Here is a 57,671-nt window from a genome sequence, read left to right on the forward strand (position 1 = left end):
ACCTCCCCCAGCAACAGCAGCTGGTTGGCACCGAGCACTTGGCTGAAGGCCTGCATGGCCGATACCTGGGCCTGGGTCACTTCCTTGCGCCGGTAACCATCGAACAGGGTGTTGTCCGTCGCTGGGCGCAGACCATCGGCATTCAAGGGACTGCGCCCGGGAGCGTTGAGCAGCGACTGCAGCACATCGTTGCCATTGAGTTGAACCGGCATGTTCGGGCGGTAGCTCAGTTCGCCCTGAATGGCGGTTCCGCTGCGCATCGTGGTGGCGAACGTCAGGCCGTACAGGCGGATATCTTCCGGGTACTGAGCCCGGTACTGCGAGGTGCCCATGCGCAGGGCGCCAGCCAGCGCCTGGCCGCTGCTGGAGGCGAGAAACCCGGCGCACGCCGAAGCGCCGACGCCGGCACTGGCGCACAGTCCCCTGGCAAAGCCGGTGTAGGAGAAGTAACGGCTGCTGACCGTCCCCAGGTACGGCGAGCGGCTGTGATAGTTGGCGGCGAATAGCCCGAACTCGGTGTCCAGTGGCTCGACGAACCAGTGCAACGACACGCCCCATTGGCCACCATCCCGGGCATCCTGGTCGGCGCCCCGGGGCACGCGCACGCCCTCCTCGGTCAGGGTGACGTCGAAGGGCGCCAGTATCCGGCCCACGGCGGGATCGGTGAGCGATTGCCCGCCCACATCCAGGCCGCGGCAGCCTTCAGGCATGAAGTCGTTACCGGAAAAGAACGTGGCGCAGTTATCCAGGCGCGTCTGCTCCCAGTCCAGCTGGTAGAAGGCATCCAGCGAAACCGCCTGGGTGAGGTTCTGCGTGACGTACAGCAGGTTGACCGGCGCCAGCGCGTCCTTGACCTCGGCGCCCGGACGGCGCAGCGCGGCCTGGTTGAACGGGTTGACCACGTTCAGGCCGCCCTGGATGAACAGGCTCTCGCCCCAGTTCACCACCTGGTTGCCCACCCGCAGCGAGCCCGGTTCGCCATCGATGTCATACAGCGCATAGGCGAACGCATCGAGTAGCTCGACCGCTGCGGTCTTGGCCGAAACCTGCCGGTTGCGATCGTCGATCGCTACGGCGCGCTGGCTGTGGTCGCGTTGAGCGGTGTCGTACCAATAGCTGCCGCGCACGAACAAACCGAAGTTGCCGTGGCGTAGCTCCAGGTCGTGGGTGCCCTTGAACACGGCAGAAAACACATCCCCGGCGCGGTAGTTGCGGCGCCCGTCATTGCTGTTGGCAGCACGCGCGAGCTTGTGATCGGGATTGGCCGTGCTGATGGCAGTGCCCAACGACAGTGCTGAATCGAAGCGCCCCTGCAGCGGCCCGACATCGAACTGCACGCAGGCGGCAGGCTTGGCGAACAGGCAGCAGAGTACCGCCAGCGGCGCAGTGCGCCGACAGGTGAGAATGATTGCGCTCACTCTGAACCTCTTGTTGTTTTAATCGAGAGTGAAAGACCGGCTTGAGCCTGCCAGCCCCAGCGATGACGGCCGGAACTGGTGTGCAGGAAAGTATCGGGGAGGTACGACGGCGCCCACAAATAGCGTCTTCGGATCACTGCCATGCCGGTTCGTTATGGACCGGCACGACCGTTCACCTGAGCAGCTGATGCAAGGCGTCACGCAGCTTGGCGGGGATGGCGACCGGGCGATTGCTGCTGCGATCGACGAATACATGGCTGAAGCGTCCTGCGGCGCAAGCAGCCGCTTCACCCTCGGCGAACACGGCCAGGGCATAGTGCACCGAACTGTTGCCCAGGCGCGTCACGGCGATGCCCACCTCCAAGCGCTGGGGGAACGCCACGGCGGCGAAGTAATCGCACGCCGAACCTGCCACATACGCCACCACCGGGTCGTGGTGGATATCCAGCCCGGCCTGCTCGATCAGCCACGTGTTCACGGCGCTGTCGAAGTAACCGTAATAGACCACGTTGTTCACATGCCCATACAGATCGTTGTCATGCCAGCGCGTGGTGATCGGCTGAAAGTGACGGTAGGCGCCGCGCAGCGGGCGCTCCCTGGCCATGCTCAAAACGCCGCCTGGTACAGGGCCAGGGCATCGGCGAAGCTGACCTCGCGCGGGTTGTTGACCAGCAGACGCTGTTGCTGCATGGCCTCTTCAGCCAGCAGTTGCAGGCTCTGACGCGGTACGCCAACATCGCGCAAGCGGGTCGGCAGGCCGCAGCGCACTGGTAGCTGCGCAAGTTCGGCGATGAACTGGCTGCACAGGTCGTGGGCATCGCCCGGCACCAGCCGCCGGCCCAGCAACGCCGGTGCCAGCGCGGCATAGTCGGCGAACGCCTCGCTACGGTTGAACTGCGCCACATGCGCCAGCATCAAGGCATTGGCCAACCCATGCGGGACGTGGAAGCGCCCGCCCAGCGGATAGGCCAGGGCATGCACGGCGGCGACCGGCGCGTTGGCGAACGCCTGCCCGGCCAGGCACGCCCCCAGCAGCATGGCCTGACGCGCTTCGAGGTTGCCGCCGTTGTGCACCGCCTGCTCGAGGTTGCCGGCCAGCAGCGCCAGGGCTTCGCGGGCCAACAGGCTCGACAGGGGGTTGCGCTTGAATTTGCTGGTGGTGGCCTCGATCGCATGCACCATGGCATCGATCCCGGTGGCCGCAGTGATTGCCGGCGGCAGCCCTAGCGTGCGTTCGGCATCGAGCAGCGCCAGGTCGGGCAGCAGCAACGGCGAAATCACCGCCATCTTGGCCGCCTCGCCGGTGGTGATCACCGCCACCGGCGTCACCTCCGAACCCGTGCCCGCCGTTGTCGGCACCTGAATCAACGGCAAGCGCTGGCCCCTGGCCTGGTCGATGCCGTATACCGCTTCGAGGGTCTGCTCGCACTGCGGGTGCGCCAGCAGCGCGACCAGCTTGGCGACGTCCATGGAACTGCCGCCGCCGAAACCGACGATCAGCTCGGCGCCGATGTGCCGGGCGCGGCTGACCGCTGACAGCACGCAGGCATGGCTGGGGTCGGCAGAAACTTCGCTGAACACCGCTGCGCTCAAGTGCGCCTGGGTGAAGCCCGGCAGCAAGTCGTCGAGCATGCCGAGGTTGACGATGCCAGGGTCGGTGACGATCAGCACGCGGCGCACGCCGCGCTGCTGGCACAGTGTTGCCAGACGACCGGCGGCACCGGGTTCGCAGAGCAGGTGAGGCGTTGTGGCGAAACTGAATGGCTGCATGGTTCGAGTCCTGTTGTTCTTGTGATTGACGCAGCGAAGCTCAAAAGGCGAAATGCGCAGGTTCCAGGTTCATCAGGCAGTCGGCACCGCCGCGCAGCGCCTCGCAATGGGCGCCCGCGCGCGGCAGGATGCGCCGCCAGTAGAAGTCGGCTGCCTGTACCTTGGCCTGATAGAACGCCTGCTCATCGCTGCCGGCGGCCATCGCCGCACTGGCCCGCTCGGCAGCGCGCAACCACAGCCCGCCAAGCAGCACGTAGCCGCTATAGGCGAGAAAATCGACCGACACCGCGCCGATCTCCTGGGGATCGCAGCGGCAGGCGTCGAGCACTTCGGCGCTGAGGCTGCGCCACTCGTGCAAGCGCTGGATCACCGCCGCCGTCATGCCCGCCAGGGCCTCGACGCGACAGCCCTGAGCGGCCTCGAGCTGCTCATCGATCAGCATGCGCAATTGTTCGCCGTTGTCGGCCAGGAGCTTGCGGCGGATCAGGTCCAGCGCCTGGATACCGTTGGTGCCTTCATACAGCTGGGTAATGCGGCTGTCGCGCATCAGCTGCTCCATGCCCCATTCGCGGATGTAGCCATGCCCGCCGTACACCTGCACGCCGAGGCTGGCGACCTCTTGCCCGACATCGGTGAGGAACGCCTTGACGATCGGAATCAACAACGCCGCACGGCGCCCGGCAGCCGCCTGCACCTCAGGCTCGGCGGCCCCATGCTCCAGGTCCAGCGCCTGCCCGGTATAGGCAGCAAGCAGGCGGCAGCCTTCGGTGAGGGTTTTCTGGGTCAGCAGCATGCGCCGCACGTCGGGGTGGCTGATGATCGGGTCGGCGCTGTGCTGCGGTGCGACCGCCCCGGCCAGGCTGCGCGATTGCAAACGCTCACGGGCGTAGGCCAGCGCACCCTGGAACGCCGCCTCGGAAATGCCTAGGCCCTGCAGACCGACCTGAAAGCGTGCATCGTTCATCATCGTGAACATGCACGCCAGCCCTTGGTTGGCCTCGCCCAGCAACCAGCCACGGGCACCGTCGAAGTTCATCACGCACGTGGCGGCGCCCTTGATGCCCATCTTGTGCTCCAGGGCGCCGCAGCTCAGCGCATTGCGTGCGCCCAGGTGGCCATCGGCGGTGCGTTCGAATTTCGGTACCAGGAACAGGCTGATGCCGCGCACCCCTGGCGGTGCATCGGCAAGCCGCGCCAGCACCAGGTGGATGATGTTGTCGGTGAGGTCCTGGTCGCCACCGCTGATGAAAATCTTGCTGCCGCTGATACGGTAGCTGCCATCACCCTGGGCTTCGGCGCGGGTGCGCAGCAGGGCCAGGTCGGTACCGGCTTGCGGCTCGGTCAGGCACATGGTGCCGGCCCACTCGCCGCTGACCAGCGGCGCCAGGTAATCGGCCTTGAGCGCAGCGCTGCCGTGACGGTGCAAGGCCAGCACCGCGCCCTCGGTCAAGCCCGAATAGATGCGAAACGACAGTGAGGCGCTCATCAGCATTTCGTGGAAACACGCCGACACCAGCTGCGGTAGACCTTGGCCATCGTAGTCGAGCGGGCCGGTCATGCCGCCCCAGCCTTGCGCCACGTACTGTCGATAGGCATAGCGAAAACCATCAGGGGTGATTACCTGGCCGTGCTCCAGGCGACAGCCTTGTTCATCACCCGCGCGGTTGAGCGGCGCGACCACTTCGGCGGCAAACCGTGCACCCTGGTCGAGGATGCCGTCGATGGTTTCCCGGTCCAGGCCGTTGCCCAGGCGCGCACAGTGGGCGCTGGCGTCGAATACCTCATGCAGGACGAACTGCATGTCACGCAAAGGGGCTCGGTAGCTCATGGACGGCCTCCGCGAACGTCGGCCAAGGACTTACCTTCGCTGGCCAAACGCAGCAATAGCCCAGCCGCCCGCCAATGCTCGCCGAACAAACCCTGCAGGCGTTCAAGACGCGCCAGCAGCGCGCCGAGGCCCTGCGTGTCAGCCCAGCGCATCGGCCCGCCAACCTCTGCCGGGAAACCGTAGCCAAAGCGGTACACGCGGTCGATATCCTCGCTGCAGTCGGCGATCCCCTCCTCGAGGATCTTCGCCCCTTCGTTGACCAGCGCGAGCAGGCAGCGCTCGCGGATTTCTTCAGCATCGATGACGCGGCGACGCACGCCCAGGTCCTGGGCGATCTGGATCACCATCGCATCGACTTCAGGATCGTGCTGGGCCTCACGGCTGCCAGGCGCGTAGCGATAATAGCCAACGCCGACTTTCTGCCCGAAACGGCCCTGGGCGCACAGGGCGTTATCGACCTGCACCAGCGCTGCCTCCATGCCCTGCCCGGCCAACTGCCGCGCACGCCACTCAAGGTCGATGCCGACCACGTCGTACATGCGAAACGGCCCCATGGCAAAGCCAAAGGCTTGCAAGGCCTGATCCACTTGCTGCGCGGTGGCACCTTCGAGCAGCAACTTGCGCGCCTCGGCGACGTACGTGGCGAGCATGCGGTTGCCGATGAAGCCAGGGCAATTGCCGGCCACCACCACTTCCTTGCCCATGCGCCGGCCCAGCGCCTGGGCGGCCTCGAGCACGGCGGGCGCAGTGTCGCGCCCGCGCACGATCTCCAGCAGTTTCATCACATGGGCCGGGCTGAAGAAATGCAGCCCCAGCACCTGCGCCGGGCGTCCGGTGACCCCAGCGATTGCGTCGATATCCAGCGCCGAAGTGTTGCTGGCCAGGATCGCCCCAGCGTTCAGCGTGCTGTCCAAGGTGCGGAAGATCTCCTGCTTGAGGGCAAGGTTCTCGTAGACGGCTTCGATCACCAGATCGACCTCGGCCAGTTCGGCATAGGCGCTCGCCGGCTGTACGCGCGCCAGGCAAGCGTCGGCCTGGGTCTGGTCGAGGCGGCCCTTGGCGACTTGCTGCGCCCAGTGCTGCGCGAGCATCTCAAGCCCTGCCGCAGTGGCATTGGCGTCGTTGTCCAGCCAGCGTACCGCCAGCCCGGCCTGGGCCAGGCTGATGACGATGCCGCGCCCCATGGTGCCGGCGCCAATCACCGCCGTCTGCTGCACGTCGTAGGAATTACTCACGCATGACACTCCTGATTCGCTGTACGAAGGATTGCCCTCACCCTAGTCAGGCGCCTAGTATTTTTGAAATTTTCATTTTCCATTCCATGTATTTCCAACATGAATATAGCGACCTTCGATCTGAACCTGTTGCGGGTCCTGGACATGCTGCTGCGCGAGCAGAACGTCTCGCGCGCCGCCGAGCGCCTGGCCCTGACGCAGCCCACCGTGAGCAACGCCCTGGCGCGCCTGCGTGACCTGCTCGATGATCCGCTGCTGGTGCGGGTCGGTCGGCGAATGCGCCCCACGCCTCGGGCCTTGGCGCTCGAAGGCCCAATCCGCGCGGCCCTGCAGCAAATCGAACAAACCCTGGGCGCAGGCGACAGCTTCGACCCCGGCCTCAGCCACCGGCAATTGCGCATCGCCCTGACCGACTTCGCCGAGCAGCTGTGCATGCCCAAGCTGCTGGCTACCCTGCAAAGCCAGGCCCCACACCTGCGGGTGGACGTGGTGCACCTGGCGCCCAACTTGCCGGCCGAGGCCCTCGACCGGGGCGAACTGGACCTGGTGCTGGGGCGCTTCGACGAAGTACCGGCGCGCTACGAGCGCCGCCACTGGCGCAGCGAGACCCTGCAGGTGGCGGTGCGCCAAGGCCACCCGCAGATCTGCGGCCAGCTCGACCTGCACAGCTTCCTGACGCTGCGCCACCTGTGGGTGCATGGCGGCCAGACCCGTGGCATGGTCGACCAATGGCTGGCCGAGCAGGGCCTGGCGCGACGCATCGTCTATACCACCCCCAACTACCTGCAGGCGGCGCACTTGGCGGCTACTTCCGACCTGTGCGTGGTGCTGCCCACCGCGCTGGCTCGGCATTTCGCCCGGCTGCTACCGTTACAGCTGTTCGAGCTGCCTTTCGCTCTAGCGCCGTTCGATCTCGAACTGGTGTACCTGGCACACCGCCAGCACGACCCGGCGCTGGCCTGGCTGGTGGCACGGATCATGGACATTCACCCCGGCTGAGCCATCGCATTCGGGTATGGCGGCTCATGCAACAGTGGTATTGGTTGCCAGGCTGGTGCTGTCCTTAGAGTGATCGGCCTCAGAACAACAAGGAACATTCCATGCGCTTTTCTCCCCTGCCTACCTTGCTGGCCCTCGCCCTGCCCCTCGCCGCGCTGGCTCAGGCGCCCGCCAACGACGCCAGCGAATCGACCCGCCAAAGCAACCAGCAATGGCTGCAACGCCTGCCTTTCGACGAGCGCGGCGACTTCGACAACGCTCGCCGCGGCCTGCTCGAAAGCGTCGAGCAGCCAGTGCTCAGTGCCGACGGCAAGACGGTCTGGGACTTGCAGCGCTACGCATTCCTCAACGGCGAGGCACCGGCCACGGTCAACCCGAGCCTGTGGCGGCTGGCGCAGCTGAACACCATCGCCGGCTTGTTCCAGGTCACCGAGGGCATTTACCAGGTACGCGGCCTGGACCTTGCCAACATGACCCTGATCGAGGGCGAGCATGGCCTGATCGTGATCGACCCGCTGCTGTCGGTGGAAACCGCCAAAGCCGGCCTGGCCCTGTATTTTCGTCACCGCCCGCAGCGCCCGGTGGTGGCGGTGATCTACACCCATCCCCACGTGGATCACTTCGGCGGGGTGCGTGGCGTCATCGACGAGGCCGAGGTCAAGGCCGGCAAGGTGCAGGTGATCGCACCGCAGGGCTTCTTCGAGCACGCCATCAGCGAAAACGTGCTGGCAGGCCCGGCCATGAAGCGCCGGGCGCAATACATGTATGGCGCGCCGCTGCCACGCGGGCCGCGCGGTCAAGTGGATGCGGGCTTGGGCAAGGGCGTGCCGGCCAATGCCACGGTGAGCCTGATCGCCCCGACCCGGCTGATCGACAAACCCTTCGAAACCGTGCACATCGACGGCGTGGAAATCGAATTCCAGCTCACGCCCGGCACCGAAGCACCGGCCGAGATGAACCTGTGGTTCCCGGCGCACAAGGCGCTGTGCATGGCCGAGAACGCCTCCCACGTGCAGCACAACGTGCTGACCCTGCGCGGTGCGCAAGTGCGCGACGCCAAGGTCTGGGCGCATTACCTGGACCAATCGCTGCTGCGCTATGGCGAGCGCGCCGAAGTGGTCTTCGCCCAGCACCATTGGCCGACCTGGGGCGCCCCGGCGATTCGCGAGTACCTGGCCGATCAACGCGACATGTACGCCTTCATCGACAGCCAGACCCTGCGCCTGATCAACCGAGGCCTGACCGCGACCGAGATCGCAGCCGAATTGACCAGCCTGCCGCCCCGCCTGGCCAGCAAATGGTACAGCCGCGATTACTACGGCTCACTCAGCCATAACGTGCGCGCGGTGTACCAACGCTACATGGGGTTCTACGACGGCAACCCGGCCACGCTCAACCCGCTAACGCCTACCCAGGCCGGCCAGCGCTATGTCAAGGCCATGGGTGGCGCCGAGCACGTCCTGCGCCAGGGGCGCGAGGCTTATGCGCAAGGCGACTACCGCTGGGTCGCCGAACTCACCCGGCACCTGGTCTTCGCCGAACCTGACAACGGCGCCGCCCGCCAGCTGCAGGCCGATGCCCTCGAGCAGTTGGGCTATCAGAGCGAGAACGCAACCTGGCGCAACGCCTACTTGAGCGGCGCACAGGAGCTCCGTGGCGGCGTGGCGAGCACCGCCAGCAAAGGCGGCAGCGCCGATGACCTGGTGCGCGCACTGACCCCGGCGCTGTTCTTTGACTACCTGGGCGTGCGGGTCGATGCCGCCAAGGCGGCCGAGCAGGACCTGACGATCAACTGGCGTTTCACCGATCTGAATGAAGATTACGCCCTGACCTTGCGTAACGGCGTACTCACCCACCGCGATCTGAACCTGCATGGACAAGCGGACGTGCAGGTGCGTATGAGCAAGGCCACCCTTGACCGCATCGCACTCAAGCAGACCGGCTTCGCCAAGGAAGTCGCGGGCGGGGCCATCGAGGTCAACGGGGAGCGTGGCAAGTTTCTACGCTTCATGGCCGGGCTGGACGAGCCGGACGGGCGCTTCAACATCGTCACCCCTTGACCGGCAGTGTCGCCGCGCAGGCATGGCCGCGCGGCGTCTCAGGCTCAGCGCAACCCCTGGCTACGCAAGGCGCCGGGGGAAAAGTACGAAGCGCTGGTGCGCACATCGAAGGCAAACGGCCTGGGCTGCTCGTTGGTCAGCCCGGACAGCTGGTAGCGCCCGCTGCGCAGGTCGTAGATCACTTCCATGGCATTGACCAACGCCTGCCCGGTGACGTGGTAGTAGCTGTGCGCCTGGGCAGTGCGCCACAGCTGGCCGCTGCGGTCGAAGAAGTCGGCCTCGACGATGGCCCAGCTGTCTTCGTCGAGGTAATAGCGCCGGCTGGCATACACGTGCTCGGCGCCTGGCTTCAACGTGCCCTCTATTTCCCAGACCCGATGCAACTCATAGCGCGTAGGTTGCGCCTTGACATGGCCAGGCCCGACCAGCGCGGCGTAGCCGAGTTGCGGCGAGGCCAGGCGATAGCTGTTGTACGGCACGTGCAGGGTCCTCTTGCCGAGCAGTTTCCAGGTGTACAGGTCCGGGGCGCCGCTGAACATGTCGCGGCTGTCGGCGGTGCGCAGCCCGGCGGTGCCCGGCGTGATGCTGTCATAGGCCAGCGCCGGGGCGCGGCGTACGCGCCGTTGGCTGCTGCTGTAGAGCCACGACAAGCGCGGCTGGGCAACCTGGTCGAGGGTTTCGTGCAGCACTACCGCATCGCCGGCCAGGCGCGATGGCGCCGTCATCCGGTAGCTCCAGTAATACAGCACTTTGCCGGGCTGGGCGTCGGCCAGGCCATCGGGACGGGCGAACACCTGCTGCGCGCTGGTGGTGGCAAAACGCCCGTCGCCGCGTGGCGTGACGCTGTCCGAGGCCAGGCTGTAGCTGGCGTTGCGCGGCCGTGTCAGGTGGTTCCACAGCACTTGCAGGCCGTTGCCCGGTTGCGGGAAGGCCACCACGCCGGCGAAGCCTTGCACGCCATTGCCAGCGTTGACCAGGCGCGCGCTGCTCGCGTTGTGCCGGGCCCACGCGGCCACTTGCGGCGGCACCGCGACACTGCGGTGCGACGGGTACACCGGCAGGCTGAAGGACTTCGGATAGCGCGCCAGCAAGGCCAGCTGCCCGGCGCTGAGCTGCTCGCGGTAACGTTGGGCGTTGGCTGCGGTAATGGTATACAGCGGCTGCTCGGCGGCGTAGGGGTCCAGCGGGGTGCCGTTGACTGCCAATGCCACCTGCCGCGCTTGCAGGCCACCCGTCCAGGCAGGGATGCGCCCGTCAGCGCTGGCACTACGCTCGGCACCCAGCGGGGTGAGTTGCGCGGGTAGCGGCGCGGCGCCTGCGTTGGCTTGCAACAGGCTGGCAACGAGTAGCAGCAGATTGGATAACGCACATGCACGTTTCATCAGGGTGGCCTCTTGTTGTTATACACACCTGGCCGGGCAGGCTTGCCTTGGCCTGCCCTTTCCGGGTGATACTAGGAGCCACGCTTCGAACCCCACAAATAACGTGTTCGGATACGTGCCATATCAGTTCGGCATAGCCTTGGAACCGCTCCGATGACCTTGAAACAGCTGCGTTACCTGATCGCCATCGTCGAAGCCGGCAGCTTCAGTTCCGCCTCGCGCCGGGCCTACATCGCCCAGCCGGCGCTGAGCCGACAGATCGGCCTGCTGGAGAGCGAACTGGAGATGCAGCTGCTCGATCGTCAGCACGACGGCATCGCCCTGACCGCAGCTGGGCGCCAGTTGTACGAAGTGGCACGGCAGGTCGTGCAGAAGCTCGACTCGGTCAAGGATGAGCTGAAATCCACGCGCGGGGCGCCGAAGGGCCACGTCGCCATCTCCATCCCGGCGACGGCTGCCGACCTCTTGCTGCCGGAGATCGTCAGGCGCGCTGAACAGCGCTTCCCCGGCGTCAGCCTGACGGTATGGGATGGCCTGAGCCGTGAGGGTGGCCAGGCGATCGAGCTGGGCAAGGTGGACTTCGGCGTAGTGCCCAATGCCGAGGAGCTGGACAACGTCGAAGCCGAGGCCATCTTCACCGAAGCGCTGTACTGGGTCGGCCCATCGACGCCCGGGGCCGCGGACACCATCACCCTGGCTGAGGCCGCAGCTACCCGCCTGGTGCTGCCGCCGCGTGGGCTGCACCTGCGCCGGCGCATCGAACAGGCGGCGATGGAAGCTGGCGTGCCCTTGGCCGCCACCTACGAGCAGCAGTCAGCGCCGGGCATCGCCAGCCTGGTGCGCTCCGGGCTGGCCGCCACCATCAGCAACTGGCCGCCGCTCAGCGTGCTGCTCGAACCCACCGCCGCGCGGCGCATCGTCGAGCCGCGCATCAACCGCACCATCGCCCTGGCCCACTCGCGGCACAAGCCGCTGTCGTTCGCTGCCGGGTGCCTGCGCGACCTGGTGCGTGGCTTGCTGATCGAGCTGGTCAACAGCGGGCACTGGCGTGGCGAGCTGATCGGCCGTGACGAGCAGCCGCTGGAATCCGCCTTGGGTGTTCAGTTGGCGGTTTGAGACACCGCCGCAACGCTCGGCTGCGGCTTCGCCTCGCGCAGCCGCAACGCGGTACGCTGCGGATTCAAGGTCACCAACCCGGCCACGCCCGCCACCACCAGCACTATCCCGCAAACCAGAAAGCCCTGGGCGTAGCCCGATGGATGCGCGGCGCCTGCGCCTTGTACCAGCACCCCGGTCACCACCGGTGCCGCCAACCCGGCCAACGAGGCGATACCGTTACCGATCGCCAGCACCCCGCCGCGCTGCGAGGCCGGGGTGAACTCAGCCAGCATGGCCGGCCCCACCGAGTACATCACCAGCGCCAGGCCGCCGCTGAAGGTCAGCGCCGCGATGCGCACGGCAGTGCTCAGCCCTGGCAGGATCAACGACGCCGACAGCAACCCGGCCAGCACCAGGCACAGGGAGACGAACACCCCACGGGCCAGTCGCGACGGCATGCCGGCGCGCATCAGGCGCTGCGACAACCACGCCAGCAGCAGGCTCAGCGGCGTAGTCACCACCACGAACATGACGAAGATTCGCCCGGTCTGCAGCGGGTCGATGCCCAAGCCCACCTGCAGGTAGCTCGGCACCCAGGTCAAGGTCAGTGCCAGTGACCAGTTGGCGGCAAAATGACACAGGTAGTTGCCGACTACGCTGGGGTCGCTGAGCAGCTTGCGGTAGCCGACGCGCGCCTGGTCGCCCTTCAGCTGGCTGGCGCGCAGGCGTTCAAGGGTGCCTTCCTGGCCCAGCCGCCACCACAGCAGGCACCACGCCAGGCCGACCACGGCGAGGATGATGAAGTTGCTGCGCCAACCATAGTGCAGGCTGACCCAGGGAATCATCGCCCCAGCCACCAGCAAGCCCATGGCGCTGCCGGCATGCAGCAGGGCCACCGGCAGGTTGCGCCGATCGTTGGGAAACCACTTGTACAGGGCATGGGTCGCCACCGGTGAGGCTGGGCCTTCACCGATGCCCAGCAGCACCCGGCAGGCGACGATGGCCCACAGCGAGGTGGCGAACAGCATGGGCAGCTGGATCACCGCCCAGAACAGGCCCATGCCCAACAGCAAGGTTCGGGTCGGCCTACGATTGGCCATGAAGCCACCGACCACGGCGGACACGGCGAAAAACCAGTGCAAGGCGCCGCCGATCAGGCCGAATTCGGTGGCCGACAGCCCCAGCTCGGCGCTCATCGGCACCGCCACCAGGCCGATCACCACCTTGTCGAGAAAGTTGATCAACATCAGCAAGGCCAGCAACACGGCGATCAGCCAGGCAGTACGAGGTTTGGGCAGGGCGTTATCCGCAGTCATGGCAAGTACTCTTGTTATTGTTGTGCGGGGGCAAAAAAGGCCGCCTGGCAGGCGGCCGCAGCATCAGCTGGGCATCAGTACGCCCTTGGCGATGGTGTTGCGCTGAATTTCACTGGTGCCGGTGAGGATGCGCATCATCCGCGTGGCGCGGAATATCCACTCCACCGGGCTGCCCTGCAGCAGGCCAGAGCCTCCATGCACCTGCACGGCCTTGTCAGCGATGCGGAACGCCGCTTCTGAGACGAACAGCTTGCACATCGGCGCCTGGGTGCGGATATCGCCGCCGGCATCGTTCAACTGTGCGGTGGCGTAGACCATGCTGCGCGCTGCGTGCAGCTCGGTGGCCATGTCGGCGATCATGTGGTTGACCGCCTGGAACATGGCGATCGGCTGGCCGAATTGCTTGCGGCTGCGGGCATGCTCGATCGACAGCTTCAGGGCCAGGCCGGCCAGGCCCAGCAAGGTCGGGCAATGCAGCAGGCGGTTGAGAGTGATACGGCCCATGGCCAGCTTGAAGCCCTGGCCCTCTTCGCCGATCAGGCTGCTGGCCGGGACCCGTACGTCCTCCAGCACGATGTCGCCGTGGGCGCCGCCGCCGGACATCACGGCATAGTCGCTCTCCACCCTCACCCCCGGTGCCTTGAGGTCGACGAAGAACGCCGAGATGCCTTGGGCGCCCTGCCCTGGACCGGTGACCGCCAGCAACACGGCAAGGTCGGCGTAAGTCGCACCGGAAATGAAGCGCTTGCGGCCGCTGAGCACGTAATGCTCGCCCTCCCGCCGCGCCTGGGTACGAATGGCGGTCGCATCGGAGCCGGCCTCGGCCTCGGTCAGAGCAAAACACACGGCTTTCTCGGCCCGGCACACGGGCAGCAGAAACTGCTCGACCTGCGCCGCGCTGGCCACCTTGAACAAATGGCCGGCCCGCGGCGGCCCCGACAGCTCGCCCAGGACATGGGGGGCCAGCATCGAGCCGGTCAGCACCGCCGCCTCCTTGACCGCGCACAGGTCGGCTACATTCAGCCCCGCGCCGCCCATCGCTTCAGGCAGCATCACGCCATACAGCCCCTGCTCGCTGGAGCGCTTCCAGACCTCTCGCAGCACCGCCTGCGGATGCGGCCGCGCCCAGTCGAGCTGCGCCTGCTGCTCCAGCGGGCGAACCTGGTCGCGAACGAAGCCTTCGAGGGCCTCGATGATTTGTGCAGCCTTCGCACTCGGTTGATACATGCTCATGCTCCCAGGTCAGATTCGACGTTCGCTGTGTTGCCAATAGGGATCGCGCACCAGGCGGCGCACCACTTTGCCGTTGGGGTTCTTGGGCAGTTCGCTGACGAAATCCACGCCGCGGGGCTTCTTGAAACCGGCCAGGGCGCGGCCGCAGCGTTCGATCACTTCGGCAGCCTGCAGCTGCGCGCCCGGCTTGAGCACCACCACCGCCTGCACCGCTTCGCCCCACTGCTCGTCGGGGACACCGACCACCGCCGCCTCGAAGACCTCGGGGAAGGCGTAGATCACCTGCTCCACTTCGCTGGGGTACACGTTGAAGCCGCCGGAAATGATCATTTCTTTCTTGCGGTCGACGATGAACACATAGCCGTGGGCATCCACCGTGGCCAGGTCGCCGGTGAGGTAATAGCCATCGCGCATCACCTCGGCGGTAAGCTCAGGCGCGCGCCAGTAACCCTGCATGATGTCCGGGCCCTTGACCACGATCTCGCCGATCTCGCCTGGCCCCACGTCTTCGAAGGCTTCATTGACCACACGCAGGTCAGTCTCGAAGTAGCAGCGACCGCACGAGGCCAGACGCTGGTAATCGCCATTTTCGACCAGATGGTCCTGCTCGGTCAGCACCGTGACCAGCGAGCAGGTCTCCCCGGCGCCGTAGCCCTGGGCCAGAATCGGCCCGAACAGCTCGATGGCGCGCTTGACCAGTGCCGCCGGCATGGGCGCTGCACCGTACATGACCAGCTTCAGGCTGGACAAATCGAAGCCCTCGACCCCCGGATAATTGACCAGGCGGTTGATCATCGCCGGCACCAGGAACAGGCGCGTCACCCGCTCGCGTTCGATGGCCTCGAGCAGCAAGCGATCGTCGTAGCGTTCGAGCAACAGGTTGCAGGCGCCCACCGCCAGTAGCGGCATGATCTGCATGCCACTGGCATGGGTAATCGGCCCGACATGCGCCATGACATCGTCCGGGCCGGAGCGCCGGGTCGGGCTCGCGATGCTCTTGCGCACCAGCGCCTTGCGGTTGCCGAACGACAGCATCGCGGCCTTCAGCACCCCGGAGCTGCCGGAGGTGTAGTGCAGCACCGCCAGCGCGTCGTCGGCAGGGTCGAGGGCCATCGGCACCTCGCTGCCACGCTCGAGCAGCGCCGAGTAGGCGATGTCACCGCAGTCGCCCTCCAGGGCGATGATGTGGCGCAGCAGCGGCAGTGCGCTGCGGTGCTCGTCCAGCGCCTGGGCGAAGCTGTGGTCGGTGATCAGGGCAACGCTACAGGCGTCTTCCAGCACGCGGATCACTTCATCGAGCGACAGCCGCGCATTGATCGGCACCTTGACCATCGCCGCCTTGTACAACGCCACTTCCGCCTCCACCAGCTCGACGCGGTTGGCGGCCAGGATCGCCACGTGCTCGCCGGCGCCGATGCCAAGCGCGCCAAGCCCCGATGCCAGGCGGTTGCTGCGCCGCTCGAGCTCGGCGTAGGTCAGGCGCCGCTGACGGTCCGCCACCGCCGGGCGCTCAGGCCAGTAGCGGGCGCTGCGGGTAATGATCTTTCCAAGGTTCACGTTATTGTTCTCGTCGACAGGAAGACATCGACGATGCTAAACAGCCAGGCGCTGGCCCATGAAATACCAGTTCCCGATGCCAGCCATAACGTTTTTGACTGGCGGCCCGCAACCCGTGGCGGTCAGAGCTTGAAGCGCACGTGAATGCAGCTCTTGCCTTCGCGTTTCTCGATGCTCACCGCGGCACTGCCGTATCCCGAGTAGCTTTTCACCAGGCGCATGCCGAGCCCAGTCCCCGTCGGTTTGGGGTAGGTATCGGGGAAACCGTCGCCTTCATCCTCGACCGTCACCCGCACATGATCGCCGGCATGCAGCAGAGACACCTCGACGGTGCCCTTGCCATACTTCAAGGCATTGGTGATCAACTCGGAAATCACCAGACCCAACGGCGCCATGCGCTCGGGCGGCAGCACGAAGTCGTCGGCCTGCAACAGGATCTGCCGATCGGCCAGTGCCTTGCCCAGGTCGCCCAGCAAGGCGCTCAGGTAGGGCCTGGCCATCACGCCTTGGTTGCCATGGGCGTGATAGAGCCGCTCGTGCACGTTGGCGATGGTCACCACCCGCCCGGCGGCAGTTTCCAACTGGTGCTTGACGGCGCTGTCGGGGGTCAGGTTGGCCTGTAGCAACAGCAAGGTATTGACCAGGTGCAGACTGTTCTTGACCCGGTGATCGATTTCTTCAAGGTACAGGTCGCTGGCGTCCTGCCGGCTATTCTGCGCCTCGATCAGCGACAGCAGGCGCGCTTCGTAGGCATGGCGCTCGGTGATGTCGCGCGACACCGCGATCATCCGCGTCACCTGAGCCTCGCTGTCCAGAATCGGTGCCACCGTGACGTCCCACCACTTGGCTTCCTGCGGGGCGGTCGGCAGACACGCTTCGAACCTTGCCGTCTCTCCGGCCAGCACCTTGGTCAGGGCCTCGACCACCAATGGCTGGGCATCGGCCGGCCACAGGTTGACCCAGTACTGGCCTTGGATATCGCTCAGCGCGGCCAGGTGCATGTGCGCCAGGCCCTGTTCGTTCATGAACTCGATGGCCCCGTCGGCCGACAGTATCTTCACGCAGTCCGGGCTTGCGTTGAGGAAGCTCTCCGAATAAGGATCCGGATGTGGTGCTTCCAGGCCTGCCGCGATGCGTTCGGCGGACAACGAGATGACATTGGAGATGCCTTCGAGAAACACCAGGTCGCTTTCGACGAAGTCCTCGCCATTGCTACTGTCGGCTTCCAGCACCCCGAACGGGCCGAGCGGGCCGCGAATCGGCACGTTGATGGCACGCTCGATGCCGTATTTCTTCAAAAGATCCGGGGTGCGGAAGCGCTCCTCCAGCCCAAGATGATTGGACAGCACCGGGCGGTAGGTCGCCAGGGCGTACCCGGCTGGGCTGGCGATATCGGCGCCGACGGTGGCGTGGCCGATATCGTCTTCATCCCAACCCACTCCGTGGGAAAGCACATAGTCTTCGCTGTCGGCGAGCGGCTGCAGCACCTTGGCGAAGCGCGTACTCATGCCGTCGGCCACCACCACGCAAGCCTGGGTGAGCAATCGGTCAAGGTCGTCGACTTTCAGCGACATGACGCCAAACTCGACCACCAGCTCGTGCTGGCGGTGAAGCCGGTCATGGGATTTTTTCAAGGCGGCCCGAATGGTTTCGTCCGGCGGTAGCTGTTGCATGACCACTCCATCCAGATACTCAAGGGTGAAAATGTAAGGTGTTCGGCCAAGCCGCCGTTTCGCTCTGCCTAGAAAACATAGACGCTAATTGGCGGCAGGTAGAGGCAGTTGCATGAACAGGCGCTGATCGGCGACGGCCGTGATCGCTGCCAGCAATTGCTCGGTGGCCTGCTGCAGCGAACCTTCGTTGCGACACAACAGCCAACCCTGGGCCACAGCGGCCTGCTCGAAGGCCTCGGTGGCAGCAATCTGCTCTTCAAGTCTGAAGGTAACCGTGCTGGCCAGCCCACGCGGCCGCGCAGTAGCCCGCGCCCAGGACAGGTCCGGCGCGGTAACGACACCGACGTGCAGATCGGGCACGCGCACGTGGGCGTCGAGGTTCAGCCGCAGGACCTCGTCGAAGGGCACGCCGCGCCTGAAGGCTGCATCGGAGGGGTACCAACGGTCGATCAGGATGATGCTGTGCAACGGCTGCTTGGGCAACACCTGCTCGCTGATCCAGGCGCGGCTGCGCGCCAGGCGCTCGCACACCTGCAGCTCCAGCGCTCGCGAGGGCTGTCGCGCCTGCTGGTTGACCAACGCCATGGTGTCAGCGCGAAAAGGGTCGCTCTTGCGTTCGCACAGGCGAATGACCTTGCGCTTATCGGCCCGCAGCGCCTGCGTCAGGGCCTCGAGCAGCGTAGTCTTGCCAGTGCCCTTGGGCCCATCCAGAGAAACAAACAGCGGGCGATTCATCAGGCAGTTCCGAAGCGGCGAGGATGCGGATGATGCACTGAAATGCGGTCCAGGTGTGCATTTCCCGACGAGAGTACATCTGTACTCTTGAGGTGCTACGGCGGACAAAGATTTATCGCACCACTACCCGATTACAGCAGTCGATGCTGTACTGTACGCAGCAGCAGGCAACCCTCGTCGCGGGTGGCCGACATTTCATTCTCTTGGCAAGGGCTCAATGACCTCGGAACCTCAGGTAAACCTGACCAACTGCGATCGCGAACCAATCCAGATCCCAGGCAGCATACAACCCCATGGCTGCCTGCTGGCCTGCGATGCATCGGCCAGTACCGTGCTGCGCCACTCGGCCAACCTCGCCCAGATGCTGGGCATCAGCGGCCCGATCAACGGCCGGAAACTTCACGCTATTCTTGGCGACGAGCTTGCGCATGAGGTGCGCAATTCGTTGGCGCGTACCCGTGAGGGCGGGCGCCCTGCGCAGACATTCGCCGCCATGCTGCCTTCGGGGCAGACCGTGGATATCTGCGCCCACGTGTACAAGGGCAACGCGATCATCGAGTTCGAGCCTGCCGGGGGTAGCATTGCCGAACCCATCGAACTGGCACGCACGCTGATCGCCCAGTTGCGCGAAATCGACCAGACCGGCAAGCTTTTTCGCGACGCAGCACGGTTTCTGCGCGCGCTGCTTGGCTATGACCGCGTCATGATCTACCAATTGGGCGCCGACGGCGCCGGCAAGGTGGTGGCCGAAGCCAAGCGCAGCGACCTGGAAAGTTTCCTTGGCCAGTATTTTCCTGCCTCCGATATTCCCCAGCAGGCCCGCGCGCTGTATTTGCGCAATCTGATCCGGGTGATTGCCGACAGCCAGTTCCAGACCGTCGCCATCGAGCCTCTGCTGGATCTATCAGGCGAACCGCTGGACCTGTCCTATGCGCATTTGCGAAGCGTTTCGCCGATCCACTGCGAGTACCTGAGCAACATGGGCGTCGGCGCCTCGATGTCGATCTCGGTGATCGTCAACGGTGCGCTCTGGGGGCTGATCGCTTGCCACCACTATTCTCCTCGCACGCTCAGCATGGGCCAACGCCTGGCGGCGGAGATGTTCGGTGAGTTCTTTTCATTGCATATCGAGACCCTGCGCACGCGGCACAACCTGGAAGCGGCGGTCAACGTACACCATGCGCTCGAGGCGCTGCTGCGCGACGCCAACCACACGACCGACCTGGAGACGGTATTCCACGCTCGCCTGGACGCGTTCAAGTCGCTGATCCCCTGCGACGGCATTGGCATGTCGTTCAATGGCCGTTGGTCATCGTCCGGACTGACGCCGCCTCGCACGGCGGTACCGGACCTGCTGCGCCTGGCCGAATCGGTCAGCGAAGGCAAGACCTGGGCGTCGCACTGGCTGTCAACGGTGCACCCTGCGGCCGTGACCTACGCCACCGACGTCTCCGGCATGCTGGTGATCCCCATGTCGCTGCAGCCGCGTGACTACTTGCTGCTGTTCCGCAAGGAAGTGGTCACCACCTTGGACTGGGCCGGCGACCCTAACAAGACGTACGCCAGCGGCGCCCACGGTGACCGCCTGACCCCGCGCAAGAGCTTTGCGATCTGGAAAGAAACCGTGCACCAGCAGTGCGTGCCCTGGGATGAACAGGACCGCCAGTTCGGCGAAGCGATCCGCTCAGCCATCGTCGAGGTGGCGCTGCACAACAGCGAACTGTTGGCCAACGAGCGCTCCAAGGCCGAAGTGCGCCAGCGTATCCTCAATGAAGAACTCAATCATCGGGTCAAGAATATCCTGTCGCTGATCGGCGCATTGGTGTCCCATCCCACCACCGAACAACAAACCCTCAAAGATTACGTAAAGACCCTCAGGGGGCGTATCCATGCCCTGTCACTGGCCCACGATCAGGTCGTGCGCGGTGATGGCGGCGGTCGCCTGAGCGCCTTGCTCGACGCAGAACTCTCGCCCTACCGCACCTCGGCCGAGGCCATCGAAGTGAGCGGGCCGAACGTGATCCTCGATGCCCGCGCCTATTCGGTGATGGCCCTGGTGCTGCACGAATTGGCGACCAATGCGGCCAAGTACGGCGCGCTTTCACGGGCTGGCGGCAAATTGAACGTGAGCTGGGTAGTCGATGCCGGCAGCGCCTGCGAGATTACCTGGCGCGAGAGCGGCGGTCCTGCGGTGCTGCCCCCGAGCCGCAGCGGCTTTGGCACCGTGCTGATCGATCGCAGCATTCCCTTCGACCTGGGCGGCGTCAGCCACGTCGAATATCTACCAGAGGGTCTGGTGGGCAACTTCCGCATCCCCGCCAAGCACCTGTCGGTGGCCGAGTCCTTGGAATCTACAGCGGCGACCGATGCTGCCATGGCACCCGGCGCAGACTTCGCCGCCCGCGCCGACGTGTGCGTACTGATTCTGGAAGACCAATTGGTGATCGCCGTCGGCCTGGAGCAGATCCTCAACGACGCGCAGATCAACGATGTGATCACCGCAGGCAGCGAAGACGAAGCGCTACGCTTGCTCAGCGGGCGCACGCCGGATGCGGCCATTCTCGATATCAACCTGGGCACCGGGACTTCGGTAAGCGTGGCCGACGAGCTGGTGCGCCGCAGCGTGCCGTTCTTGTTCGCGACCGGCTATGGAGATGGCGCGAGCATTCCCGAGCACCTCAAGCACATCCCCGTGGTGCGCAAGCCCTACGATGCCCACACCATCCTGGCCAGTCTGCAGCACTTGCTGTAGCACAGGCACAGCCGGCTGCGCTCAACCGCGCAGCTGGAACCAGGTGGTCTTCAACTGCGAGTACTTGTCGAACGCGTGCAGCGACAAGTCACGGCCGAAGCCAGACTGCTTGCCGCCGCCGAACGGCACGCTGACATCCAGCGCATCGACCGTGTTGACCGACACCGTCCCGGCCTTGAGCGCTCGCGCCACGCGGTGTGCGCGGTTGAGGTCATCACTCCACACCGACGCCGCCAGGCCATACACGCTGTCATTGGCCAGCGCCACGGCCTGCGCTTCGCTGTCGAAGGCGCTGACCGCCAGCACTGGCCCGAAGACTTCTTCACGGGCCAGGTCCATGGCGTTGTCGACGCCAGCAAACACGGTCGGTTCGATGTAGTTGCTCGAGGCGCCGATGCGCAGGCGCTGACCACCACAGACGAGCTGCGCGCCCTGCGCCTGTGCCTGCTCGATCGCCCGCACAATGCGCGTGGTTTGCGCGGCATCGACGATGGCACCGGCACGGCTGGCCGGGTCCAGCGGGTGGCCCGGCATCCACAGGCGGGCTTTTTCGCGCAGGCGCTCGATGAACGCGTCATGAATCGACCGCTCGACGTACAGCCGCGAGTTGGCCGAGCATACTTCGCCCTGGTTGAAGAAGATGCCGAACGCTGCCTTCTCAGCGGCCAGGTCAAGGTCCTGGCAATCGGCGAATACCAGGTTGGGGCTTTTGCCACCGCATTCGAGCCACACCTGCTTGAGGTTGGATTGCGCCGAATACTGCATGAAGTACTTACCGACCTGGGTGGAGCCGGTGAACACCAGGCAATCCACGTCCATGTGCAGACCTAGCGCTCGACCCGCCGTTTCGCCGAGCCCCGGCAAGACGTTGAGCACACCTTCGGGCAACCCGGCTTCAAGCGCCAGTTCGCCCAGGCGCAGTGCCGAAAACGGTGATTGCTCGGCAGGCTTGAGTACCACGCTGTTGCCGGCAGCCAGGGCCGGGGCCAGCTTCCAGGCGGCCATGTCGAGCGGGAAGTTCCACGGCACCACGGCCGCCACCACACCCAACGCTTCGCGGGTGATGGTGGCCAGGGCATTGGCGGCGGTAGGCGCGACCTGATCGTACAGTTTGTCCAGCGCCTCGCCGTACCAGGCGAAGACCTGCGCCGAGCCCGGCACGTCGATGCTGTAGGCATCCATGACGGGCTTGCCCATGTTCAGCGAATCGAGCAGCGCCAGTTCTTCGCGGTGGGCCATGATCAGTTCGGCCAGGCGCAGCAGCACGTTCTTGCGCTCGAGCGGAGCCATGCGTGCCCACGGGCCCTGTTCGAAGGCGCGCCGCGCCGCGCCTACCGCCAGATCGACCTCGGCCGTATCACTGGCGGCGACGCGCGCCAGCACGTGGTTGCTGGCCGGGTCGATGGCATCGAACGTAGCGCCACTGACGGCGTTCACCTTGCGCCCGCCGATCAGCGCCTTGTCTGGCAAACTGAGGGCTGAGGCGCGTTGCTGCCAGTATCCGAGATCGTGCATAGACACTCCTGACGACCGTCTGAGCGGTCTGCTGGTTGGGTTTCGGGAGGTCATTCTTGGCGCAGCGCAAGTGACGGCGAAACCAGCTTTTTCCTGCCTCCTGCAGAGGAAAAAAATGCTCCCCCGAAAGGGTGATTTCGGCCCTTGCCGGGGTGTGGGAGCATGCAACGGCCCCACCTGAACCAAGCCTGCACCCGACTCCCCTTGCCAGTAGCGAGCCGCGCTCGCCTGCTGCGGCTTCCTGCATCCTCTTTCAGGAGTTAGCTATGCATACAACAACAACTACAGCTCAACCCCAGCACCCAGCCTCGTCCGCCCTCCCTCGCAGCACCTTCCGCCCGTCCATGAGCCTGACCGCCCTGGTGCTGTTCGGCCTCGCCTACATGGTGCCGCTGGCAGTATTCACCACTTACGGGCTGGTCACCCAGATGACCAAGGGCCACCTGCCCCTGGCCTACGTCCTGACCCTCGCCGCCATGCTGCTCACCGCCTACAGCTACGGGCGCATGGTCCAGGCCCACCCGTACTCAGGCTCGGTCTACACCTACACACGCAAAGCCTTTGGCAGCCACTTTGGGTTCATGGCCGGGTGGACCCTGCTGCTCGACTACATCTTCTTGCCATTGCTCAGCTACCTGCTGATCGGCATCTACCTGGCCGAGTACTTCCCGGCCGTGCCCGCCTGGGTCTGGGTCGCGGGCTCGATTGCCCTGGTGACCTTTCTCAACCTCATCGGCATCGAGTCGATCACTCGGGTCAACTGGATACTGGTGGTTGCCCAACTGGTGTTCATCGTGGTGTTCGTGGCCCTGTCGTTGCGCCACCTGGGTGGTCAGACAGCGCCGGTGTCGCTGTTGGCGCCGTTGCACCATGAGGGTTTCAGCGTGCCGTTGATCATGACCGGGGCGGCGGTGCTGTGCCTGTCGTTTCTGGGGTTCGATGCGGTATCGACCATGGCCGAGGAAACCCGCGACCCTACCCGGCGCATACCACGGGCGATCATGGCGGTGTCGTTGATCGGTGGCCTGCTGTTCTTGCTGGTGTCGTACTTCGCTCAGCTGGTGTTTCCTGACTGGGCGAGCTTTGCCGACCCCGACTCCGCCTCGGTCGATGTCATGCGCCGGGTCGGTGGCGAACTGCTGGTAACCGCCTTCACCGCCACCTACGTGGCGGGCTGCTTCGCCTCGGCAATGGTGTCGCAAGCCAGCGTGTCACGGGTGCTGTTCGCCATGGGCCGCGACGGCGCGCTGCCGAGGGTGTTCGGCCGCCTGGCAACGCGCAAGCGGGTGCCGGCCACGGCGATCCTGCTGGCCAGCCTGCTGTCGCTGATCGCCCTGTTCATCACCCTCGACACCGTGGCCAACATGATCAGCTTCGGCGCCTTGTTCGCCTTTTCCGCGGTGAACCTGGCGGTGGTCAAGCATTACCTGGTCGACCAGCAATTGCGCGGGCTGCGCAACCAGGTGCTGTATGGCGTGATTCCCGGGCTGGGCTTTCTCAGCACGATCTGGCTGTGGACCAGCCTGTCGAGCCTGTCATTCACCATTGGCCTGTGCTGGATGGCGGCCGGGTTCACCTGCCTGCTTGGCTTGACCAAGGCTTTCAAGGTGAAGTTGCCCGAACTGCAGATGGCTGAGTGATGCCCCAGGCTGGGCAATGGCAATGCTATGATCCCGCATTAAACGTTTCAGTATGTTTCATAAGGGACCGCAATGTCTGTTCAGCAAATACCGCCGCTCGCCGCGACCAAGGGCGATATCGCCCGAATGGAAGCGGCTATGGCGCTCGGCAGCTTCGCCATCGGCACTGGCGAGTTCGCCATCATGGGCTTGATGCCCGATATCGCCAGCAACCTGCACCTGAGCGAGCCGCAAGTAGGCCATGCCATCAGCGCCTACGCCCTTGGTGTGGTGGTTGGCGCGCCAGCGCTGGCGATCCTCGGCGCCAAGCTGCTGCGCAAGCACATGCTGCTGTTGCTGATGGCCCTGTACGCCATCGGCAACCTCGCCACTGCCTTCGCCCCCTCGTTCGCCAGCATGGTCGCGTTCCGCTTCATCAGCGGCTTGCCCCACGGCGCCTACTTCGGGATCGCCGCGGTGGTAGCCTCGAGCATGGTAGCGAGCAACCAGCGCGCCGGGGCGGTGGCGCGGGTGATGATGGGCCTGACCCTGGCGATGCTGCTGGGTAACCCTGTGGCGACCTTCCTTGGCCAGTTCTTCGGCTGGCGCTCGGCGTTCGTGCTGGTCGGCGCCATTGCCCTGTGCACCATCGCCTTGGTGTGGCGCTATGTACCGCAGCGGCGCGACGAGCCGCGCAGTGACCCCCGCAAGGAGTTGCAAGCCTTCGCCCTGCCGCAGGTGTGGATGGCGCTGGGCATCGCGGCAGTCGGCTTTGCCGGTATGTTCTGCGTGTTCAGCTACCTGGCCCCGACCATGCTGCAGGTGACTGGAGTGGCGCCTGAGTGGATTCCGTTCGGTCTGGCCGCGTTTGGCGCCGGGGGCATCATCGGCAACATCGCCGGTGGCAAGCTGTTCGACCGCTTGCAGTTCCGCGCAGTGGGCATCGTGCTGGTGTGGTCGGCCGCCGTGCTGTTGTTCTTCACCTTCGCCGCTCATGCGCTGTGGTCGGTGCTGCTGGGCATTGGCCTGGTCGGTACCATGATCGCCCTGGCCGCGCCGTTGCAGATTCGCCTGATGGACATCGCCCATGAGGCGCCAAGCCTGGCCGCTGCCTCCAACCATGCCGCGTTCAATCTGGCCAATGCCCTGGGCCCGTGGTTGGGGGGTATGGCCATCACGGCCGGCCTGGGTTGGACCAGCACCGGCTACATCGGCGCCGCCACGGCCGTTGCCGGGTTGCTGATCTTCTTGGTAGCGCGGCGCATGAAAGGCGGTCACTGACGCCGGTCGCGGACTCAGTGCGTGCCGTGCAACGCCTTGCCGATCATGTACAGGCCGGTGACGCTTTGCTGCGACAGGTAGCCTTCCTTGCTCCAGGCATGCAGCAGATAGGCAAAAAATGCAGTAGCCTGGGGCTTGTTGGCGACCATGTCCTCGATGCGCAGCAACAGGGTTTCCGACAGCACTTCCGGCTCGCATACCGCGCTCTGCGCTGACAGCGCCTGATCGATCAGGGTTATCAGCTCGCCGGCCCGCGGGCACAGCGCCTGCATCACGCAGGTCCGCAACTGCTGTTGCGGCGTAAACGTCAGCGGCATTTTCTTGGCACTCCCTACCACAAAGAATTAATCACTTTGGATGGGAGTATAGAAACGTCGAAAAAGTGGCACGGCCTGGAAAATAAATTTTCCAGGCCGTTCGTGGGGTCAATTGACCACGTTCGCCGGCCGTTGCCCCGCCAGGGCGCTCAGCAGGTTATCCACGGCGCAGCGGGCCATGGCTTCACGGGTTTCGTGGGTGGCCGAGCCGATGTGCGGGGTTGCCACTACGTTCTCCAGCCGCAGCAATGGCGAGTCGGCCGGCAACGGTTCCTGCACGAACACATCCAGGCCTGCGCCACGGATGCGTTTTTCCTGCAACGCAACCAGCAGCGCCGCCTCATCGACCACACGTCCCCGGGCGATGTTCACCAGAATGGCTTCAGGCTTCATCAAGGCTAGCTCGCGGGCACCGATCAGCTTCTCGGTGGCTGCACTGAGCGGCACTGTCAGGCACACATAGTCTGCCTCGGCCAACAAGGTATCGAGGTCGCAATAGCGCGCCGAATAGCGAGCTTCCACCTCAGGTTTCGGCCGGCTGCTGTGGTACAGCACCTGCATGCCGAACCCGGCTGCTGCCCGTCGCGCCACGGCTTGGCCGATCCGGCCCATACCGACGATACCGATGCGCTTGCCGTGCACGTCGTTGCCAAAATGCGCCGGTCCGAGGCTGGCCTGCCAGTGCCCGTCGCGCACCCAATTGGCCAGCTCGACCACGCGCCGCGCCGTGGCCAGCAACAAGGCCAATCCTGTGTCAGCGGTGGTTTCGGTCAGCACGTCGGGGGTGTTGGTGAGCATGATGCCGCGCCGGGTCAGCGCTTCAATGTCGTAGTTGTCGACCCCAACCGACACGCTGGCGATCACTTGCAGCTGCGGCGCCAGGTCGAGCAATCCAGCGTCCAGGCGCAGACTGGCGCCGAGCAGCCCGTGGGCGCCGGGCAAGGCGTCGCGCAAGCGCGCCAGGCCGTCGGCGGCGCTGGTATCGACCCAGGTCACCTCGACCTGCTGCTCGAGTTGCGCCAACAGGGCTGGCGACAAGCGTTTGTATAAGACCACACGTTTTTTCATGACAGTTTCCTATTGGCTCATGGCCAGACGTGGCCCGCCGCGTTGCGCCCGGCCGGGAGTCTGAGAGGTTTTCAACACGGCCGTGAGCGCCACCGCCGCCAGCAGCGCTCCCGACATGAACAGGTACGAGGCGCCCGGCCCGCCGGTGGCGCCATTGAGGTAGCCGACCAGCCACGAGCCGCCGAACGAACCCAGCGCGCCCATGCTGTTGATCAATGCCATGGCCCCACCGGCCACGTTGCTTGGCAAGATTTCCGGGACGATGGCGAAGAATGGTCCGTAAGGGGCGTACATACAGGCCCCGGCGATCACCAACAGCGCATACGACAACCAGAAATGCTCGGTGCCCAACGCGTAGGAGCCATAGAACGCTACTGCGGCGATCAGCAATGGCGGCCACACGAAGCGCTTGCGCTTTTGCAAACGGTCCGAAGCCCAGGACACCCCGATCATGCCGATCACCGCCGCCATGTAAGGCACCGAGGCCAGCCAGCCGGCCTCGACGATGTCGACATTGGCCGCTTGCTTGAGAATCGAAGGCAGCCACAGCACGAAGCCATACACGCCAATGCTCCAGCAGAAGTACTGCAGCGACAGCACGATGACCTGCGGCGAGCGAAACGCTTCACGGTAGTTCTTTACCGGTTTTATGCCCTGCTGCTCTGCGGCCAGGGCCTGTTGCAGCTGGGTTTTGTCCTGCTCGCTCAACCACTGCACCTGCGCCGGGCGATCATCTACGAGGCGCCACCAGATGAACGCCCAGAGTACCGCCGGCAGGCCTTCGATGATGAACATCCAGCGCCAGTCGAAGTGCTTGATCAGGTAGCCGGACACCACCGACATCCACAGGATGGTCACCGGGTTGCCCAGCATCAGGAAGGTGTTGGCGCGCGAGCGCTCGGCTCGGGTGAACCAGTGGCACAGGTACACCAGCATGGCCGGCATGACCGCCGCCTCGACCACGCCGAGCAAAAAGCGAATGGCGATCAGCAGGTAGACGTTGCTGATCATGCCGGTCAGGGTCGCCAGGCCGCCCCAGAGGATCAGGCTGACGAAGATCAGTTTCTTCACGCTGCGTTTTTCGGCGTAGATCGCGCCGGGGACCTGAAAGAAGAAATAACCAAGGAAGAACAGCGCCCCCAGCAGCGAAGACAGCACGGGGGTGATCTTCAGGTCATCGGCCATGCCGGATGCAGCGGCGAAGCCGTAGTTGGCGCGGTCCAGGTAGGCCAGGCTGTAGGTGATGAAGACGATCGGGATGATGTACCACCAGCGGCGTGGTGCGAGGCGAGTCGATTGCATGAAGGGTGCTCCTGAGCGTGTTGTTTTTGTCGCAACAGGGCCGGCATGCCGGCGATCAGAGTTTCAGGCACTTCTGCGCAGTTCGTGCGCTTGCAGTTCGCTGCGGCTGGGCAAGCCTTCCATGTCGCCGCGCGACTGCACCGCGCGGCTGCCGCACCAATTGCCTCGGGCCACCGCCTCGACCAGCGCGCGACCTTCGAGCAGCGCACTGACCACGCCCACGGCAAAGGCATCGCCGGCGCCAACCGTGTCGACCACTTTGGCCACCGGTACGGCCGCGACCTGCCCTGCTTCGCGTTGGTTGCGGTAATAGGCACCGGTGTCGCCGAGCTTGATCACCACGTGCTCTACCCCCTGGTCGAGGTAGAAAGCGGCGATATCGGCAGGGGTGCGTTGCCCGGTGAGCAGCCGGCCCTCTTCCAGACCTGGTAGTACCCACTGCGCCTTGACGGCCAGGGCGTTGATCTCGCGGACCATGCTGGGCTGATCTGGCCACAGCGCAGGGCGCAGGTTGGGGTCGAACGACACCGTACGCCCGGCTGCGCGCATGCTGTCGATCAGCGCATGAGACAGCGCGCGGCAGCTGCTCGACAGCGCTGGCGGTATGCCCGTAGCGTGCAGGTGGCGGGCCTTGAGCAGTGTGGGTGACAGCAGCGCAGTGGACATGCGGCTGGCGGCCGAACCTGCGCGGAAGTACTCGACGGCAGGGTCGCTGCCATCGTCGCAGCGGCTTTTGAGCTGGAAACCGGTCGGACAGCCGGCGTCGATCTCGACACTGCCGCAGTCCAACCCTTCCCGGCGCAGGCTGGCGAGTACGAAGCGCCCTAGCGAGTCATCCCCGACCCGGCTCAGCCAGCGCACGGCAAAGCCCAGGCGTGCCAGACCAATGGCAACGTTGCTGTCAGCGCCCGCAATGCGCTTGCTGAAGGCGCCAACCTGGGCAAGGTCACCGGCTTGCTCGGCGACGAACATGGCCATGGTCTCGCCGAAGCACAACACGTCATGCTCACGCATGGCTCACCTCCTCGCCTGCGCCAAGTGTCAAGCCCAAGCTGCCAAGGGTTTGCACCTGGGCGCGGGTCACGGCCAGCAGGTCGTCGCTGACCAGCGGGTACTCCACTGCCCGAATCAGGCCTGGGGTGAATTCCTCGAATAACCCTTGCCAGGCCTGCAGATCATCGGCCTTGGGCACGACTGCGTGCAAACGACCGTCAGCGCCACGCTGGACCGCCTTGCAGTGCACGTAGCGCACCCAGCGGCCCAGTTGCCGCGCCGCCTGCAGCGCTGACTCGCCCTGCCATTGCCAATTGCCGATATCGAAGGTCATGCCCAGCGGCAATCCCCAACCCTCGGCATGCTGGAAGAAACGCAGCATGGGCTCGATCCGCCCGCCTTGCACAGTCTGGTCATTCTCGACCAGCAGCAGAGGCCCGCCCTCGCCGAGCATGGCCTGCAAGGCCGGCAGTTGGCAGCGTTCGTGGTAGTGACCGAGCGACACCTTCAGCGCCACCGCCCCTAGCGCCTTGGCCTGGGCAAGTTTGGTCGGCAACTGCGGGTCGGGCTGGCCAGCGCGGGTCCACAGCTCGAGCGGTGAAGAGTACAAGGCTTCAAGGCCAGACCTGACGACGGCCTGGCGCAAGGCGGCAGCATCGACAGGTGCGTCGAATAACTCCTCGCGCAACTCGATGCGGCGGACACCGGCCGCCACAAGCAGTGGGATGAAGCTGGCCTGGCCACGTTGGCGTACAAGGTCTGCGCCGTAGCTGGAAAGGCTGATGGAAACGGGGTTCGGGTGCATTGTTGTTGTCCTTATGAAACCGGTTTCATTTTTGTTGAAATGCATGGGCAGCGGTGCTGCCCGGTGATCAGGTTGGGCGTTGGGTAGAACCTCGGGTAATCAGCGATGCTTTGAACGCGATGCGCTTGGGCGCTTCGATGCTACCGCGCAGGCGCTCGAGCAGGCACTCGAAGGCCGCGACGCCGATGCGGTTGGTCGGTTGGGCCAGCGCGGTGATACCGCTGCCGACCAAGGGATACCAGTCCAGCTCGTCCAGCGCGATCAGCCCGACGTCGTCGAACAGCTTGCAGCCCGATTCGTGCAGCACGCGGGTAACGGCCAAGGTAGCGACGCCGTTGAAGGTGAAGATCGCTTGCGGGCCATGGCCGCGGCTGCCGAGGAAAGCGCCGAGCCGTGCTGGCAGGCTGGCATCGAGTTCCAACAGTTGCTGGCGCATGCCGTTACGTTTGCTGATCGAGGCGCCGAAGGCTGCCACTCGTTCCTGGCGCGAGCTGGTGCCATCGAGCGGCTCGGTGACGGCGAGGATATCGCGATACCCTTGGGCCTGCAGATGGTCCAGGGCCTGCTCGACGGCATCGGCGTTGTCCAGCCCGACCAGGTCGACGTTCAGCTCAGGCAGCTGCCGGTCGACCAGCACCAGGGGAATGTCACGTTGCAGGTTGAGCAGCTCGCCTTGGTGACGGCCCAGGGTGTTCACGATCAGCCCTTCGACGTTGTAGGACTGCAGGGCGGTCAGGTGATGACGCTCCTGCTCATCGTCGCGGTTGGTGTTGCACACCACCAGGCTGTAGCCATGCTGGCGGCAGGCCGTTTCCACGCCGTGCATCACGGCCACTGAGTAGGGATTGAGAATGTCGGCCACGAGCATGCCGATCAGCCGCGTCTGGCCGCGCTTGAGGCCGCGGGCCATCTGGTTGGGGCGGTAGCCTAGGCGCTCGATGACTTCTTCCAGACGCTTGGCGGTAGCGTCGGCCAGGAGCTGGCGGTCGCCGCCGATGTATCGCGAAACCGTGGCCTTGGACACACCGGCCACTCGCGCCACCTCACTGATGGTCACCCGCCCGCGGGCAGGCGATGCTGAATCTGTCACGGCGAAGCCCCTTGTGGTTGTTGTAGGCGACATCGTATGAAACCGGTTTCAATACAGCAAAACCGATGGCGTCCGTCAACCCTCCGCTGGTCGGGAGGCATACTCGAACGCCATAATTTACATCAAATAAACCTCGTAACCTATTGTTTAAACACGTCTTGTTGGGTGAAGCATTAATCTCTAGGCGAGCACTGGCAAAACCGGTGCTCTACCACGTGCTCCTCGGTCCTCAGCGCAAATCTTTCACGTCCTTGGCACTTACCTTGGCGGCCTGGTTACCCCAGCTGGTGCGAATGAAGTTCACCACGTCAGCCACCTCCTGATCGCTCAACCGCCAGCCGAACGCCGGCATGGTGAATTTCGACGGTGCCGTGTGGGTTGCAGGCAGCGTCCCGCCTGCCAGTACGATGTGGATCAACGATGTCGCATCGGCTGTCTGCACCACCGGGTTGCCCGCCAGCGCCGGGAACACCCGGGTATAACCGTGGCCATCGGTGCGGTGACAGGCCGCGCAGTTGTCGATGTACACCGAGGCACCCGCCTTGCTGTCGTCGCCTTTCCACAAGGCATCGGCTACCTGCTGGTCATACGCATGCGGTTGGTCGTCGGTATTGCTTGGCGGCAGCGTCTTGAGGTAACGGGCGATGGCCGTCAGGTCGTCGTCGCTGAGGTGTTGCAGGCTGTGCTCGACCACATCGCTCATACCCCCGAACACTGCACTGCGGTCACTGCGGCCGGTCTTGAGGAACTGCACCAGTTGCTCTTCGCTCCAGCTGCCCAAGCCGTCCTTGTGATCGCCGCGCAGGCTCTTGGCGATCCAACCTTCAAGCGGCGCGCTGCCGGCCAGAAACTGCTCGCCGTCGGCCGGGCTCAGGGCTTTTTCCTGCATGGTCAACGCTCGCGGCGTATGGCAAGCGCCACAGTGGCCCAGGCCTTCGACCAGATACGCGCCGCGGCTGACCACCGGGTCCGCACCACTTGGGGCCTGCCAGGCCTTGACCTCGGGGGCGAACAGCCCACGCCAGATCGACAGCGGCCAGCGCATGCTCAAGGGCCAGGGAATGTCGGTCGGCTTGTTGGCTTGCTCCACAGGTGCCACCCCGTGCATGAAATAGGCATACAGCGCCTGCATGTCGGCATCGCTTACCCGCGCATAGGACGGGTACGGCATGGCCGGATACAGCGTGCTGCCGTCCTTGGCGATGCCCTTGCGCACGGCATTGTCGAAGTCGGCGAAGCTGTAGTTGCCGATGCCGCTGGCATGCGGGGTGATGTTGGTGGAGTACACCGTGCCGATCGGGGTTTGCATCGGCAGACCGCCAGCGAACGGCTTGCCGTCCTTGGCGGTGTGGCAGGCAACGCAGTCGCCGGCACGGGCGAGGTATTGGCCTTGCTTGATCAGGGCGTCATCGGCATGGCTGGCGGCGCTGCCGAGCAGTAAAGAGGCGATCAACAGATTTTTCATGTGCATCGCTCCTCAAACCTGAACCAGCGGGCCAGGGTTTTTCAGGTACTGCTCGCGGATCGCCCGCGCCGACCAGTAGGTCAAGGCCGCCACCAGCCCGGTGGGGTTGTAGCCCAGGCCTTGGGGGAATGCCGAAGCGCCCGGCACGAACACGTTGTGCACGTCCCAGCTCTGCAGGTAGCGGTTGAGCGCGCTGGTGCGTGGATCGGTGCCCATGATTGCCCCGCCGTTCAGGTGGGTAGTCTGGTAGTTGGCGGTGTTGAAGTGTTCCTTGACCTTCTTGCCCAGCACGGCGATGGATGTCGGGTTCATCGCCTGGGCGATCTTGCTCAGTTTGTCGACCATGAACTGGTTCATCTTGATGTCGTTTTCCTGCCAGTCGAAGGTCATGCGCAGCAACGGCTGGCCGTACGCATCGCGGTAGGTGGGGTCCAGGTCGAGGTAGTTGCCGCGGTAGGACTGGTGGGCCCCGTGGGCGTCCATCGACACCTGGTGGGTGTAGTAGTCGGCGGTAGCCTTCTTCCAGGCGCTGCCCCACGCGGGCGTGCCTGGTGGCGTGCCGCCCCCGGCAATCGGCCGGGTTCCGGCCTGGTTGACCCACATCGGCGAGCCACCGACGAAGCCATGCGGGCCATGGTCGAAGTTGTCGGCGTTGAAATCGTCGATGGCCACGCCGTTGCCGCCGGCACCGATGAAGTTGTTGGTATAGGTGTTCTTGTCGAAGAAGGCCTTCACCGTGCCCATGTTCTGATAGGCGAAGTTACGCCCGACCACGCCTTCGTTTTTCACTGGGTCATAGGGCTTGCCGATGCCCGAAAGCAGCATCAGGCGCACGTTGTTGAACTGGAAGGCAGCGAGGATGACGATGTCCGCAGGCTGCTCCACTTCACGGCCCTGGGCATCGATGTAGGTGACCCCGGTGGCCTTGCGCTTGCTGTCATCGAGGTTGACCCGTAGCACGTGGGCGTTGGCGCGCAGCTCGAAGTTCGGCACCTGGCGCAACGCCGGCAGAATGTTCACGTTCGGCGAGGCCTTGGAGTACATGTAGCAGACGTAGCCACTGCAGAAGCCGCAGAAGTTGCACGGCCCCATCTGCGCCCCGTATGGGTTGGTGTACGGCCCTGAGGTGTTGGCAGACGGCAGGTTGTACGGCTTGTAGCCCAGGCTTGCAGCAGCCTTGGCGTACAGCTGCGCAGACACCACGTTCTTCTGCGCCGGCAGCGGGAACGGGTTGGAGCGGTCGGGTGCGTAGGGGTTGCCGCCCTTCCCTTCGCCGACCAGCTTGCCTTGCACGGTCCAGGCCTGGCCGGAGGTACCGAAGACTTTTTCGGCGAAATCGAAGTACGGCTCCAGCTCTTCATAGCTGACGCCGAAGTCCTGGATGGTCATGTCTTGTGGAATGAAGCTTTTGCCGTAGCGTTCTTCGTAGTGGCTGCGCATGCGCAACTCGATCGGGTCCACACGAAAGTGCACGCCCGACCAGTGCAGGCCGGCGCCGCCCACGCCCTTGCCGGGCAAGAACGCGCCGAGCTGACGATTGGGCAGCGCTACGTCATTGACGCTGTGACGGATGGTCACGGTTTCTTTCGAGACGTCGACGAACAGCTTCTTGCGAATGCTGTAGGTCAGCTCGTCGATCACCTGCGGGTAGCTGCCATCAGGATAGGTGTCCTGCATCGGCCCGCGCTCCAGCGCCACCACGTTGAGGCCGGCCTCGGTAAGCTCCTTGGCCATGATCGCGCCGGTCCAGCCGAAGCCGACGATCACCGCGTCGACCTTCTTCAATGCATTAGCCATGCTTATGCCCTCTCCCCACGAATCGAAACGGCCGGGAACGGGTACGGCTCGTTGCGTTCGGCCCAGTCCATGAAATCGGCCCGAGCACCGGGGAAGCCCACTTGAGTCCAGCCGACCATGCCTTTGTTACCGCCGTGGATGGGGTCGCAGAAAAAACCTTCGCGGGTGTTTTGCAGCAACAGGCTGAAAAACAGCTTGGCCGGCACCTGCTCGAAGGCGATGTCGCCCGCCTCGATCGCCGATAGAACTTTATCCTGGGTAGCGCTGTCTTGGGCGGCGAAGGCTTTGCCGCTGCTGTCCTTGCACCAGGCATCGGCCGCGGCGATCCCCAGACGGTAGATCTGCTGCGGGTTGAGCTGCATCTGGTAGCCAAGCTCCGGGGCGGCATCGGCATTGAATGGGCCTTGCATGTACCACAGGGCGCCGGTGGCATAAGGCGTGTTCATCTGGCGGTCGATGAACTCGCCAGCACCGGCTTCCAGGGCGCCAGGGCCGAGATCATCGGCGGGAATCAAGCGTGCCACTGCCGCTTGCACGAACGCCCACTCTTCGGCGGTGAAGAACGTGGGCTGGTAGTCGCTGGGCGGCGGCGTGGCAGGTACCTTGCGCGGTGCGGCTGGGGCGTGCACCGGCTCTGCGAGCAGCTGGCTCGCGCCCAGCCCCGTGCTGGCCACGGTGACCACCGGTATCAAGGTCAGCGTCTTGCGCAGAAAGTCCCGCCTCGGGTGGTCGGGTGCATGGTCAGACATGTGGAATCCTCATCGGCTTTCAGGGCAGTTCCAGCTTCCCTCTGGTCAGGGATCAGCGGCTGCCGCTTTTGAAAGCCGCGTACTCTAGCCGGTTCCAAATGATGATGAAACCGGTTTCATCGCAGCACTCGACCGCTTAGGGCTTATCATGTGCGCTGCATCTTTGAGGTCCGCCATGATCGATTGGGAAAACCTGCGGCATTTCGCTGCGTTCATCAGCACCGGCTCGCTCTCGGCGGCAGCCAAGCAGCTGGGGGTCGACCATGCCACCGTGGCCCGGCGGATCGCCGCGCTGGAGGCCGCGTTACAGCTCAAATTGGTCGATCGCAGGGCCAGGGCCTATGCATTGACCGAACAGGGGCGGCGCGTGGGCGAATACGCCGAGCAGATGACGCAGTCGTCGTTCGCCTTGGAGCACTTCGCCACGGCCGGCCAGCAACGCGTGGAAGGTGAAGTGGTGCTGGCCGCACCGCCGGCGCTGCTGGGCAGCATCATTGCCCGACACCTGGGCAGTTTGGCCCAGCGTTATCCGCAGCTGCGCCTGCGCCTGGTCGGCAGCAAATCGCGCGCCTCGCTGGCCCGCCGTGAGGCTGACATCAGCATCACGCTCGCCAGGCCGACCGAGCCCACCTTGGTGGCCAGCCTGCTGGGTTACCTGGATTACCGCCTGTACGCTTCGCCTGGCTACCTGCGCAGCAGCAGCCCTGGTCGCTACATCGGCTACGACGCTTCACAGGCCCGCTCGCCGCAGCAACAGTGGCTTAACCGCCAACGCGGCGAGCAGCCGTTGGTGTTGCAAAGCAACGACCTGCGCATCCAGGCCCAGGCGGCGGCCGGTGGCGTGGGCATCGCTTGCTTGCCGGCATTCATGGCCCTGGAGCATGGGCTGGCGGACGCCGGTCGTGAAGACCAGGCCATGAGCATCGAGATCTGGCTGGCCGTGCACGAGGATGTGCGCAACACGCCGCGCATCAAGGCAGTGACCGACTTCTTGCAAGAGCAGGTCAAGCCGTTACTGCGCTTGTGAATTTATGCAGACTCCATGTGCAGCTATCTGGAATTTTCGCAACTGAACGCGCGCAGTAAGCTCCCCTCCAACGCTTTACAACCCTTGGGAGCAGCATATGCAGTACGTCAAATTGGGCAACACGGGGCTGGACATTTCGCGGCTCTGCCTGGGTTGCATGACCTTTGGCGAGCCAGCTGCCGGCACCCATCCCTGGACCCTGAACGAGGCTGACAGCCGCCCGATCATCCGCCATGCCGTGGAACAGGGGATCAACTTCTTCGATACTGCCAACAGCTACTCGGCCGGCACGTCGGAGATCATTCTTGGCAAATTGCTCAAGGCGTTCACTCGGCGCGAGGACACCGTGATCGCCACCAAAGTGTTCTTCCCCGCCAACATGTGGGAAGGCAGCGACCGACCTAATGAAAAAGGCCTGTCGCGCAAGGCGATCATGGCCAACATCGATGCCAGCCTGACGCGGCTGGGCACTGATTACATCGACCTGTACCAGGTCCACCGCTGGGACCCGCTCACGCCGATCGAGGAAACCATGGAGGCATTGAACGACGTGGTGCGTGCCGGCAAGGCGCGTTACATCGGGGCCTCATCGATGTACGCCTGGCAATTCGCCAAGGCCCAGCACGTGGCAGCGAGCAACGGCTGGAGCCGCTTCGTGTCGATGCAGAACTACCTGAACCTGATCTACCGTGAAGAAGAGCGCGAGATGATCCCGCTGTGCCTCGATCAAGGCGTTGGCCTGATGCCCTGGAGCCCGATGGCCCGCGGCCGCCTGACCCGCCCCCACGGTCAGCAGACGCAGCGCACCCGCACCGATGTCTCGGGCCAGTCGTTCTACCAGAACACCGAGGCGCAGGACGGCCGCGTCATCGATGTGGTCGAACAGATCGCCGTCGAGCGCGGGGTGCCGATGGCCCAGGTGGCGCTGGCCTGGGTGCTGGCCAAGCGCGGCGTCTCTGCCCCGATTGTCGGTGCCTCGAAAGTCGCTCAGCTCGATGATGCCGTGGCGGCCTTGGCACTGCAGTTGAGCGCTGAAGAAGTCGCCCGCCTCGAGGCGCCCTACGTGCCGCACGCGGTGGTCGGTATGTAGGACCCGACTGCGGAGCGCTTTTTTGTGGGGGCGGCCTTGCGTCGCGATAGCGGTGCGCAGCGCCCCCAGTAAGGTAGCTTCGCAGCTGGAATTGCCGGGGCCGCTTTGCGGCCCTTTCGCAACACGAGGCCGCTCCTACAAGTGCCCTCCTCAGGACTGAACCCCGCATCAGTAGCCAGTCATCTCCAGATATCCGCGCCCCTGCACACGCCCACCAACCTGTACCGGCCCCTCCCAATACGGAAACCGCGTGCCCATCCAGGCCTCGGATTGCAGTGCATCCACCTGCGCATCCACCTGCACCGCTGGCACCTGCACACGCCAGCGGGTTGGCACGCGCTTGCCATTGCCCTGGTCGGTCCAGGCCAGCGGCGTCAGCTGGATTTCGGCGGCTTGCAGCGGCCGCACGCGCCCGTCTGCCGCTACCCAGGTCCCGGCCCTGTAGGGCGCACCCTGCGTTTCGCGCACCTGAAACAGCATGAGCTTGGCGCCGCCGTCCAGGTGCAGCGAGAACCAGTCCCAGCCGCTCTGCCCTGCTGCCAGCGGTTGACTGCTCCACTCCCGGTCGAGCCAAGCCTGGCCGGTGACCGCGATCCGCCGCCCATCTCGTTCGATTTCACCCGTGACCTCATAGAACGGCTGGCTGTAGTAATACGAGGCTTGGCCCTTGCCGGATTTTTCGCTGTAACCCTGCTTGCCATGCAGCACCAACGGCTTGTCGCTGGCCAACGCCAGGTCGTAGCGAAAGCCCGCGCCGCTGGCCCGCATGCGCAGGTGGCGAATGTCGTCATCGCCTTGCAGTGACCAATCGTCGATCCACGCGCGCATTGGCCCAATCTGCGCGCCAGCCTGGCCGATGCCGCCACGCGCCAGGGTTTCGCTGACCTGATGGCCGTGCAGATCAGTCAACGCGGCGTGCCCCATCCACACGTTCGGGCTGTTCCAGTCAGCTGTCTCCGGACCGGGACGCAGCGCCGAGCGGAACAGCGTCCACTGCACGCCCCAGTCGCGCCCCTCGGCGTCACGCAGATTGGCCGTTACGTACCACCACTCGATGCGATAGCCGTCATGCGCCGCATGGTCGCGGGGGAACTGCAACGCGCGGCCAGGCACCACCTGTTCGAACGCTGCCGCATCGGCGCCCAACCCCGCATAGCTCGAAGGCGGCGGCGCAGGCGCGTCGCAACCGGCGAGCAGGAGCGTGGCCACTGCCACCCACCGCTTAACGTTCATGGCTGAACCGCCGCAACAAATCGCTGGGCTGGCGCCGCGCCAACTGCCACAGCGGCCAGGCGCTGGCCAGCAGGCTGGTCAACACCCCCAGCATCGCCAGCTGCAACAACTGGCCGGGGAACACGTGCCAGGGCAGCCGCCAACCAAAGGCTTGCACATTGACCACGGCCACCAGGCACCAGGCCAGCAGCAAGCCGAGGGGGATCGCGAGGATCACCGTAAAGCCACTCAACATCAGCGTCTGGCCCAAGCTCAACCAGGCCAGCCAGCGTCGCGGCACGCCAAGTGCCCATAATGGCGCCAACTGCCCTAGACGTTGCTGGTCCAAGGTCAGCTGGCTGATGAATAACGCAATACCGGCAACGCCCAGTGTCAGGCTGTTCAACGCCGCCGTCACGGCAAAGGTACGGCTGAAAATCTGCGTCGACCAGCGCTTCAGGCTGGCCTGCTCGACTAATTGCGAAGCGTCCAGGCCGTGGCGCGCGCGCAGCGCTTGCTCCACCGCTGCGACGTGCCCCGGGTGGATCAACAGGCTCAAGCCAGCGAGGCTAGCGGTCGGTGCGTGCTGACGCAGCCAGCCAGCATCGACCAGCGCATGCCCTTTGGGGTTGCCGTAGTCGGCATAGATTCCCACCAGGCGCAACGCCTGCGGCGGCTGGCCCGGCAGCTGCACCGGCGCGCCCAAGGCCAAGCCCAGGCGCCTGACCAATTGCTCGCTGAGCATCACCCCGCGGCCCGCGGACAACTGCGTCCAGGCATCGGCAGTCTGCTCAAGCAGCGGCCAGTGTGCGCGGTAGAACGGATGGTCTATAACACCCTGCACCTGTACCGGCCATTGCTGCACCCGCCACTCCACACGCCAGCTGGGCAGCACCGCGTTCACCTGCGGATCCTGCTCAGCCTGCTGTTGCACCTGCAGCGCCTGGTCTTGATCGCGCGGCGAAACATATAAGTCCGCCGCCAGCCGCTGATCCAGCCAACCGACGAAGGTACGGCGAAAGCCCTCGGTCATGCCGCCCACCCCGACACTGGCGGCCAACGCCAACAGCAATGCCATTAGCGCCAGGCTCAGCGCCGGTAGCTGCTGTCGGCAGTCAGCGACGAACCACTGCGCCAGCGGCCGCGTGGCGCCACGCGCAAGCCCCGCCAGCAGCAACGCCAGTGCGCCCGGCAACAGTAAGGCAGCGGCCAGCAACAGGGCGGCGAGCATGGCGAAGGCGCTGGACAGGTTGTCGCCCAGGTAGCCACAGGCCACGGCCAGTGCTGCCAAGGTCACTCCCGCCAGCGCCTGACGCTTGAGCCACGGCACTTGCGCCAGCCGCCAGGCCTGGGGTTGCGCCAGCGCCAGCAGCGGCAGACGTGCGGCGCGCAGCAAGCTGTCCAGCCCCGCTATCAGCGCGCCGAGCATGCTCACTGCAACCCCGGCAAACCACCAGTACCACGGCAGGTGCAGCTGCCCAGCGACCTCGGCGCCATAGAGCCCGCGCAGGCTCGAAGCAAAATCTGGCAGCAGCGCGGCCGCCAGCACGTACCCCGCCCCCACTCCAGCCAAGCCGCCCGCCAGGGCGAACAGCCCCAGCTCGAGCGCCAACGCGGCCAACAGCACGCGCAGGCTCACCCCGCAGGCGCGCAAGGTGCGCATCAACCCGCGGCGCTGCTCCAGCGCCAAGCCAATGGCCGCATGTGCAATGAACAGGCCGACGACAAACGCCAGCAAGCCCAGCGCTGTCAGGTTGAGGTGAAAACTGTCGGTCAGGCGCTGCAAATCGGCGTCGTCCTGCGCAGGTTGCAACAAGAGCCGTTCGGCGAGCGCAGCCGGCAGGGGCTGATCGCTGGTGCTGAGCAGGCGCGTCAGCTGTCCGGGCGCATCGAGCAAGGCCTGAGCGATGCCGATATCGACCAGCATCACGCCTGGCGCCAGTTGCGCTTTGACCAACAGCGGTGGCAATGCCCGCCCCGCCAGCGTGCGCGGCGCAGCGCCGAGTTGCGCGAAGGTGTCCGGCGCGACCCAGGCCTGGCCGGGTGCGTTGATGAACGCCTGCACATCGACACTGGCCGGATCTGCCCCAGCCACCGCCATACCGGGCAGCAGGCTCAGGGGCTCGATGCCGATCACCCGGATGTGCGTTGTCGGCGCCTCGGCCAGGCGCAGCCGCCCCTCCAGCACCGGCGTCACCGCCCAGCCCAATTGGCGAAGTTGCACGTACAGCGCCTGATCGAAACGCTGCCCGTCACGCGCGACGATTTGCGCGTGCGCCGGCCCGCCAAGCACCGCGCGCGCCTGGGCGTAATCGCTTCGCGCCTGGGCGTTGAGCGCCTGCACGCCGGTCCACAGCGCCGTGGCCAGCCACAACCCGGTGAACACGCTGACGCATTGCAGCCGGTGACGGCGCCAATGGCTGGCGAGTGCCTGCAAGCTGATCAATAACTGCGCCATCAGCCTTGCACCCGACCTTGGTGCAGCACGCAGCGATGTTGCAGGCATGCTGCCAGCCGCGGGCTATGCGTCACCATCAGCACGCTGCTGCCAGCCTCGCCGACCAATTGCAAGAGCAACGCCAGTACCTCGTCGCTGGTGGCCTCGTCGAGGCTGCCGGTCGGCTCGTCGGCCAGCAGCAGCGAAGGTCGGCTGGCCAGCGCGCGGCCGATGGCGACTCGCTGTTGTTGGCCACCTGAGAGCTGTTCGGGGTAACGGTCCAGCAGCGCCGCCAAGCCCAGGCGTTCGGCCAGGTAGGCCAGCCATGTGGGATCATGGCGGCCCGCCAGGCGCGCCTGGAATGCCAGGTTGGCAGCCACATCCAGGCTGCTGATCAGGTTGTACTGCTGAAAGACCAGACCGATGCCCTCACGCCTCCAGCGCGCCAGGGCAGCCTCGTCGTGACTGGGCAAAGGTTGCCCATCGATCAGGATGCGGCCGCTGTCGGCGCGGTCCAGGCCCGCGACCAAATGCAGCAACGTGCTTTTGCCGCTGCCCGATTCACCCATCAAGGCCAGGCTGCTGCCACGCGCCAGGGTCAGGTCGACGCCGCGCAGGACCTGCAACGGGCCTTGGGCGGTGGGAAAGGTCTTGTGCAGTTGCTCGATGGCAAGCATGGGTTACCTGGCTGAAGGTGATCGCAAGGGCATGGCTTGGACCTCGCACCCGGGGCACGGATTCATTCGCGTTGCCGCAGCGTCACTGCACCGAAGCCTGATTGCCCAGCGCGTGCTGCACCTGCCCCACGGTGTTCGCCAGGCTGTTCAGGTGCAAACCCAGCACCTGTTCGACCGGAGCCTGGTCCAGCGGCCAATGCAAGGCGATGCTGCCGGCCAGGCGGCCCTGCACCCGCACTGGCAGGGCAATCGCGCGGATCAGAAACGGCAAACGCACCGGGTACTCCCAATGCCCTTCCGTGCGCTGGCCGAAGCCCCGCTGCGCATCGGCCTGCAGCTCGCGCAGCCACTGCTCGCCGCCCGATGGATCGTGCCGCGCCAGGCGCAGTACCTCCTCCGAGGCCAACTCTTTGAGGCACGCGCGGCCCATCGCCGAGTGAATCAGGCTGGCATGCTGGCCGACGATCTGGCAGTTGCTTGGATAACGCTTGCGCAACACCTGTGGAATGGCGCTCTCCATGACTTCCAGGCGCTCGCCATCGAAGCACGAGAGATCCACCACCAGCCCCGTGCGCTCGCTGAGTTCCAGCAACAAGGGCGCGGCGCTCTCCACCAACTGGCGCTTGAAGCGCTGCTGGCGGTCGCCGAACAGGCGCCGGGCGCTTAGGCGATAGCGCCGGTCGCTGAGGCCGCGATAGACCCAGCCCTGCTCCTGGAGGGTGGCGAGCATGCGAGAGGCGGTGGCCTTGGGCAGGCCGGTGAGGTAGTGCAGTTGTTCGAGGCCAAGCGCCTGATGCTCGCCCAACAGCTCGACGATGGCCAGCGCACGCTCCACCGAGCGCACGCCGCTGCTGTCTGTCGCTGTGCCCATGTGTCCGACCTCCCTGTCTGCCTGTGATGAGCTGCCTGTAATGAGCACAACCCCAGCAATATACGGGCCGGCCACCCACGTCAGCCCTGTTGCAAACGCGGCGGCGGCCGCCGCGCCACCCAGCGGGTCAGCTGTTCGTGGGCGTAGGCCAGCTGCAACACCGCTTGGTCGGCTTGAGCCGGCCCGATGATCTGCAGGCCCATCGGCAGCCCGGCAGCGTTGAATCCCACCGGCACGCTCATGCTCGGCAAGCCGGCCAGGGTTGGGCCGATCACCACTTCCATCCAGCGGTGGTAGGTGTCCATCGCCTGCCCTGCGATCTCCTTCGGCCAAGCCTCGGCTGCGTCGAAAGGAAACACCTGGGCCGACGGCAGCAGCAAATAATCGTAACGCGCGAACAAGGCGCCGACCGCCTGATACCAGGCACTACGGTCCAGCGAAGCCTGGTACAGGGCCGCTGCGCCCAGCAGCTCACCGCCCTGCACTTCCCACTGCGCCTGCGCGTTGAGCAGCGGCCTTTTGGCCGGGTCGGCGTAGGCTGCTGCCAGATTGCCGTGCACCAGGAAGTGGCGATGGATCAGCCAGCATTGCCACAAGCGCGCCGGGTCGAAGCCAAGCTGGCACGGCTCGACCGTGCAGCCCAGCTCGGCGAAATCGGCCAAGGCCGCCTCGCAGAGGGCCATCACGCCAGGTTCCATCGGCAGATAACCGTCGTAGTCGCCGAGCCAGCCAATTCGCGCGCCCTTGAGGTCTCGCTGCAAGTCTGCAGCGAAATCCTGCCCGCCATCATTGAGCGACAGCGGCGCCCGCGCATCGTACCCGGCCTGCACGCTCAGCAACCGAGCTACGTCCGTCACGCTGCGCCCCATCGGGCCCTCGGTAGCGAGCTGCTGCATGAACAGCTCAGGCGTCGGCCCATACGGCACGCGGCCCAGTGAAGGGCGCAGACCGAACACGTTATTGAACGCCGCAGGGTTGCGCAGCGAGCCCATCATGTCGCTGCCATCGGCCACCGGCAGCAGCCGCATGGCCAGCGCGGCGGCGGCACCTCCGCTGCTGCCACCGGCGACACGGGTGCAGTCGTAGGCATTGGTGGTGGTGCCGAACAGGCTGTTGTAGGTCTGCGAGCCGAGGCCGAACTCCGGCACGTTGCTCTTACCGATGATGATCGCCCCACTGGCGCGCATGCGCGCCACGCTGATGGCGTCGTGCGCCGGCACCTGCTCGGCGAACAATGGCGAACCCAGGGTGGTGCGCAGCCCCGCCGTGGCCGCCAGGTCCTTGATGGCCTGGGGCATGCCGTGCATCCAGCCGCGAGAGTGACCGCGCGCCAGGTCGCGGTCGCAACTGTCGGCTTCGGCGAGCAAGGCGTCGGCTGCGCGCAGCGAGACCAGCGCATTGACCGCCGGGTTGAAGCGCTCGATATGGCTCAGGTACGCCTGCATCACTTCACGGCACGCCACTTGCCGGCCATGAATGGCTTGCGAGAGCGCGTCGGCCTCGAGGGCGACAATGGGGTCGATCGCTGATGCGGTCATGGTTTCACTCCCAGTTTGTAGGCAACGGCCCGGCCGCTACGCGGGGCTTCTTTCAGGCAGTACGTGCCCAACAAGGTCAGCAGGCAGGCGAACAATACATAGAACGCCGGGGCCACCGGTGTGCCCAGCGCTTTGCTGAGCCAAGTGACGATCAGTGGCGCGAAGCCACCGAACACCATCACCGCCACGTTGTAGGCCACCGACACGCCGGTAGACCGTACCTCGACCGGGAACTGCTCGGCCAGCGCGGTCGGCGCTGGGCCGAAGAACCCACCGATAGCCGTGCACAAGAGCAATTGCATCACCAGCAAGCGCTCGATCGATGGCGCGGCGGCCACCCAGACATACAGCGGGTAGACCATGACGAAAAACGCCAAGGTGAACGCCATCAGCACCGGCCGTCGCCCGAGCCGGTCCGACAGCGCCCCGGCCAGCGGAATGACCACGGTCATCAGCCCCACCGCCAGCATCTGCACCAACAGCACCTGGTCCAACGGCAGGCCAAGGTTGTGGTGCGCGAAGGTTGGCATGTTCACCAGCACCACGTAGAACGACACCGTCGCCCCGCACGCCAGGCCCATCGACACCAGCAGGCTGCGCCGATGCTCACGCAGCACCTGCCATACCCCTGGTGCCTGGCCCTTGGCCTGTTGGCGCGCCTGCAAGAACTCCTCGGGCTCCTCCATGTGCTTGCGAATCCACAGCCCTACCGGCCCAATCAACAACCCCAACACGAACGGGATCCGCCAACCCCAGCTGTCCAGTGCGGCCGGCGTGCACAAATGCGTGACCAGGGCCACCATCGCAGCGCCGGAGAACACCGCCAGGCACTGCCCCACCAGCTGCCAGGAGCCATACAACCCCTTGCGGTGGGCAGGCGCGCTCTCCACCAGAAATGCAGTGGCGCTGGCGTACTCTCCGCCAGTGGCAAAGCCCTGGAGCATGCGCGCCACGACGATCAACAGCGGTGCGCCCATGCCGATGGCCAGGTAGTTGGGGGCGAAAGCGATCATTGCGATCGACACGGTCATCAGGCGAATGATCAGCTGCATGGCGGCCTTGCGGCCCTTTCGGTCTGCGTACACACCCAACAGCACGCCACCGACCGGGCGCATGAAAAAGCCGACGCCGAATGTCGCCAGTGCCATCAGTAGCGAGGCATAGCTATCGTCGGAGGGGAAGAACTGGCGCGCAATGATGCTCGCCAGAAAGCCATAGACGATGAAGTCGTACCATTCCAGGGCGTTGCCGATCACCGCCGCGACCACTTGCCGGGTACGCGAGGCGCCGTTATTGGACATCTGCATGCGGAGTACTCCCAGGGAGGGGAAGCTGCAAGTCGCGAGCTTCAAGCTGCAAGAGAAGGCAGTACGGATTTCAGGGCTGCTCGGTCGGTGGTCGGTTGAGCCAGCGCTCAGCCAGCGCGGCCCAGTAGGCTGCTCCGGTAAGCAGGATGTCGTCGTTGAAGTCGTAGGCGGGGTTGTGCACCATCGGGCCTTGTACGCCGTTGCCGATGAACAGGTAGGCACCCGGGCAGCGTTGCAGCATCCAGGCGAAATCTTCGCTGCCCATCAGCTTGCGGGTATTGCCATCGACCCTGTCGGCGCCGAGCAGCTCGATTCCGACCTCGCGAGCGAAGGCATTCGGCGCTGCGTGGTTGACCAGCACGGGGTAAGCCGGGCGATGCTCGATGTGTACGCTACAGCCCAGGCTTTGCGCCTGGCCCTCGATGATCGCCCGCACCCGGGTCAGCATCTGCTCGCGTACCTGCGCATCCAGCGCGCGCAAACTCAGCCGCAACAGTGCGCGTTGCGGGATCACATTGGCCGCCTCTCCGGCTTGCAGGGCGCCAACGGTAACCACCGCCGCTTCCTGTGTATCGATATTGCGCGCCACCACGGTCTGCAACGCCATCACCACGCTGGCCGCTGCCACTAACGGGTCGACCGTCAAGTGCGGCATGGACCCATGCCCACCCACGCCTTCGAGGGTGACGGTGAGCAAATCCTGCGAGGCCATCATCGCCCCGTCACGAAAGCCCAGATGCCCAGCCGGCAGGCCTGGCATGTTGTGCATGCCGAACAGCGCCTCGCACGGGAAGCGCTCCAGCAGCCCATCGGCAAGCATCGCCTGCGCCCCGCCCTGACCCTCTTCGGCCGGCTGGAAGATCAACGTCAGGGTGCCATCGAACCGCCGCGTCGCCGCCAGATAGCGCGCCGCGCCCAGCAGCATGGTGGTATGCCCATCGTGACCACAGGCGTGCATGCAGCCCGGATGGCGGCTTGCGTAGGCCGCACCGCTGGCCTCCTCGATCGGCAGCGCGTCCATGTCCGCACGTAAGCCCAGGGTGCGCGAACTGCTGCCATTGCGCAGCACCCCCACCACACCGGTCTTGCCGATGCCTGCGTGGACTTCATAGCCCCACTGCTGCAGCAGCGCAGCGACCAGCGCCGAGGTGCGGCTTTCTTCGAAACCCAATTCAGGGTGAGCGTGAATATCGTGACGGATGCTGTGCAGGTCGCTGGCGACGTCGCTGAGCCAGGCCAGGATGTGTTGATGCTGCATGGGCAAATCTCCTCGCGCGGGTGGCCCCGTTCTTGTTGTTCGCTGTGAGAGCACGACGGTCACGGCAGGTCGTGTTGGCCACAGATAAACGCGGGGCGCGTGAGGGTGCAAACGAATGTGGTTCCGCGTGGTGGAACCTCGACAGGCAGGGGTGAACGTCTGTAAGAATTCGGCGCTAGTCGACGGAGGTTCAGCACATTGAATAATGTCTTAGGCGCTGTACGAAAAGAGATGGCGTTTACGTGGGCGGCCACGTTGGCTTGCTGGAATGCTGACTTCGTCCAGCAGTGGTTATGCGTAGCACCTGTCACTGGCTTGAACGCCAGGGAGAAGGAAGCGTAACGGGGTCCCGTTGGCATCGCAGAGCATGTGGATTTTGGTTGTCAGGACACCCCGACTGCGAGCTAGCGCTTGCTGCGATCCAGCAGCATCAGTATGGTCCGGCTGTTCAAAGCATCGCTGTCATAGTCCAGCGCTGAGTGCCCAGCACTGATCTGCTCCGGCGGGCGTATGAAACATTCGATTACTGGGAAATTTCAAGCGGTATGGCCCTGTATTTTGCACCTAACGACTCACCAACATTCAGGAAATTCTGCGACACGTACGTCACGCTCACTTCAAAGAAATCGAAATCTAATCCATCAATGCAGGTGTTCGAATCAGAAAGAGCAAGAGTGTATTCATTTCTTATCTCTAATCTTCCAGGGTGATTTTCATAGGGAGACCACTGGAATCTATCGTGATTGAAAAAACCAGTTAGATTATCCAGACACCCTTCCGTTGCAGGTTTATATTGTAGCGCATGAAATTTTCCTCTATCTAAGCACATAATAATCCTCCAGAAATCAGGCTACGCCATCTGCAGCACCGACGACGGCCACCTCTATCCTAATGCGCAGCTATTTATCTTCAGAATTAAGTTTAACGAAGCCGGTGCAACACTATCAGTGACCCTAACAAACTACAGAGTATCGCACCACTTAGACGACCACTTTGATTATTATTTTTAAAGATTAGCTTATATCAGCAATACAGCAGTTTTTTGCGCGATAGGCAAGAGGTACTAGTATCAAGCTAACGCCTCAGGCGTCATTAAATCCCAATGCCAGCCCAGGCTCAACACCTTCAATATCTACCATCAATAACGGCTGAGCCGCCCCCTCACCTTTTTGACGGCATGCCGTGATCACTGAGAAATTCGGGCCAACGCCCCCGCCTAAGACATGGAATCCAATCACATGAACTTGTACGGCCACCTGCTCACCTTCACCTTCAAGTGCTACCTTGGGAAAATCCAGACTTAAGCACTCTGGCCAATTCAGCAAAATTCACCAGGGACAATGCTAGGTCTTTTAATATCTGATCTAAACTTATAGCTACCTCGAAACTGAGGGTTATTCAAACTGGGCACTAGAGCGATATCTTTAGGACTGTCTAGACCATAAACGTAGCATTGCCAGGGGGTCATACCCCAGACAAGTATTAACAATCCTTCCTCAAAGAGCTCATTTGCGATTTCTGTCTCACAAAACGCATCTTTCAGATTTCGATCTTGCCATTTTTTTGGCCTCCCATCTCTCTGCAGGAGAGACGTTCACCGCAATAATTTTTGCCAGAATTTCCGGTCGGTTTCTTCAAGCAGGTGAGCGAACTTGTCGAACTTGAGTAACGGCTTTTGCTATGGAAAAGCTTCGGCGAACGAAAAATTTACGTAGACAGCTCTATATTTCAGCCAAGAAAACCAAGAATGAGACGAATGAAAAATCATCTACATATGTGGACTTCAAACCGAACCTGTGATAGTTATATTTTGGTGTCTCACTAAAACTGGCAGCGTCTCTAGCAACGGAAAATATCTCTTTTGGTATTAGAAATTATTCAAATGAATCCATCTTATCAATGGATGGCCCAGTGTACCTGAGCTCCCCTCCTTGCCCTCTCTCCCGACGTTCAACCTTCCAAAGTTTTGATCATGACTACTGAACCTGCTGAATTCCACGAACGCTCCCCGCACCTGTTTCGCCTCATGGCGTTCGCGACTGGTCTGGCGACCTTGATCCTAGGCATCCTGTCAGCTTATTGGCTGGCGAGGGATATCCTGCCGTTATTCGGAAGGTTACTAAGGGATGCCCCAATCGTGGTGACACCCTATCTGGCCTTCATGCTCATCGCCATGTGCACAGTCACTCCAATCGTCGTTGTAACCTCACTGCATGCCTGCTGGCGTGCGCAGAAATTCGACCCGTCGCCCCAGTCCCGGATGTTCCGCTTCCAACGTAACTCCTACAAACTGACAGTCTGGTCGATGATCTTCATCTCACCGGCGCTGGCGGTACTTGTGACCCTTGGCCTCTGGGCGAAAGGTTATACGCCCTGCCAGAAACTCTTGATTTCAGGGTCAGCCTGGCGAGTGTATTGGGTCAATGATGCGCGGTATTGCTACAAACCTGATTTCTACAACAGTGACGAGCAGCCCTGTAAATACGTTGGCAACCGGACGTTGTGCACGGAGGGTGGACGCCAGTAATCGTTGCAAGTGAACCTGAGCGTCATGGATGAATAACCGATCTACACAAAGATCACCCGCATTATCCCCTGGAAGATCAGATTACTGGCTGGCGGCATGATCATCGCCCTGCTAGCGGTCGCAGCCTCTCGGCTCATGCCTAGATCAATTACTTGTACCCGTTGTACGGCAGGCTGCTGCGTGGAGCGTCTGTGGTGGAACCGCCCTACTTGGCGTTCGGCCTGCTCATGGCTCCCCGGCGGTGGCCATACTGCTGGTTGGCTGTGTGACAAGTGTCTTGACCGGAAAAAGTTCGACCCACCCACCGGCACCCCTCAGCATCGCTTCCAGACCCTGATGTTCGGGGCTTCGCTGAAGACGCTGCTTTACGTCGCCCCTGCCGTGGCGATCCTGACGACGCTTGCATTGCTTGGCAAAGGCTATTCGCCCTGCCCCAGGCTGCTCATCTCAAGCTCTGCCTGGCAGTTGTTCTGGGTCAGCGATGAACGCGCGTGCTTCAAGCCAGACCACTACATCAATGACAACTGGCCCTGCAAAGTCATCAACGGCAAGGACTTCTGCGTGCAGGTCGACGGCCGCTGAGCCACCCTCCAACGCGTCATATTCCGTCGCATGGCCATCATTCAGACGTAACCCGATTAGTACCGCAGCCCTGCGGCGCAAAGCAAAAAATGAGACGAAGTTCACTTTTTGAAAAAAACTTTTCATGCGTTTTTGCGCGGCTCATACAGCCCGCGTAAGCCTTGCCTTCCGGGGCTCAGGCCCCATTTTCTCAGCCCTTAAGCGCTCGCCAATATCACGGCGCCATCATTGCGCCGCATCACAAAACAGGGAAAAAATCGCGCCCCTCGTCGGAACTTCCTCCGCACTTTAGTGACTTAATCGGCATTGCTGGCAACTCGATATTCATTTGCCAGTACGCTAGTTGCCTCAGCGGAGAGGCGAGTTTTTTCAGGTCCACGCCATTGGCGTTTCAGGACGATCAAGCAGGCTCATGGACGATGTACCAATGACACAGACATTCGATGTCGAAGCACTGATCAAGCTGCGTAGCCAGACGCGGGCGATCTCCGATGCGCTCAAGGCGCAGGCGGCCGATTACCTCGCCACCGTGGCACCGCTGATCCGTCCGCAGAGCCTGTTTGGCGAATACCTGCAGGGCGCCCAGCGCAGCAGCGGGCGCGAAACCCAGGGCCATTTCCAGTCACTGATCGAACTCTACGAGCGCATTGGCTCAGCCGCGCCGTTCCAGCTGGTCAGTGAGCTGGAAGTACCCCTGAATCTGATCAGTACCACCCCTGAATTGTTTCCGTTGGAATACGACAAGGTCCTCGAGCAGAGTGGCCAGGTCATCCGCATCACCAGCCCGACGCGCTGGGTGGTCGGCTTCCATGCGTTCGAGCTGGCGCAGTTTCGCACCGTCATCAAAGACCCCAACCGCAGCAGCGCCGAGCTGTACCGCTTCGTGGTGCACTACCTGGTGCTGTTCTATTGCCTGAGCAAGTCGCCCGGCCTGGGCCGACTGTTCGAGGGCCTGCGCTTCGGGCTGAGTTTCGAGCGCCTGAAAGGTTTCGGCGACTTGCCATTCTGCGTCATCAGCTCGCCGGTGCGCTCGGAACTTCCCGATGATTCGGTCATCCGTAGCAGCACGCAGATTGCCGGCAACACCAGCTTCGAAGAGCTGGTCGGTCGCGACAACATTCTGGAAATGAACGACGAAATCCGTCAGCGCCTGCTGCTGACGATCGAAGGACTGTAACGCGCCAGCGCCCGGCACGGGCGGCGCAATGATTCGCAGCGAATTGCTCGCACTGGAGAACACGATGGCGAAGAAGGAAAGCACCCAGCACAAACTCGACCGCGTTCGCGCGCCTCGGGTCCATATCACCTACGACGTGGACATCGGCGATGCGCTCGAAAAAAAGGAGCTGCCCTTTGTCGTTGGTGTGTTGGGCGACTTCTCTGGCAACCCGCTGGAACCACTGCCCAAGCTCAAGGACCGCAAGTTCGTCTTCATCGACCGCGACAACTTCAACGGCGTGCTCAAGGGTATCAAGCCGCGCTTGACCTACCGCGTCGACAACACCTTGGCCAAGAACGGCACGCAATTGGGTGTGGAACTGAACTTCAACAGCCTCGAAGACTTCGAGCCACAGAACGTGGTCAAGCAGGTCGAGCCGCTGCGTAAGCTGCTGGAAGTACGTAACAAGCTGGCCGACCTGCGCAACAAGATGGGCGGCAACGACAAGCTCGAAGAGCTGCTGATGGACGTGCTGCAGAACACCGAGAAGCTGAAAACCCTAGGCAAGGAATTCGGTCGCGAAGCCGCCGTACCTGCCGACGACGGCAAAGCGTGAGCAGGAGCCAGACGATGACCGACAAGCAAGCATTGCCCCAACAGGAATCCGACCTGGTCGAGGTTGAACACTTCGCGCCCCAGGCATCCCTGCTCGACAGCATCATTTCCGAAAGCCGCGTGGCCCGCTCGGAAACCGAGCGCAGCCGCACACGCGACCTAATCGGCGAACTGGTCGGCCAGGTGCTGGAGGGCGAATTGACGCCCAGTAAAGACCTGATTGCCGTGCTCGATGCCCGTATCGCCGAAATCGACGCGATGCTCTCAGAGCAGATGAACGAGATCATGCACGCCAGCGAGTTCCAGCAGCTGGAAGCCTCTTGGCGGGGCCTGAAGTACCAGGTCGACCAGACAGAGACCAGCACCACGCTGAAGATTCAGTTGCTCAACGCATCGAAGAAAGATTTGGTGCGCGACTTGAAATCCGCCTCGGAATTCGATCAGAGCGCGCTGTTCAAGAAAATCTATGAAGAAGAATACGGCACCTTCGGTGGTGCCCCTTTCGGCATGCTGGTCGGTGACTACGAGTTCACCCGCAGCCCCGAAGACATGTACCTGCTCGAAGAGATCTCGCACGTTGCCGCCGCGGCTCACGCACCGTTCATTTCTGCGGCATCGCCGGAGCTGTTCGGCTGGGACTCGTTCACCGACATGTCCGGCCCGCGCGACCTGGCCAAGATCTTCGACACCGTCGAATACGCCAAGTGGAAGTCGTTCCGCGCCTCAGAAGACTCGCGCTACGTCGGCCTGACTCTGCCGCACGTGCTGGGTCGTCTGCCATATGGCCCGGATACCGTGCCGGTGGACGAGTTCAACTTCGTCGAGAGCGTCGACGGGCGCGACCACAACAAGTACCTGTGGATGAACGCCGCCTACGCCCTCGGCACCCGCGTCACCGATGCCTTCTCCCGTTACGGCTGGTGCGTGGCGATCCGTGGTGTGGAGGGTGGCGGACTGGTCGAAGGTCTGCCGACTCACACCTTCAAGACCGATGACGGCGAAATCGCGCTCAAGTGTCCGACCGAAATCGCCATCACCGACCGCCGTGAGAAAGAGCTGTCCGACCTGGGCTTCATCCCCCTCGTGCACTGCAAAGGCACCGACTACGCCGCGTTCTTCGGCACCCAGTCGACTCAGAAGCAGAAGCAGTACAACACTGACATCGCCAATGCCAACGCCCGCCTGTCGGCGCAACTGCAGTACATCTTCGCCACCTCGCGGATCGCCCACTATATGAAGGCGATCATGCGCGACAAGATCGGCAGCTTCGCTTCGCGCAAGGACGTCGAATCGTTCCTCAACGAATGGCTGGCCGACTACGTACTGCTCGACGATACCGCGAGCCAGGAGGCCAAGGCCAAGTTCCCGCTGCGCGAAGCCAGCGTCGAAGTGGTCGAAGTGCCGGGCAAGCCCGGCGCCTACAAGGCCGTAGCCTTCCTGCGCCCGCACTACCAGCTCGACGAACTGACAGCCTCGCTGCGTCTGGTCGCCGAACTGCCGCAATCCACCCGCAGCTGATCGAACCCGAGCCAGGAAGGCGCCATTCACCCATGAGCCGTAACTATCAATTAGTGCCAACACTGTTGGATCGCTTGCTTGATGACACTCCTCATCAGGCAAGCGAGGCGGTCTCCAGGCGCCTGTGCTCCCTGGCCGATTACAAGGCCAGCCTGATTCGCGACCTTGAAGTGCTGGTCAACACCCGTCAGTGCATGGTCGCCGAACGTCTCGACGGCCGCGGGCAACTGGCTGGCACCATCCTCGAATATGGCATGCCCGACTTTACCAGCAAGGGGGTGCTCAACCCTGAGGACCGACGCCTGATCCAGGCCCAGCTCGAGCGTGCCATCAGCGTCGGTGACAAGCGCTTTCGTGCCGTACGCGTCCAACTGATGACCCAGCAGCTGGGCAACCGCATGCTGACCTTCCGAGTCGATGCCGTGCTGCACCTGCAGGACGCCACACGTCAGGTCTCGTTCGATGCCGTACTGCAGATCAATACCCAAGAATACAAAGTGCAGAACCTCAACTGATGCTCGACGATCTGCTGCCCTACTACGAAAAGGAACTCTCGCACCTGCGCTTTCTCGGGCAGGAATTTGCCCGTGAGTACCCGAAAATCGCCTCTCGCTTGTTGATCGAGGGGGACAATTGTGAAGACCCTCATACCGAACGCCTGATCGAAGCGTTTTCGTTTCTTTCTGCACGCGTCCACAAAAAGCTAGATGACGAGTTTCCGGAGATCGTCGAAGCCTTTCTGGAGGTGCTTTACCCGCATTACCTGCGTCCGACTCCGGCGTTATCGATCGCCGAGTTTTCCGCCGGTAATCGTTCGACTCTGACGGCACGCTACGACATCCCCCGCCATACCGAAGTCGCCTCGCGGAGTATCGAGGGCGTGGCCTGCAGATTCCGCACCTGCTATCCGGTGCAATTGTGGCCTGTGGCTGTGCAGGATGCCTCTTTCACCGAGCTCGAACGCTCGGTGTTCAATGGCCACAGTGCCGACCTCGTGGCGCATCTGAAAATCGGCTTGATCGCCACCACCGACCTGCATTTTGGCCAGTTGGACATCCATTCGTTGCGCTTCTTCCTCGACGGTGAAAGCACACTGATGCTGCAGCTGTACGAGTTGCTGTTCAACAACCTGGCCAAGGCCACCGTCAGCTTCATCGAAAACGGTCAGCGCCGGGAGATCGGCCTGCCGGCCGATGCCCTGCAAGCCGTCGGTTTCGAACAGGACGATGGCCTGGTGGATTACTCGGCTCGCTCGTTTGCCGGGTACCGCTTGCTGCATGATTACTTCACTTTCCCCGACAAGTTCATGTTCTTCGACATTGGCGGACTCAAGCGTAGCCTTGCAGATCGTGACATCAAGGCGATCGAGCTGAACTTCTACTTCTCCCACTTCGAGCTCGGCGAGCGCCTGGCCCGCCTTGCGCAGAACCTGGGTCGGCACAACTTCAAACTGGGCTGCACGCCGATCATCAACCTGTTCAAGCAGCAGGCCGAACCGATCAAGCTAACCCATACCCAGCACGAGTACCCGGTAACGCCAGACGTGCGCCTGCAGGGCAATGCCGAAGTAGTGTCGATCGATCGCGTGCAACGTGTGCGCAAGCTCGGCGGCCGCGACAATGTCAGCGAGTGCAACCCGTTCTTCGAGCCACGTGGCGAGCTCGGCCCCGACGCCTGCTACTGGATCGGCCGCCGCCAGCCGTCGCGACGCGACACCCAGAGCGGCACCGAGATGGTAATCCGCGTGGTGGACCGAGAACTGGACCTGCTCGACAGCAGCAGCGACACCCTCAGCATCGCCCTCACCTGCAGCAATCGCGACTTGCCGCAATTGCTCAGCTATGGCGGCAGCCAGAGTGACCTGAGCCTCGACCAGGACAGTGTGGTCGACACCATCCGCCTGCTGCGCAAGCCCACTGCCACCGCGCGCGTGCCGCTTGGCGACGGCCTGATCTGGCGGCTGATCGCGCACCTGTCGCTGAACCACATGTCGCTGGTAACGCAGGGCAAGGAAGTGCTGCAGGAAATGCTCAGCCTCTACAACTATCGTCGTGGCCTGGCCGTGCGCAAACAGATCGGCGGCATCCTGTCGATCAAAAGCGAGCCCGTAGTTGCCCGCATCGGTCACCCACGGCCGAACTTCGTGCGCGGTGTGGGCATCACCCTGGAGCTCGACGAAAGCCAGTACATCGGCAGCGGTGTGTTCTTGTTCGGCAAGATCCTGGACCACTTCTTTGGCCAGTACTGCACAGTCAACAGCTTTACTCAACTGACCCTACGTACCCGCCAGCGGGAAAAGAGAATCATTAAATGGCCACCCAGAACCGGCGATCAGCCACTGGTCTGATCGACCAGGCGCGTGCTCAGCCATACCGGTTCGAATTCTTCCAACTGGTGCGGTTGCTGCGCCTGCACTACAGCAGAGCGGGACGTATCGATCCAGAAACCCGGCCGCATGACGACCCGCTGCGCTTCCGTTCGCAACTGTCGCTGGCGTTCCCGGTCAGCGAAGTCAGCGAGCTGAAATTCGAGCGCGCTGAACGCACCAACGCAAACGATCAACCCTTGACGGAAGTCCAGGTCACATTCATGGGCCTAGTCGGCCCGTCCGGGGTGCTGCCACGGCCGTACACCGAGCTGCTGATCGATCGTCACATCCAGCACCGCGACGATGCCGCGCACGCGTTCATGGACCTGTTCTCTCACCGCGTGGTCGCGCAGTTCTACCAGGCTTGGCAAAAGTACAAGTTCCATATCGAGCATGAACGCAAAGGGAGCTCGGACTTCGAGCGCTACCTGCTGAGTATGGTGGGCTTTGGCGAACAGGCGCGTCGGCGCAAATTCACCAACAACGATTCAGGCCTGCGCCAGGAACTGTTCAGCTACTTTGCTGGATTGTTCAGCCAGCGCCCGCGCAACCCACAGAACCTACAGGCCATGCTCAGCTTCTACTTCGCCCTGCCTTTCACTCTACGGCCATTTGCTGGGCGATGGCTGAAGCTTGAACGCGAGCAATGCACGCGCCTGGGGCGGCAAAACGCCCAACTAGGGCACAGCAGCGTGATCGGTAACCGCGTGTGGGACTACCAATCGTGCGTGCGGATCGAAATTGGCCCGCTGGAGCTGGCCGACTACCGCCGCTTTCAGCCCGGCACCAAGGACTACCACAAGCTGGTCGAGCTGGTGCGCTTCTACCTCGGCCCCAGCCTGGACTTCGAACTGGCACCGAAGCTCAAGCCTGAGGCCGTGCCCGTCGCCCGCCTGGGCCGCGAAGACGGTGTAGCACTGGGCTGGCTGGGCTGGCTGAAACGCCCTGGCAGCCAGGTGCAGCCTGCGCGCTGCGGCATTTTTAGTATTCCTTTTGATGGGGTCTCGCTGTGAATCTTAAGTCACTGTTTGCCAAGCTCAACGACACCTGCCGCGGCGCCACCGAAAGCGCGGCCGCGCTGTGTCTGGCCGAGCGTCACTATGAAGTGGACATCGAGCACGTACTGTTGCAATTGCTCGAAGGCGATGACAACGACCTGCGGCCCGTGCTGCGCCACTACGGTGTGGTCGTCGAGCGCCTGCAGTCACAGCTGGCAGACGCCCTGCAGGGCTTCAAGACCGGCAATACCCGCACGCCGGCGCTATCGCCGCACATAACCCAGCTCATCGAGCGTGCCTGGGTGCTGGCTTCGATTGAATATGGCACCAGCCAGATTCGCAGCGGCTATCTGCTGTTGGCCCTGCTCGACGACGCCGACCTGCGTCGCCTGCTGCTGGCCAGCGCGGCAGAGCTCGATAAGATCAACGTCGATGACCTGCGCGCCAGCCTCCAGGCACTAACCAGCGCGAGCGGCGAGGCCCAGCAGGCCACGGCCTTACCCGCCGACACCAGCGCCCCTGCCCCGCTGCGCAGCGCGGGCAAGACGCCAGCATTGGACCAGTATACCGTCGACCTGACCCGAAATGCCCGCGAGGGCCGGATCGACCCGGTATTGGGGCGTGAGTTCGAGGTTCGGCAGATGGTCGACATTCTCACCCGCCGTCGGCAAAACAACCCGATCCTCACCGGTGAGGCCGGGGTCGGCAAGACCGCCGTGGTCGAAGGCCTGGCGCTGCGCATCGCCGAGGGCGACGTGCCGGCGCCACTCAAAGGCGTGGCCATCCACACCCTCGACCTCGGCCTGCTGCAAGCTGGCGCCGGCATCAAGGGCGAGTTCGAGAACCGCCTGAAATCGGTGATCGAGGAAACCAAGCGCAGCGTGCACCCGATCATCCTGTTCATCGACGAAGCACACACCTTGATCGGCTCAGGGGGCCAAGCCGGGCAGAACGATGCCGCCAATTTGCTCAAGCCGGCATTGGCCCGTGGCGAGTTGCGCACCATCGCCGCCACCACCTGGGCCGAGTACAAGAAATACTTTGAGAAAGATGCTGCTCTCGCCCGTCGCTTCCAGGTGGTCAAGGTCGAAGAACCTGAAGAAGACCAGGCCATCTACATGCTGCGCGGCCTGCTGGAAAAGATGCAGAGCCACCACCGGGTGGCAGTGATGGACGACGCACTGGTCCAGGCGGTGCGCCTGTCCAGCCGCTACATCACCGGCCGACAGCTGCCGGACAAGGCCGTCAGCGTGCTCGACACGGCCTGCGCCCGGGTCGCCCTGGGCCAAACCTCGCAGCCGGGTCGCCTTGAAGACTGCCTGCGCCTAGTCGACAACCTGCGCACCGAAATCACCCTGCTGGAGGAGGAACAATCCAAGGGCAGCGATCACCAACGCCGCCTGGCGCAACTGCACGTTCAGATCGAACAG

46 protein-coding genes and 1 pseudogene (2 of these 47 only partly in view) are annotated in these 57,671 nt (G+C 63.8%); 17 read left to right on the forward strand and 30 right to left on the reverse strand.

Annotated elements, in window-relative coordinates:
• The 5 genes from ACLEJW_RS12745 to ACLEJW_RS12765 form a co-directional block, all read right to left on the reverse strand.
• Positions 1–1,418, reverse strand: partial view of a DUF1302 domain-containing protein gene (locus ACLEJW_RS12745; RefSeq protein ID WP_440777665.1) — the 5' portion only. The gene continues 436 nt to the left of window position 1, outside the view; only the first 1,418 of its 1,854 coding nucleotides appear in the window; it begins with the start codon at positions 1,416–1,418; the stop codon falls past the left edge of the window.
• 172 nt (positions 1,419–1,590) lie between these two features.
• A complete protein-coding gene (locus ACLEJW_RS12750) occupies positions 1,591–2,022 on the reverse strand; it encodes an acyl-CoA thioesterase (protein WP_313294796.1) in 432 nt (143 codons plus the stop codon).
• Between the two features lie 2 nt (positions 2,023–2,024).
• The gene (locus tag ACLEJW_RS12755; protein ID WP_440777666.1) at positions 2,025–3,188 is read right to left on the reverse strand and encodes an iron-containing alcohol dehydrogenase; all 1,164 of its coding nucleotides are present in this window, start codon (positions 3,186–3,188) and stop codon (positions 2,025–2,027) included.
• Positions 3,189–3,228: 40 nt separating this feature from the next.
• A complete protein-coding gene (locus tag ACLEJW_RS12760) occupies positions 3,229–5,016 on the reverse strand; it encodes an acyl-CoA dehydrogenase C-terminal domain-containing protein (RefSeq protein ID WP_440777667.1) in 1,788 nt (595 codons plus the stop codon).
• On the reverse strand, positions 5,013–6,251 hold the full coding sequence (locus tag ACLEJW_RS12765) for a 3-hydroxyacyl-CoA dehydrogenase NAD-binding domain-containing protein (protein ID WP_440777668.1): 1,239 nt from the start codon (positions 6,249–6,251) through the stop codon (positions 5,013–5,015). The genes ACLEJW_RS12760 and ACLEJW_RS12765 overlap by 4 nt, the downstream gene beginning before the upstream one ends.
• 99 nt (positions 6,252–6,350) lie before the next feature.
• Between ACLEJW_RS12765 and ACLEJW_RS12770 the strand changes: the two genes are divergently transcribed.
• Positions 6,351–7,250, forward strand: coding sequence for a LysR family transcriptional regulator (locus tag ACLEJW_RS12770; protein WP_145192710.1), 900 nt, complete (start codon positions 6,351–6,353; stop codon positions 7,248–7,250).
• Between the two features lie 101 nt (positions 7,251–7,351).
• On the forward strand, positions 7,352–9,310 hold the full coding sequence (locus tag ACLEJW_RS12775) for an alkyl/aryl-sulfatase (protein WP_145192712.1): 1,959 nt from the start codon (positions 7,352–7,354) through the stop codon (positions 9,308–9,310).
• 44 nt (positions 9,311–9,354) lie between these two features.
• On the opposite strand, the gene ACLEJW_RS12780 is transcribed toward ACLEJW_RS12775, so the two are convergent.
• Positions 9,355–10,692 (reverse strand): DUF1329 domain-containing protein, encoded by a 1,338-nt coding sequence (locus ACLEJW_RS12780; protein ID WP_440777669.1) that lies wholly within the window; start codon positions 10,690–10,692, stop codon positions 9,355–9,357.
• Between the two features lie 153 nt (positions 10,693–10,845).
• Between ACLEJW_RS12780 and ACLEJW_RS12785 the strand changes: the two genes are divergently transcribed.
• Complete coding sequence (locus tag ACLEJW_RS12785; protein ID WP_145192716.1) at positions 10,846–11,808, forward strand: LysR family transcriptional regulator; 963 nt, start codon at positions 10,846–10,848, stop codon at positions 11,806–11,808.
• On the opposite strand, the gene ACLEJW_RS12790 is transcribed toward ACLEJW_RS12785, so the two are convergent.
• The 5 genes from ACLEJW_RS12790 to ACLEJW_RS12810 all read right to left on the reverse strand — a co-directional run bounded on the left by ACLEJW_RS12790 (position 11,793) and on the right by ACLEJW_RS12810 (position 18,304).
• A complete protein-coding gene (locus tag ACLEJW_RS12790) occupies positions 11,793–13,106 on the reverse strand; it encodes an MFS transporter (RefSeq protein WP_145192718.1) in 1,314 nt (437 codons plus the stop codon). The two genes, ACLEJW_RS12785 and ACLEJW_RS12790, sit on opposite strands and share 16 nt — an antisense overlap.
• Before the next feature lie 63 nt (positions 13,107–13,169).
• Positions 13,170–14,333 carry an acyl-CoA dehydrogenase family protein gene (locus ACLEJW_RS12795; protein ID WP_440777670.1) on the reverse strand — a complete coding sequence of 388 codons (1,164 nt, stop codon included), beginning with the start codon at positions 14,331–14,333 and terminating at the stop codon, positions 13,170–13,172.
• 15 nt (positions 14,334–14,348) lie between these two features.
• Positions 14,349–15,896 carry an AMP-binding protein gene (locus ACLEJW_RS12800; RefSeq protein ID WP_440777671.1) on the reverse strand — a complete coding sequence of 516 codons (1,548 nt, stop codon included), beginning with the start codon at positions 15,894–15,896 and terminating at the stop codon, positions 14,349–14,351.
• Between the two features lie 122 nt (positions 15,897–16,018).
• Positions 16,019–17,569 carry a sensor histidine kinase gene (locus tag ACLEJW_RS12805; protein WP_440777672.1) on the reverse strand — a complete coding sequence of 517 codons (1,551 nt, stop codon included), beginning with the start codon at positions 17,567–17,569 and terminating at the stop codon, positions 16,019–16,021.
• An 84-nt stretch (positions 17,570–17,653) separates the two neighbouring features.
• Positions 17,654–18,304, reverse strand: a complete 651-nt coding sequence (locus tag ACLEJW_RS12810) for a dTMP kinase (RefSeq protein ID WP_145192727.1) — start codon at positions 18,302–18,304, stop codon at positions 17,654–17,656.
• A 217-nt stretch (positions 18,305–18,521) separates the two neighbouring features.
• On the opposite strand from ACLEJW_RS12810, the gene ACLEJW_RS12815 reads away from it, so the two are divergent.
• Positions 18,522–21,056 carry an HWE histidine kinase domain-containing protein gene (locus ACLEJW_RS12815; protein ID WP_440777673.1) on the forward strand — a complete coding sequence of 845 codons (2,535 nt, stop codon included), beginning with the start codon at positions 18,522–18,524 and terminating at the stop codon, positions 21,054–21,056.
• A 21-nt stretch (positions 21,057–21,077) separates the two neighbouring features.
• On the opposite strand, the gene ACLEJW_RS12820 is transcribed toward ACLEJW_RS12815, so the two are convergent.
• Complete coding sequence (locus tag ACLEJW_RS12820) at positions 21,078–22,571, reverse strand: aldehyde dehydrogenase (RefSeq protein ID WP_440777674.1); 1,494 nt, start codon at positions 22,569–22,571, stop codon at positions 21,078–21,080.
• 266 nt (positions 22,572–22,837) lie between these two features.
• On the opposite strand from ACLEJW_RS12820, the gene ACLEJW_RS12825 reads away from it, so the two are divergent.
• Positions 22,838–24,211: an APC family permease gene (locus ACLEJW_RS12825; RefSeq protein ID WP_440777675.1), complete on the forward strand. Its 1,374-nt coding sequence runs from the start codon at positions 22,838–22,840 to the stop codon at positions 24,209–24,211.
• Positions 24,212–24,283: 72 nt separating this feature from the next.
• A complete protein-coding gene (locus ACLEJW_RS12830; protein WP_313298788.1) occupies positions 24,284–25,471 on the forward strand; it encodes an MFS transporter in 1,188 nt (395 codons plus the stop codon).
• A gap of 14 nt (positions 25,472–25,485) precedes the next feature.
• On the opposite strand, the gene ACLEJW_RS12835 is transcribed toward ACLEJW_RS12830, so the two are convergent.
• From ACLEJW_RS12835 to ACLEJW_RS12875, 9 genes are all read right to left on the reverse strand, one after another.
• The gene (locus ACLEJW_RS12835) at positions 25,486–25,788 is read right to left on the reverse strand and encodes a hypothetical protein (protein ID WP_145192735.1); all 303 of its coding nucleotides are present in this window, start codon (positions 25,786–25,788) and stop codon (positions 25,486–25,488) included.
• Positions 25,789–25,896: 108 nt separating this feature from the next.
• Positions 25,897–26,856, reverse strand: coding sequence for a 2-hydroxyacid dehydrogenase (locus tag ACLEJW_RS12840; RefSeq protein WP_440777676.1), 960 nt, complete (start codon positions 26,854–26,856; stop codon positions 25,897–25,899).
• Positions 26,857–26,865: 9 nt separating this feature from the next.
• Entirely contained in the window at positions 26,866–28,158 is a 1,293-nt protein-coding gene (locus ACLEJW_RS12845) for an MFS transporter (protein ID WP_145192739.1), read from the reverse strand.
• A 63-nt stretch (positions 28,159–28,221) separates the two neighbouring features.
• On the reverse strand, positions 28,222–29,172 hold the full coding sequence (locus tag ACLEJW_RS12850; RefSeq protein ID WP_440777677.1) for a sugar kinase: 951 nt from the start codon (positions 29,170–29,172) through the stop codon (positions 28,222–28,224).
• Positions 29,165–29,956 (reverse strand): sugar phosphate isomerase/epimerase family protein, encoded by a 792-nt coding sequence (locus ACLEJW_RS12855; RefSeq protein ID WP_440777678.1) that lies wholly within the window; start codon positions 29,954–29,956, stop codon positions 29,165–29,167. Before ACLEJW_RS12855 ends, ACLEJW_RS12850 begins: the two co-directional genes overlap by 8 nt.
• Positions 29,957–30,023: 67 nt before the next feature.
• Complete coding sequence (locus tag ACLEJW_RS12860) at positions 30,024–31,046, reverse strand: LacI family DNA-binding transcriptional regulator (RefSeq protein WP_145192745.1); 1,023 nt, start codon at positions 31,044–31,046, stop codon at positions 30,024–30,026.
• A gap of 229 nt (positions 31,047–31,275) precedes the next feature.
• The gene (locus ACLEJW_RS12865; RefSeq protein ID WP_313457475.1) at positions 31,276–32,511 is read right to left on the reverse strand and encodes a cytochrome c; all 1,236 of its coding nucleotides are present in this window, start codon (positions 32,509–32,511) and stop codon (positions 31,276–31,278) included.
• A 12-nt stretch (positions 32,512–32,523) separates the two neighbouring features.
• The gene (locus ACLEJW_RS12870; RefSeq protein WP_313298769.1) at positions 32,524–34,308 is read right to left on the reverse strand and encodes a GMC family oxidoreductase; all 1,785 of its coding nucleotides are present in this window, start codon (positions 34,306–34,308) and stop codon (positions 32,524–32,526) included.
• Between the two features lie 2 nt (positions 34,309–34,310).
• The gene (locus ACLEJW_RS12875; RefSeq protein ID WP_145192751.1) at positions 34,311–35,057 is read right to left on the reverse strand and encodes a gluconate 2-dehydrogenase subunit 3 family protein; all 747 of its coding nucleotides are present in this window, start codon (positions 35,055–35,057) and stop codon (positions 34,311–34,313) included.
• 175 nt (positions 35,058–35,232) lie between these two features.
• Here ACLEJW_RS12875 and ACLEJW_RS12880 point away from each other — a divergent pair, with 175 nt between their 5' ends.
• Together ACLEJW_RS12880 and ACLEJW_RS12885 are read left to right on the forward strand one after the other, a co-directional pair.
• Positions 35,233–36,084 carry a LysR family transcriptional regulator gene (locus ACLEJW_RS12880; protein ID WP_145192753.1) on the forward strand — a complete coding sequence of 284 codons (852 nt, stop codon included), beginning with the start codon at positions 35,233–35,235 and terminating at the stop codon, positions 36,082–36,084.
• 97 nt (positions 36,085–36,181) lie between these two features.
• Positions 36,182–37,174 (forward strand): aldo/keto reductase, encoded by a 993-nt coding sequence (locus tag ACLEJW_RS12885; protein ID WP_313457480.1) that lies wholly within the window; start codon positions 36,182–36,184, stop codon positions 37,172–37,174.
• A 168-nt stretch (positions 37,175–37,342) separates the two neighbouring features.
• Here ACLEJW_RS12885 and ACLEJW_RS12890 read toward each other — a convergent pair whose 3' ends face one another.
• The 9 genes and pseudogenes from ACLEJW_RS12890 to ACLEJW_RS12930 form a co-directional block, all read right to left on the reverse strand.
• A complete protein-coding gene (locus tag ACLEJW_RS12890; protein WP_440777679.1) occupies positions 37,343–38,407 on the reverse strand; it encodes a lipocalin-like domain-containing protein in 1,065 nt (354 codons plus the stop codon).
• Complete coding sequence (locus tag ACLEJW_RS12895) at positions 38,397–40,844, reverse strand: FtsX-like permease family protein (protein ID WP_440777680.1); 2,448 nt, start codon at positions 40,842–40,844, stop codon at positions 38,397–38,399. Before ACLEJW_RS12895 ends, ACLEJW_RS12890 begins: the two co-directional genes overlap by 11 nt.
• Positions 40,844–41,500, reverse strand: a complete 657-nt coding sequence (locus tag ACLEJW_RS12900) for an ABC transporter ATP-binding protein (protein WP_313298756.1) — start codon at positions 41,498–41,500, stop codon at positions 40,844–40,846. Before ACLEJW_RS12900 ends, ACLEJW_RS12895 begins: the two co-directional genes overlap by 1 nt.
• Before the next feature lie 82 nt (positions 41,501–41,582).
• Positions 41,583–42,371, reverse strand: a complete 789-nt coding sequence (locus tag ACLEJW_RS12905) for an IclR family transcriptional regulator (RefSeq protein WP_313298752.1) — start codon at positions 42,369–42,371, stop codon at positions 41,583–41,585.
• Positions 42,372–42,451: 80 nt separating this feature from the next.
• Positions 42,452–43,909 carry an amidase gene (locus ACLEJW_RS12910; RefSeq protein ID WP_440777681.1) on the reverse strand — a complete coding sequence of 486 codons (1,458 nt, stop codon included), beginning with the start codon at positions 43,907–43,909 and terminating at the stop codon, positions 42,452–42,454.
• A complete protein-coding gene (locus ACLEJW_RS12915) occupies positions 43,906–45,216 on the reverse strand; it encodes a citrate-proton symporter (protein WP_313457497.1) in 1,311 nt (436 codons plus the stop codon). Before ACLEJW_RS12915 ends, ACLEJW_RS12910 begins: the two co-directional genes overlap by 4 nt.
• Positions 45,217–45,286: 70 nt before the next feature.
• A complete protein-coding gene (locus ACLEJW_RS12920; protein WP_313457500.1) occupies positions 45,287–46,474 on the reverse strand; it encodes a M20 aminoacylase family protein in 1,188 nt (395 codons plus the stop codon).
• A 294-nt stretch (positions 46,475–46,768) separates the two neighbouring features.
• Positions 46,769–46,885: pseudogene (locus ACLEJW_RS12925) on the reverse strand (IS5/IS1182 family transposase); the annotation flags it as partial.
• A 671-nt stretch (positions 46,886–47,556) separates the two neighbouring features.
• A complete protein-coding gene (locus ACLEJW_RS12930; RefSeq protein WP_440777682.1) occupies positions 47,557–47,799 on the reverse strand; it encodes a hypothetical protein in 243 nt (80 codons plus the stop codon).
• Between the two features lie 647 nt (positions 47,800–48,446).
• Between ACLEJW_RS12930 and ACLEJW_RS12935 the strand changes: the two genes are divergently transcribed.
• The 9 genes from ACLEJW_RS12935 to tssH all read left to right on the forward strand — a co-directional run.
• Positions 48,447–49,001 carry a hypothetical protein gene (locus ACLEJW_RS12935; RefSeq protein ID WP_440777683.1) on the forward strand — a complete coding sequence of 185 codons (555 nt, stop codon included), beginning with the start codon at positions 48,447–48,449 and terminating at the stop codon, positions 48,999–49,001.
• 96 nt (positions 49,002–49,097) lie between these two features.
• The gene (locus tag ACLEJW_RS12940; protein ID WP_440777684.1) at positions 49,098–49,583 is read left to right on the forward strand and encodes a hypothetical protein; all 486 of its coding nucleotides are present in this window, start codon (positions 49,098–49,100) and stop codon (positions 49,581–49,583) included.
• A gap of 427 nt (positions 49,584–50,010) precedes the next feature.
• On the forward strand, positions 50,011–50,760 hold the full coding sequence (locus ACLEJW_RS12945) for a hypothetical protein (protein WP_313298734.1): 750 nt from the start codon (positions 50,011–50,013) through the stop codon (positions 50,758–50,760).
• Between the two features lie 64 nt (positions 50,761–50,824).
• Positions 50,825–51,358: a type VI secretion system contractile sheath small subunit gene (gene tssB / locus ACLEJW_RS12950; protein ID WP_145192780.1), complete on the forward strand. Its 534-nt coding sequence runs from the start codon at positions 50,825–50,827 to the stop codon at positions 51,356–51,358.
• A gap of 14 nt (positions 51,359–51,372) precedes the next feature.
• Positions 51,373–52,875, forward strand: coding sequence for a type VI secretion system contractile sheath large subunit (tssC, locus tag ACLEJW_RS12955; RefSeq protein WP_145192782.1), 1,503 nt, complete (start codon positions 51,373–51,375; stop codon positions 52,873–52,875).
• Positions 52,876–52,907: 32 nt separating this feature from the next.
• Positions 52,908–53,390 carry a type VI secretion system baseplate subunit TssE gene (tssE, locus tag ACLEJW_RS12960; protein WP_145192784.1) on the forward strand — a complete coding sequence of 161 codons (483 nt, stop codon included), beginning with the start codon at positions 52,908–52,910 and terminating at the stop codon, positions 53,388–53,390.
• Positions 53,390–55,222: a type VI secretion system baseplate subunit TssF gene (tssF, locus tag ACLEJW_RS12965; RefSeq protein WP_440777685.1), complete on the forward strand. Its 1,833-nt coding sequence runs from the start codon at positions 53,390–53,392 to the stop codon at positions 55,220–55,222. Before tssE ends, tssF begins: the two co-directional genes overlap by 1 nt.
• Positions 55,186–56,256, forward strand: a complete 1,071-nt coding sequence (gene tssG / locus ACLEJW_RS12970) for a type VI secretion system baseplate subunit TssG (protein ID WP_145192788.1) — start codon at positions 55,186–55,188, stop codon at positions 56,254–56,256. The genes tssF and tssG overlap by 37 nt, the downstream gene beginning before the upstream one ends.
• Positions 56,253–57,671: the 5' portion of a type VI secretion system ATPase TssH gene (gene tssH, locus ACLEJW_RS12975; protein ID WP_440777686.1), read on the forward strand. The gene runs 1,179 nt beyond the window's last position; the window shows 1,419 of its 2,598 coding nt (coding positions 1–1,419); its start codon is at positions 56,253–56,255; the stop codon falls past the right edge of the window. The genes tssG and tssH overlap by 4 nt, the downstream gene beginning before the upstream one ends.

The sequence above is a fragment of the Pseudomonas sp. SMSB3 genome (genome assembly GCF_052041965.1).
Taxonomy (GTDB): Bacteria; Pseudomonadota; Gammaproteobacteria; order Pseudomonadales; family Pseudomonadaceae; genus Aquipseudomonas.

What these genes read in the sequence shown, in the direction of transcription:
- ACLEJW_RS12900 (WP_313298756.1), bottom strand. Translation starts at nt 41,500, where the DNA reads ATGCTTGCCATCGAGCAACTGCACAAGACCTTTCCCACCGCCCAAGGC.
- ACLEJW_RS12850 (WP_440777677.1), bottom strand. Translation starts at nt 29,172, where the DNA reads ATGCGTGAGCATGACGTGTTGTGCTTCGGCGAGACCATGGCCATGTTC.
- ACLEJW_RS12855 (WP_440777678.1), bottom strand. Translation starts at nt 29,956, where the DNA reads ATGCACCCGAACCCCGTTTCCATCAGCCTTTCCAGCTACGGCGCAGAC.
- ACLEJW_RS12895 (WP_440777680.1), bottom strand. Translation starts at nt 40,844, where the DNA reads ATGGCGCAGTTATTGATCAGCTTGCAGGCACTCGCCAGCCATTGGCGC.
- ACLEJW_RS12825 (WP_440777675.1), top strand. Translation starts at nt 22,838, where the DNA reads ATGCATACAACAACAACTACAGCTCAACCCCAGCACCCAGCCTCGTCC.
- ACLEJW_RS12885 (WP_313457480.1), top strand. Translation starts at nt 36,182, where the DNA reads ATGCAGTACGTCAAATTGGGCAACACGGGGCTGGACATTTCGCGGCTC.
- ACLEJW_RS12775 (WP_145192712.1), top strand. Translation starts at nt 7,352, where the DNA reads ATGCGCTTTTCTCCCCTGCCTACCTTGCTGGCCCTCGCCCTGCCCCTC.
- ACLEJW_RS12785 (WP_145192716.1), top strand. Translation starts at nt 10,846, where the DNA reads ATGACCTTGAAACAGCTGCGTTACCTGATCGCCATCGTCGAAGCCGGC.
- ACLEJW_RS12870 (WP_313298769.1), bottom strand. Translation starts at nt 34,308, where the DNA reads ATGGCTAATGCATTGAAGAAGGTCGACGCGGTGATCGTCGGCTTCGGC.
- ACLEJW_RS12755 (WP_440777666.1), bottom strand. Translation starts at nt 3,188, where the DNA reads ATGCAGCCATTCAGTTTCGCCACAACGCCTCACCTGCTCTGCGAACCC.
- ACLEJW_RS12920 (WP_313457500.1), bottom strand. Translation starts at nt 46,474, where the DNA reads ATGCAGCATCAACACATCCTGGCCTGGCTCAGCGACGTCGCCAGCGAC.
- tssB (WP_145192780.1), top strand. Translation starts at nt 50,825, where the DNA reads ATGGCGAAGAAGGAAAGCACCCAGCACAAACTCGACCGCGTTCGCGCG.
- ACLEJW_RS12840 (WP_440777676.1), bottom strand. Translation starts at nt 26,856, where the DNA reads ATGAAAAAACGTGTGGTCTTATACAAACGCTTGTCGCCAGCCCTGTTG.
- ACLEJW_RS12935 (WP_440777683.1), top strand. Translation starts at nt 48,447, where the DNA reads ATGACTACTGAACCTGCTGAATTCCACGAACGCTCCCCGCACCTGTTT.
- ACLEJW_RS12795 (WP_440777670.1), bottom strand. Translation starts at nt 14,333, where the DNA reads ATGTATCAACCGAGTGCGAAGGCTGCACAAATCATCGAGGCCCTCGAA.
- tssE (WP_145192784.1), top strand. Translation starts at nt 52,908, where the DNA reads ATGAGCCGTAACTATCAATTAGTGCCAACACTGTTGGATCGCTTGCTT.
- ACLEJW_RS12830 (WP_313298788.1), top strand. Translation starts at nt 24,284, where the DNA reads ATGTCTGTTCAGCAAATACCGCCGCTCGCCGCGACCAAGGGCGATATC.
- ACLEJW_RS12790 (WP_145192718.1), bottom strand. Translation starts at nt 13,106, where the DNA reads ATGACTGCGGATAACGCCCTGCCCAAACCTCGTACTGCCTGGCTGATC.
- ACLEJW_RS12760 (WP_440777667.1), bottom strand. Translation starts at nt 5,016, where the DNA reads ATGAGCTACCGAGCCCCTTTGCGTGACATGCAGTTCGTCCTGCATGAG.
- ACLEJW_RS12810 (WP_145192727.1), bottom strand. Translation starts at nt 18,304, where the DNA reads ATGAATCGCCCGCTGTTTGTTTCTCTGGATGGGCCCAAGGGCACTGGC.
- ACLEJW_RS12770 (WP_145192710.1), top strand. Translation starts at nt 6,351, where the DNA reads ATGAATATAGCGACCTTCGATCTGAACCTGTTGCGGGTCCTGGACATG.
- ACLEJW_RS12835 (WP_145192735.1), bottom strand. Translation starts at nt 25,788, where the DNA reads ATGCCGCTGACGTTTACGCCGCAACAGCAGTTGCGGACCTGCGTGATG.
- tssC (WP_145192782.1), top strand. Translation starts at nt 51,373, where the DNA reads ATGACCGACAAGCAAGCATTGCCCCAACAGGAATCCGACCTGGTCGAG.
- ACLEJW_RS12910 (WP_440777681.1), bottom strand. Translation starts at nt 43,909, where the DNA reads ATGACCGCATCAGCGATCGACCCCATTGTCGCCCTCGAGGCCGACGCG.
- ACLEJW_RS12940 (WP_440777684.1), top strand. Translation starts at nt 49,098, where the DNA reads ATGATCATCGCCCTGCTAGCGGTCGCAGCCTCTCGGCTCATGCCTAGA.
- tssF (WP_440777685.1), top strand. Translation starts at nt 53,390, where the DNA reads ATGCTCGACGATCTGCTGCCCTACTACGAAAAGGAACTCTCGCACCTG.
- ACLEJW_RS12845 (WP_145192739.1), bottom strand. Translation starts at nt 28,158, where the DNA reads ATGCAATCGACTCGCCTCGCACCACGCCGCTGGTGGTACATCATCCCG.
- ACLEJW_RS12820 (WP_440777674.1), bottom strand. Translation starts at nt 22,571, where the DNA reads ATGCACGATCTCGGATACTGGCAGCAACGCGCCTCAGCCCTCAGTTTG.
- ACLEJW_RS12815 (WP_440777673.1), top strand. Translation starts at nt 18,522, where the DNA reads ATGACCTCGGAACCTCAGGTAAACCTGACCAACTGCGATCGCGAACCA.
- ACLEJW_RS12875 (WP_145192751.1), bottom strand. Translation starts at nt 35,057, where the DNA reads ATGTCTGACCATGCACCCGACCACCCGAGGCGGGACTTTCTGCGCAAG.
- ACLEJW_RS12750 (WP_313294796.1), bottom strand. Translation starts at nt 2,022, where the DNA reads ATGGCCAGGGAGCGCCCGCTGCGCGGCGCCTACCGTCACTTTCAGCCG.
- tssG (WP_145192788.1), top strand. Translation starts at nt 55,186, where the DNA reads ATGGCCACCCAGAACCGGCGATCAGCCACTGGTCTGATCGACCAGGCG.
- ACLEJW_RS12945 (WP_313298734.1), top strand. Translation starts at nt 50,011, where the DNA reads ATGACACAGACATTCGATGTCGAAGCACTGATCAAGCTGCGTAGCCAG.
- ACLEJW_RS12865 (WP_313457475.1), bottom strand. Translation starts at nt 32,511, where the DNA reads ATGAAAAATCTGTTGATCGCCTCTTTACTGCTCGGCAGCGCCGCCAGC.
- ACLEJW_RS12905 (WP_313298752.1), bottom strand. Translation starts at nt 42,371, where the DNA reads ATGGGCACAGCGACAGACAGCAGCGGCGTGCGCTCGGTGGAGCGTGCG.
- ACLEJW_RS12890 (WP_440777679.1), bottom strand. Translation starts at nt 38,407, where the DNA reads ATGAACGTTAAGCGGTGGGTGGCAGTGGCCACGCTCCTGCTCGCCGGT.
- ACLEJW_RS12915 (WP_313457497.1), bottom strand. Translation starts at nt 45,216, where the DNA reads ATGCAGATGTCCAATAACGGCGCCTCGCGTACCCGGCAAGTGGTCGCG.
- ACLEJW_RS12780 (WP_440777669.1), bottom strand. Translation starts at nt 10,692, where the DNA reads ATGAAACGTGCATGTGCGTTATCCAATCTGCTGCTACTCGTTGCCAGC.
- ACLEJW_RS12880 (WP_145192753.1), top strand. Translation starts at nt 35,233, where the DNA reads ATGATCGATTGGGAAAACCTGCGGCATTTCGCTGCGTTCATCAGCACC.
- ACLEJW_RS12805 (WP_440777672.1), bottom strand. Translation starts at nt 17,569, where the DNA reads ATGCAACAGCTACCGCCGGACGAAACCATTCGGGCCGCCTTGAAAAAA.